Raw genomic sequence first — 57,671 nt, 5'->3', positions numbered from 1 at the left:
TCAGCTTGTTCTGGCAATTGCGCCAACCTGGACAAGACTCTGATTTGCGCAGCGGTGACCTGACGGGTCCCGATCCGGGTCTGCTGGTCCGCCAGCTGGTCGACCAGGTCAGGAATGCGACAACCCGCGGCAGCTTCCCGGTTCGGGTCGCGCACAAAACCGTACTTGACGATCCACTGGCCGTGGAGCTCTACACCCGGGCAATGCAGGCCATTGCCAGCGAACAGCGCGTGGCGGCGGCCAAACTGCTCGACGCGGCGCTGACCCGACAGCCGGACAGCGCTTTGCTGCAGGTCGCCCTGGCCAAGGCGCGCTTCGATCCGGCCAATCAGGCCGGTGAGGCTCTGGACGGCTACCAGGAACTGATCGACCAGATCCCCGATGCTGAGCCGATCGCGCGCGCCTGGCTGGCGCATGAGCTGGGGACCGAGCTGTGGTTCTACGGCAATACCCGTGCCGCCGAGGCCTTCCTCGAAGAAGCTCTGGCGCTGATCGAGCCCCATCACGAACCGCTGTTGCGTGGCCGCATTCTCAACAGCCTGGCTTTCGTTCAACAGTCCCGTAACCGGTACTCGGTGGCCTGGGAAACGGCGCTGGATGCCGAGCGCCTGTTGCGTGGGTCGGACTCTCCCTACTTTCTGAGCATGGTCCTGACCAATCTGGGTTATCTGGCCGAGGATTTCGGGCGCCTGCTCCAGGCCCGGGAATTTCATCTGGAAGCCCTGGCGCTGCGTGAACAGATCGGGGTCGACGAGTTGACTGCCGCATCGGAATACGGGATTGCCCGAATCGAACGACGCCTCGGACAGCTGGCCCGGGCCAGCCAACGTCTCGAAACCAATCTTGAGCGTTCCGGGGTCGACAACCGCCCGTTCGACCGCTTCGACAATCTCGAGGAACTGGCCGAGGTGCGCATGCGACAGGGCCGCTTTGCCGAAGCGGCGGCGCTGCTCGATCAGGCCGGGGCCATTGCGGCAGAAAGCAATGATGAAATCGGCCTGGCCTGGACCGACGAAGTGCGCGCCCGGCTCGGTATTGCATCGGGCCAGGTCGCGCCGGAACTGCTCGCGCGCATCGAGCAGGCCAGGCAGCGGTTCGAGGCCCTGGGCGAGGCACAGGAGGCATTCACCGCCCGGCTCAGCGCGGTCGAGATCATGCAGATGCTGGGCCAGACCGGCGACAGTGGCACCGTCCTGACCAGTCTGAAAGATCATCCCGCGCTTGCCAATCCGGTCCACCAGATCCGTTTTCAGATGATCCTGGCCCGGCAGGCCGAACTGGCCCGGCGCGACGAGCAGGCCGAAGAGCTGCTGACCGACGCGCTCAAGCGCGCGCGTCAGCTCGGTTCGGTGGACCAGGAAGCCGCCGTTGCCCTGCGGCTGGCACGGCGCGCCCTGGCGCGCAACGATGCGTCCAGCGCCGAGCGGTTCGTTCGCATTGCGCAGCGCTGGAGCCCGGAGCATTTCCGCACACTGGCGCTCGATGAGCGCCTGCACCAGCAACGATCCTCAACCCGATAGTTTCCGGGCCGATCAGGGCAGCTGCTCGAAGCGATCGCCAAAGATCCGTTCGCCGGCCAGCCGCATCGCCAGCATGTCCTGATTGTCGGGCTCAGCCACCTTGGCGCTGCCGGCGATAATCGCCTGGCCGTGCCGGGTAATTGCGATCGCGGCGCCCGTTTCATCGCTGATGCCCGCCAGTCCGTAGTGCACCCGACCGGCGTTGCCGAAGGCGGGATCCGGCAAGCCACCAGGCGTCAGCCGGACGATGCCGGCATCGGCCCCACTGGACCGGGCCGCCTGGCCGGCCAGGTAGATTCGGCCCTGATCGTCGAGCGCGCAGTCAACTGCTTCGTCGCGGAGGTTTTCGCCCAGGTCGAAGGCCACCAGCACATGCCCGGTGCCTCCTGGGCCGAACGTCGTATCCGGTGAACCATCGCCGAGCAGACGTACCGCCACCATATCCTGGTTTAACCCGTCGGACCGGGCCGAGCCGGCCAGCAGGATGCGGCCGGCGGCATCTCGCTGCATCGCGTAGGCGAAATCTTCCCCGTCGCCGCCCTGATCGATGGCCACGCGGCTCGTGCCGCTGTCGGCAAAGGTGCTGTCGATGCTGCCATCGGCCAGCAGTCGTGTGACAAACAGGTCCGTGTTGCTGTCGCCCGAGACGTCGACTGTAACGCTACCGGCGACCAGAATCTTCCCCTCGTCGGTCAACGACACGGCCATGGCCAGCGTTTCCGGAACGCTCCCGGGAAGTGCACTGAAGCGCGCAATGCCCTGATCGGCAAAACCCGTATCGAGGCTGCCGTCGGGGTTGAGGCGGGCGGCGACCGCCAGGATCTGTTGATCGACTTCCAGCTCAACCAGCACTGCGCCAACCAGCACGATACGGCCATCGGGTTGAATCAGCAGGTCGTTGAGCAGCGTGAAGCCGCCCAGGCCGTTTTCATCGACCGCGAAGGTCACCCGTCCATCGGGGCCGAAACCCGAATCCAGCGCTCCGTTTGGGGTTAGCCGGGCCACGCCCCAGAAGGAAAGGGGGTCATTCTCGTCGCTTTGCGCCGTCCCGGCCACCAGAATCCGGCCCTGGTCGTCTATGGCCACCGCCCCGGCCTGATCGGCCGTGCCGTCGAGATCGAAGTTAACCGTCTGCCGGCCGTTCAGGCCGAAGCCGGTATCGATGCCGCCGTCGGCCAGCAAGCGGGTCACGGCAAAAGCCTGGAACGTCATTTCACCGCCGGCCGGCGCGATTGGACTGCTGCCGGCGACGTGGGCCGATCCGGCAATCACGATGCGCCCGTCACCCTGCAGCGCCATGGCAAAGGCCTGGTCGGTGTTCTGCCCGCCCTGATCAAAAGGCACCAGGGTGAATCCGCTATTGCCGAAACCGCCGTCCAGCGAGCCGTTGTCGGCCAGCACTGTGCCACTGAGTGCGACGATCAGACTCACAACGATCATGACTTTCACTTTCATGCTCCTCGATCTCATTAAAAACTGTCCTGAAATATCTCGTCTTCCAGCGGTACTGTTTCGGCAATCAGCGGCTCGCTCAGGCGTGAGCTGCCGGGTCCGGAATCCGTGGTGAAGATCGCGGTAATCGGCCGGCCGTTCTGGAAATGGGTGCTGTTGATGGTGGTCGAAAACGATCCGGCCGAGGCTGGCACGTCGATCGAACCGAGAAAATAGCGTGCCTGTGAATGACCGGCCAGATCAGCAAAAAGATCCACCCGGCCCGGGTTGGGGTCCGGGATCAGCGTGCCGGCGATCTGGCCGCTGCCGGGATCGGCCACGGTCAGCACCGGCGGATAAGGCGGGATGCCGCGATCGATGGGGTTGAGGCCATGACCGTAGATTGAATTGGAATGTATCTCCACCCGGCCAACCGAGGGATAGATCCGGATGCCGTGATCGTTGCTGCCGTCACCGACGATCACATTGCGACGGTCAATGCTGTCGGTGGTGCCGATCAGGACGCGGTCGATATCACTTTGTCCGGAAGTGCCGGTGATGAGGATGCTGCTGCCGGAATTGGCCAGGATAGAACCGTTGGGGCGGCGGCCGATCTGGTTGCGCAGGAAAGTCACGCGCTGCGCGTTGATCAGATTGACGCCGGTGTGGTTGGCCGTGATGTAACTGCCATGGGCAAACAGCGTGCTGCCAAGTGATATAAAGTTGGAGTCCCGCACGACCACGCCACCACGGGACAGGCTTTGAAGCCCGCCCAGGCAGTTTGTGTCCAGGCCGTTGCCGACGGGCGCCACGCCGTCCGGGCCCAGACCAATATAGTTGCCATGGATGTTGACGACCGAGCTGTCGACGATGTGCACCCCTCCGTACCCGTTGTCGCCGATGATATTTCGCCGGTCTTGTTGGTTGACGCCGGCGCCCAGGGTGACCAGCATGCTGCTGTCGATCTCGACACCGTAGCTGCAGTTGCCGGCCGGACTACCGTCGTCGTCGATGCCCAGTCGCGCGCCATCGATGGTCACATCATTGGCGCTGCTCAGTCCGATCCCGGGTTTGTAGAGTGGAGTCGTTGCGCTGCCAAATCCGGCCTCGACCACTACGGTCGGGAAATCGGGCGATGATTCGATCCGGACATTACTGACGCCGCTCAAACTGATGCCGACGTTGCGCGTTCGGCTGACGCGGACACCGCGAATGCGCGAACCGTCTGCATCGCTGGTCAACAGGATGCCGGCGCCGAAGTCACGGCTGGCCTGGCCCTGGATGTCCAGGTTCTGGATCTCGACCCGGGTTTGGGCAATCAGGGCGGCCGTTGAGGTCAGCTGCGTGTTGTCGTTGGCGCGCAGGATCACCCGAGGCACACCGGTCTGATCCGGTGGGGTTCCGATATAGGTCGGACGCGTCAGGGGCGGAATCGGTGAGGAAAAGGAAACCACCGCATGCGTGCTGTAATCGATCTGAATCTCGTTGAGCCCCCCGGATGTGCAGCCGACGCTATTGACGTGATCCACGGCGTCATGCAGGGTGTTGAAATCCCCGGGCGCTGTCGATACCCACACCGACACGCAGCCGCCTGAAACCGGCTCATCGGTCGGGATGGCTGCCGGCGCGGCAGCGCTGAGCAACAAGCCGGTCATGATCGTGCCGAGCACGCGCCGGCCCCGCCGGCTCAACGCACTGGCAACAGCACCTGTCGGGTCAGGCAAGGCATTCATGATGACTGGCCCCGGTTGCCGTCAATCTCACCCCTGTCGGGCCGAATGCTTTCTTCGGGAAGGCCATACTCGTTGTGCTGCGGCATGATTCGAACACGATCAATGAACGTGCCGTGGAGTCTGCAGCGGGCGCTGATGTCAGTCATGACCGGCGCATGACCAACCATGACCAGTGCAAACAGGGCCGGCTATATCAGGGTGTTACGTCGAAACGGCAGGCCCCGGAGGCAGCTGCGGTGACCTGGCGGGGGCTGCGGTTGCCTCCTTCAGGGCTGATTGAGCGCACCGGCCAGGATGCTGTGCCTGGCGCCGGTGATCGGACCGGTGTCCAGGCGTTGCTGGCTGAGCCGCTGGCAGGCCAGCCAGGCAAACAGGATGGCCTCGACATAGTCCGGGTCCAGGCCGTAACCGGCGGTGGTTTCCAGCCCCAACGGCTCAACCAGACGAGTCAGTCGATCCATCAGGTGGCGGTTGTGAACCCCGCCGCCGCACGCCAGCACACGGGCCGGCCCGCGACTGGCGTGCCGGTGGACTGCATCGGCCAGGCTGGATGCAGTCAGTTCGGCCAGCGTCGCCTGGATATCGGCGGGTCGGGACCCGGCCCAGGCCGGCAGATGTCGGTCGAGCCAGGCCGGGCTGAAGTACTCGATCCCGGTGCTCTTGGGCGGATCGCGGTCCAGGTAAGCGTCCCGGCGCAGCAGCGCCAGCCAGGCGTGATCGACCCGCCCCCCGGTGGCCCAGCGACCGTCGCGATCAAAGCCCGTGTCCGAATGATGGCGCCGGTACCACTCATCGAGCAGGCAGTTGGCCGGGCCGGTGTCGAAGCCGCGCACCGAGCCGTCGGGCTCGAGCACAGTCAGGTTGGCGATGCCGCCGAGGTTGACGACCAGGCGCTGCTCGTCGGGGCTGGCCAGCATGGCCCGATGCAGCAACGGCGCCAGCGGCGCGCCCTGGCCGCCGGCGGCCATGTCGGCGCGGCGGAAATCGCTGACGGTGATGATTCCGGTGCGTTCGGCGATACGGGTCGGGTCGCCAGCCTGCACCGAGGTGGCCCAGTCCTGCCCGGGCTGATGCAGCAGGGTCTGGCCGTGGCTGCCGATCGCCGCGATCAAGTCTGGCGTCAGCCCGGCCAGCGCGATGATCTCAAGCGCGGCAGCGGCAAATGCCTCGCCCAGGCGGGCATCAAGGGTCGCCACTGCGGCCAGGGGCAGCCGTTCAGGGGCGCGCTGCAGGGCGCGAAGCGTGTCCTTGAGGGGGTCGTCGAACGGCAGCGTGGCCGCGGCCAGGACCTGCAGGCGGACAGTGCCAAACCGCACGACCACGGCATCGATGCCGTCCATGCTGGTGCCAGAAATCAGGCCGATGAAGGCTGCATCGTCGGCGCTGCGCTCAGGCATTGGCACCGTATGATCGAATCAGCAGCTCTGCCCGCCGGTTTCGCAGCCGCCGCTGAGCGTGGCGGCCAGCAGGCGATCGGACGGCGCCAGACTGTCGAGCCGGGCCAGCAGCGGTCGGCCAAGCCGGCCGAATTCGTCCAGCAGATCGCCCGGCAGCGGATCGGCCGGCGGCAGGTCGATCGTGCGCGGATTGCGGTGCACGCCGTTGACTACGAATTCGTAGTGCAAGTGGGGCCCCGTCGCCAAACCGGTGGCGCCGACCCGGCCGATGGTCTGGCCCTGACGGACCCGCTCGCCGCGCTTGACGTGCTTGCGCGACAGATGAAGGTAGCGGGTAACGATGCTGTTGCCGTGCTGGATAAAGACGTAATTGCCGTTGGTGGCGGTGTAGCCGGCCTCGACGACCTTGCCGTCTCCGGCTGCCCAGACCGGCGTGCCGGTCGGTGCGGCGTAGTCGGTGCCGTTGTGCGGCCGCACCCGACGGGTGACCGGGTGCAGGCGCCGTGGATTGAAATTGGAGCTGACTCTGCTGAAGTTCAGAGGCGTTCGCAGAAATGCCTTGCGCATTGGACGCCCGTCGGGCGCGAAGTAGTCGGCACCGTTGCCGGCGTCGAATCGGACGGCCTCGAAGCTGTCGCCGCGGTTGACGAAACGCGCGGCCAGTATGTCGCCGTCACGCAGTCGTTCACCGTCGCGCCAGACTTCTTCATAGATCAGGGCAAAGTGATCGCCCGTGCGAATGTCGAGCGCGAAGTCGATGTCCCAGCCGAAGATCGTCGCCAGGCGCATGGTCATGTTGTCCGACAGTCCCGCCTGCCGGGCAGCGTGGTAGAGGGACGTCGTAATGACGCCGCTGGCCTCGACAATGCGGCGCTCGAGATGCCGGGGTTCAGTGCGGCTGCTTAACAGGTCACCCTGGCGCTCGACGAACAGCCAGGCGGCTTCGTCAAGCTCGGCGCGCATGGCCCTGAAGCCGGACTCCGGATCAATATCGAAAGCGAATCGGTCTCCGGGCCGGATTTGCGCCAGCCCGCGGGTCTGCTCGTTGACGTTGACGACTTCGTGCAGCAGCCGGGCACTCAGCCCAAGCTGACGAAATACCTGTTCCAGCGTCTGGCCGCTCCGAATCTCGACAATCTGCCAGCGGTTGCTGTCGCCGGTGGGCTGGTGCGTGGTTTCAGATACGGCCTCGATGATGCCGGGCGGTGCCGCCGTCGCCGGCGTGGCGCCATCGACGAAGTCCGCGCGCTCGGGTAGCGTGATCGGGGTGGTGCGCATGACGGCCGGGTCCGGCGCAGAAGACAGCACGGCCGCAGTGACACCGGTTGCGATCAGCGCCAGGCCGGCCAAGCCCAGGCGCGGGTGCGCGTGCATGGCATCACGGATGTTACGACCGGCCAGCAGCGTCAGCCGTATCAGGTGCTCGCGAACGGTTGTGGGCAGCCTGCGCCAGCGCGTGCGCCGGGGCGTAGCCATGGTTTTTCTTGTCATGCACGACGATTTGGCGCTCAAAAACCCGTTAACATTAACGACACAGGCACAGTAAAGTCAATTCCCGAATGGCCCCGTCGGGCTGCCGGCGCTGATCGATCGAGGTCGGTCGCGCGTTGAGTCCGGTGCCATCAATCGATCGATAAGCCGATGAATGACGTGAACGAAATCCCTGAGCTGCTGCGCGGCGCCGCTGAAATCATTCAGGCGTCCGAGCTGGAGCAACAGCTGGCGGGCGGGCGGCCGCTGCGCGTGAAGGTCGGTTTCGACCCGACGGCGCCGGACCTGCATCTCGGCCATACGGTCATCCTCAACGCCATGCGCCGCTTTCAGGACGCCGGCCATGTGGTGATCTTCCTGATCGGCGATTTCACCGGCATGATCGGCGATCCAACCGGCAAGAACGTCACCCGCAAGCCGCTCACTGAAGCCGATGTGCGCGCCAATGCCAGGACCTATGCCGACCAGGTATTCAGGATCCTCGACCGCGAGCGCACCGAGCTGCGCTTCAACTCGGAGTGGTTTGGCAAGATGAGCGCTGCCGATATGATCCGCCTGGCCTCGCAGCACACCGTGGCACGCATGCTCGAGCGCGACGACTTCGAAACACGCTACCGGGCTGGACAGCCGATCGCGATCCACGAGTTTCTCTATCCGCTGGTCCAGGGCCACGACTCTGTCGCGCTCAAGGCCGATATCGAAATGGGCGGCACCGACCAGAAGTTCAATCTGCTCGTCGGTCGTCAGCTCCAGTCCCAGGCCGGCCAGAAGCCCCAGATCATCATGACCTGGCCTCTGCTCGAAGGCACCGACGGCGTCCACAAGATGTCGAAGTCGCTGGGCAACTACATCGGCATCAACGAGCCGGCCGACGACATGTTCGGCAAGATCATGAGCATCTCCGACGAGCTGATGTGGCGCTGGTTCGAGCTGCTGAGCTTTCGCACGACCGACGAAATCGACGCGTTCAAGCGCGCCGTCGATGAAGGGGGCAATCCGCGCGACGTCAAGTTCGAGCTCGGTATCGAGATCGTCGACCGTTTCAATGGTGCCGGGGCCGGCAAGAAGGCCCGCGACAACTTCATCGCCCGTTTCCGCCAGGGCGAGATGCCCGAAGACATGCCCGAAAAGACCCTGCCGGCCGGCGCGGATGGCCTTGGCATCGCCCACGCCCTGACCGCCTGCGGGCTGACCGCGTCCAATTCCGAGGCCTTCCGCATGATCAGGCAGGGCGCGGTCAGGATCGACGGCGAGCGGATCGAGGATCGCGCACTGATATTATCGGCCGGCTTTCACGGCGTGCTGCAGGTCGGAAAGCGCAAGTTTTGCCGTTTGCGCCTGGACTGAGCGATTCAGGTTTCGCTTGTATCCAGCACGGTCGGGTCGAACAGCTCCGGCGGCGCTTCATTGCGCAGGCGTTCGAGCTGGCGCTGATGGCGCGCGCCGACCCGGGCCAGAAATGCGTCCACAGCCGGCCGGCCGCGCAGGGGCTCGAAGATCGGATCGAATTCGATCATCAGGGCCAGATAGTCCTGGTTGCCCGGGTCGATTTCCGGCAATAGAGCGATTGCGCGTTCCACGTCACCGGTGACCATCGCCAGCATGAAGTCCGGGCCGATATTGCTGTCGGGCAATCCCCCCTCGCGAACTCGCTCCAGCAAAGTCTCAATCATTTCAAGGCGGGCCTGGACATCGGCTTCGCTGCCGAGCTTTCGGGCCAGCCAGAGATTGTCAAACATCATGTTGAAGTGGTCGAGCGTGGCCTGGCCGTCTCGCTCCAGGATGACCAGTTTCTCGAACTCGTCGCGTGCCAGTCGCCAGGCCTCGTCAAGCAGCCCATTTTGACGCAGCGCCGTCAGCAAGGGCGGCAGCGCGTTCAGGCCCCATTGCTCATACCCTAGGCGGGCCATGCGCAGAAATTCCTCTGGATCGCGTCCGATCATGATCTGTGGCCACCCTTGAGCCTCCGGATCGATGCGGTAAGCCCGCTCGATCCAGCGATCGGCCGCGTCGTAGGCTCGCAAGGTGGACAGGGCGCCAGCGATGCGCCAGACGAATTCAACCGCGTCGGGATGCTGTCGGACCGCTTCCAGCGAGGTGAGAATCAGCTCGTCGTTGCGGCCCTGATTGCCGAGCACATTGATCAAGCCGCGCCAGCTGCGCACCTGGTCGGGAAACAGGCGAACCGAATCCCGGGCGACCTGCTCGATGCGCGAATCGTAGGGGTCGACGATGGCCAGCACCGTGGTGTAGCGCTCGCGCACGAAGGCGTTGAGCGGATCGAGCGCGAGGGCGTGTTCAAAATGCCCGGCGGCACGATTGAACCGGCCCAGATTACTGTAACGATTGGCGATCCAGACCCGGATGTTGGCGTCGTTTGGACTCAGAGCGACGGCTTTTTCCAGCGCGTCCTGGGACTGGTCGAACAATTCCAGTTCCTGCAGCAACAGGCCGCGCACGGCCCAGGCCTGCGCCTGGTCCGGGTCCTGGGCCAGGGCCCGCCGGATATGTTGTTCGATGGCCTCGCGGCTGTCTTCCAGGCTGGCATCGGCGTAGAGCACCTGGAACAGCAAGGCGGTGGCCAGCTCGGCCTGGGCCGGCGTGTATTCCGGGTCGAGATTGACGGCATCGGTCAGCAAGCTCACTGCTGTGTTGACTGATTCGGGCGTGCGTTCCTGCCACAGTCGGCGGCCTTCCAGATACAGATCGTAGACATCGGTTTTCGTGCGCGCCAGCTCGGGCTGATCAATCGCGAGCGAGCCGCTGAGCGACTCCGCAACAGCCGTGGCGATTTCGTCCTGGATGGCAAAGATGTCGTCAGCGTTGCGATCGAAGGTCTTCGAAAAGATGTGTTCCTGGGTGTCGGTGCGCACCAGTTGGGCCACGATGCGCAAACGGTCACCGGCACGCTGGACGCTGCCTTCGAGCACGGTCGCCACGTTCAGCTCCCGTCCGATGGTGGCGATATCGGCTTCGCGCTCACGGTAGGCAAATGAAGAGGTCCGGGCGCTGACGCGCAAACCCTCGATCTGGGCCAGGGCGTGCAGCAGGGTCTCGGCAATGCCCTCGCCCAGCCAGGCCTGGTCGCGGCTTGCGCTGAAGTCGGCAAAAGGCAGCACGGCGATGGAATCCAGCTGCCAGGGCCGGGTGCCGGACACCGGCTGATCCGTGGCGGCCTCAATGACCTTGGCCGGGGACGCCGTTCCTGACGCCTGGCCGGGCTGCCAGAAACGCGGGGTCAGCACCAGCCCGATGGCCACCAGCAGCAGGACAATGACGGCGATGTCCAGCCGGCGTGAGGTGTGGCCGGGGACGCCTTCGCTTGCAGCCAGGTCGCGCTCGCGCCTGATGCCTTCCGGGGTGATTTCGAAAATCCAGGAAAAAAGGATGGCCGGAATCAGTCCGATGAAGGCCAGCGCCAGGGTCATCTGCATGATCCAGACGGGCGCGTCGAAGGCGTCAGCAGCCATGTCAACGGCCTGCACGATGACCCAGGCTGCCACCGCGTAGGCCATGACCACGCGGATCACGTTGCGGCGCTTTAGCTCATCGATGAGGTTACGCATCGTGCGACGTGCTTCAGCCTTTCGGCCCCAGAAGGAGCCAGGCAATCAGACCCAGTAGGGGGAAGAACAGTAAAAAGAGAATCCACAGCACCTTGGCTGCGGTTCCGGCTCGGCTCTGGGCTGTTTTGATGATGGCCCAGATGACAATGATCAGCCAGATCAGGCCCAGCAAACCGGCAACTTCAATACCCATGGTATTCGTCCTTTATCCTGCATAAACCATAAGCATCGTTTCTTGCCAGGCCGTGGTCAAGGGGCGACAGTGGAATAGATCGGTCTGGCTGTGGCATGCTGGGCACCAGCGCGATGTGCAGCTGCGTCAGGCCGAGAGGCACACGATGCCGTCAAAAAGCCAGCGATCAGCAACCAGAAACGACAGCTACCGCTCAGGTGTGCCTGGTGTGATCGATCGGTTGCGCGCCGAGGTTCGTCTCACGATCATCACTCTTTTTGGCGTTGGCACCATAGCCGGGATCTTCCCGTTCGCCGTATTTCGCCTCGTCGAAGGTCAGCTCATTACCGCGGCGGGAGACTGTCTGTTGATGGTCTTGCTCGGGGGGCTGCTTGCCTATGGCTGGTCGAGCGGGCGCGTAGAGCTCGTGGGCAATATTGCGTCAATGATTTCGGCTGCTGGTTTCCTGGTCTTGTTTACATTGACCGGTGCCAGTGTATTCTGGGCGTTTATCGTGCTTTCGGCCAGCTTTCTGCTGGCCGGACGACATTATGCACTGGGTGTCTGCGCAATCACGCTGATTGGGGTTGCGGTGCAAACGGACCGGTTCGCTTCAGCAGTCGAGCTGGGAAGCTTCGTGATTGCTGGTGTGCTGGTTTCGGTTTTCGGGCTGATCTTTGCCTGGCGGACGGAACTGCAGCATCGGCAGTTGGTCTGCCTTGCCCGTCACGACCCGCTGACCGGCGCCGGCAATCGTCTGGCGCTTCGATCGGCACTGGAAGCGCACATGGAACGCTTTCATAAACAGCAGCGGCCTGCCGGCCTGGCGATGATCGACCTCGATCACTTCAAGCAGGTCAACGACAGCTGCGGCCACGAGGCCGGCGATCAGGTCCTTATCCAACTGGTCGCCATTATCCGGGCGGTCCTGCGAGAGCAGGATCAGGTGTTTCGCCTTGGGGGTGAGGAGTTTGTGCTGTTACTGCCCGATACTGACCAAGAGGGGCTGGCTATCGCCTTGCGCCGGCTTCATGATGAGCTGCGAGACCGGCTTGCCGGGCCGGGCGGAACCGTTACGGTCTCGATCGGGGCGGCGCCGCTGACCCGACCCGATCCACAGCATTGGCTGGCCCGCGCGGATCAGGCGCTGTACCGGGCAAAAGAGGCGGGTCGCAACCGTTTGGAAATCGCCGATATCGAGCATTGATGCTATGGTTTCGCACCTGCTTTCTGAATGGACCGACTCGCTGGAATGATGCATTTTCTCTCTACGATCGACTGGGGCCGCGAACAGCTTCAGGCCCTCCTGGACCGGGCTGATCGGATGCGGCGTGACACGGTCGGTGCTCCGCTGGCCGGCCGCAACATTGCCCTGCTGTTTTTCAACCCGTCTTTGCGCACACGCGCCTCGTTCGAGATCGGGGCGTTTCAGCTCGGCGCGCACGCCGTGGTGCTGGAGCCCGGTAAAGGAGCCTGGGGCATCGAATTCAAGCCCGGCGCGGTCATGGACGGTAGCGCCGAGGAGCACATTGCCGAGGTTGCCGGCGTGCTGTCGCGCTACTGCGATGCCATTGCGATCCGGGCATTCCCGCTGTTCAAGGACTGGCAGGAAGACCGCCAGGACCGGGTCATCCGCTCGCTGGCGCAGCACGCCTCGGTGCCGGTGATCAACATGGAAACGATTGTCCATCCCTGCCAGGAACTGGCGCTGATGCGTACCATCCAGGATCATCTTGGCCGGCCCGACGGCAAGACTTTCGTGCTGACCTGGACCTGGCATCCGCGCCCGCTCAACACTGCGGTGGCCAACTCCGCCTTACTGATCGCCAGCAAGTTCGGCATGAACATCCGCATGCTGATTCCCGATGAGGCCTATCAGCTCGACCCGCAGTTCATGGAGGCCGCCGATCGGCAGGCGCGTGAGTCAGGCGGTGCTCTGGAAGTGACCACCGACATCGAGGCGGCCTATTCCGGTGCGGATTTCGTCTACGCCAAGAGCTGGGGCGCGCTGCCGTTTTACGGTCGGCCGGAAGATGAGGCGAAGCTGCGCGAGCCGTTCCGGCATTTCATTGTCGACGAGGCCAAGATGGCACTCACCAATCATGCCCGCTTCAGTCATTGTCTGCCGCTGAGGCGCAACATCAAGGCCACCGATGGCGTGATGGACGCTGATTACTGTGTTGCACTCGATGAGGCAGAGAATCGGCTGCACGTGCAGAAGGCGTTGATGGCGGAATTGATCGGCAGGGGCTGAACGCAAGTGCGCTCCGTCCTTCGTTCCGGCACCTGCGGAGCCTGGCGGCGTGCCGACGCAACGTAGGTCGGGGCAGTGTAGCGAACTGAAACGGGCGAAACGCCTTTGATTTGTCGAGGCCACCTAAGTGACCGGTGGTGCCAACCAGCCCCAGGCCCCAACGCGTTAGGCGCCCCGAGAACACCGGCGGCCCGATCAGATTAGGCCCACGCATCAGATACGAGTGATGACATCCGAGATGTCGTCCGTCGGGGATGTAACCCCGACCTACTTGTTTTGTCCGGCAACCTGTGGCAACTTGTCACCCATGATGATCGAAGCCATCGCACACGCCGGCATCGATAGCCCGCGTCCCGGCCGCCTGCCGCGACGCCCTCGTCGTGTCCGCTATTCGGGCCGGGGTGTGCACTAGTCGATTCGAGCTTCATCCAGACAGGAATGCACGCGAAACCCGGCCCGAGAAGCCGGGTTTTTTGTTTTGGAATCAGCGATTGAATGAACGGGACAGTCAGATTATGAGTCAACGGGTCGTACTCGCCTTCTCCGGCGGGCTGGATACCAGCTATTGCGTGCTGGCCCTGATCGAGCAGGGCTTCGAAGTGCATACCGCTTTTGTCGACACCGGTGGCATCGATGCCGATCAGAAGGCCTGGATCGGCGAGCGGGCCCGCGCCCTGGGCGCGGCCGAGCACCATGAGCTCGACGCATCGCGACAGCTCTGGGACCGGTTCGTGGTACCGCTATTGTGGGCGGATGCGCGCATGCTCGGGCAATACCCGATGCTGTGTTCCGACCGCTATGTCATTGTCGAGCAGTGCCTGAAGCTGGCCGATGAGCTGGGCACGACGCACTTTGCCCACGGCTGCACGGGCATGGGCAACGACCAGCTCCGATTCGATCAGTCGGTGCGCTCGCTTGGCGAGTACGTCATCCACGCGCCAATCCGCGATCTGCAGCGTGAGACCAGCAACGTCCGCGCCCACGAGCTGGAACTGATGAAACAGGCTGGCGTCGAGGTGCCGGAATCGGCCAGCCGCTATTCGATCAACGAGAACCTGCTCGGCGTAACGCTCTCGGGACAGGAGATCGACGCGTTCGGTGTGCCGGGCGAGGATACCCGGGTCTGGTGCCGTCCACGAAACGAGTGGCCGGAGGGCAGGGGTGAACTGACCCTCGGTTTCCAGGCGGGTCGAGCGGTGAGCCTGGACGATCAGAAGATGGACGGGCCCGAACTGCTGGCCGAGCTCAACCGCCGCCTGGGCGCCTACGGGATCGGACGGCACATCTATACCGGGGATGTCTCCATCGGACTGAAAGGCCGCATCGTTTTCGAGTGCCCCGGCATCGATGGTCTGATGGTTGCACAGCGCGCGCTCAGGGAGGCAGTCAACACCCGACTGCAGAACCAGTTTCATGCCAGCATTGCCCAGCGCTGGGCCGAACTGGTCTACACCGGTTTCTTCTTCGAGCCACACAAGCGCGATCTCGAGGCCTACCTGGCATCGGCCAACGAGTACGTGACCGGCGTCGTGCGCCTGGCCACCGACGGCGGCAGCGTCCAGGCCGTGGCGGTCGGCTCACGTTACCTGCTCAAGGACCCCGGTGCCGTCTATGCCCAGTCGGCCGGGTGGACGCCGGAAGAGGCTGAAGGTTTCGTCAAGCTCATCGGCCAGTCGTCCACCCTGGCGGCCCGGATCCGAAGATCCTGAAAACGCAAAGACGCAAAGACGCAAAGAAACGATCGAACCACGGAAAGCGCGAAATGCATGGAAGGTAAAGAGGATGATTAGTGGCGAATGTTCTGAACCGGTTCTTTCTGTCCGTGGATTCCGTGTCTTCCATGGTTCCCGACTCTATTATTGTTGCCATTGCTTGCGTCTTGGCGTTTGACAGGTTTGAAAGCTAATGCCCCAGCGACTACTAGAGCATCTGGCCCGGCTGGTCGAGTGCGACAGCCAGAATCCGCCGCGGGACATTACACCCGAGGCGGGCATGTTCGTGCACGCCCGTGAGGTGCTGTCGGCTGCCGGATTCGAAGTGGAGATGGCTGACTACGGCGATGGCCACATCAACCTCTTCGCCCGACGTGGCGAGGCCGGGGTGCTGTTCAATTGCCACCTCGATACCGTGCCGGTCGGCGAGGGCTGGACGAAGCCGCCCCTGGCATTGACGGTTGAGGACGGCAAGGCTTACGGCCGTGGCGCGTGCGATATCAAGGGCGCGGCCGCGGCGCTGCTGAGGATCGCCGAGTCGACGACGCGGCCCATGGGCATTCTGTTGTCCTCGGACGAGGAAGGCGCCGGTGGCTGCTGCGTGCGCCATTTTCTGGATGACCCGTCGCACCGCTGTTTCGCGCAGGTGGTCGTCTGCGAGCCGACGCAGTGCCGGGCAGTCCTTGCGCATCGTGGCTTCCTTTCGGTCAAGGGCCGGTTCGCCGGTCTGGCCGGGCACTCCTCCGAGGGCCGGGCGCTGGTCGACAGCGCGATCCACCGCATGGCGGCCTGGGTGGTCTCCGCGCTGGCGTACTGCCGGGCCGAGGCCGAAGCCGGTCGGCCAACCTGTTTCAATGTCGGGCTGGCCTCCGGGGGCACCAAGTCGAACGTGATCGCCGGCGAGGCGAACCTGCATTATTCCGCCCGCCTGGGGCCGGGGCAGTCCAACGAGGCGCTGCTGGCCCACCTGTCCGGGCTGGGTGGCGCCGAGGAGCACGCCAGCTGGCATGTGCCCTTTTCCGGCCCGCCCCTGCCGGCCGCGGGCCAGGAGGAAGCACCGGCCCAGGCGTTCTGCGAGCGCCACCGTATTCCTGTGGGCGAGCCCGTGGACTTCTGGACCGAGGCCTCACTGTTTTCGGCCGCCGGCATGCCCGCGCTGGTGCTAGGCCCTGGCGATATCGCCCAGGCGCACACTGCCGATGAGTGGGTCGCGCTTGAACAACTCGAGCGTGCATTGGATCTCTATCAGCGAATCGTCGAATATGGCTGAAGTTCGCCGCACCGTCATCGAACTGCTCGGCCAGCTCGGTTCCAGCCGGGAGGCCCGGCAGTATCTCAAGCAGTTCTCGCGCATCGAGGAATCGCGCTTCGCCGTGGTCAAGGTCGGCGGTGCGGTCATGCGCGACCAGCTTGGCGAGATGGCCGCGGCACTCGCCTTCCTGCACCGGCTGGGGCTCACGCCCATCGTGCTGCACGGCGCCGGCCCGCAGCTTGACGAGGCCATGGAAGCTGCCGGTGTGCCGATCGAAAAGCGCGACGGCCTGCGCGTGACCACCGAGGACGTCATGGCTGTGGCACGACCGGTGATCTATCGCGCCAACGCCGCGCTGGTCGATGCGCTGGAGGCGCGTGGCGTGCGGGCCCGCGGCATCCTGCACGGCGTGTTTGAAGCCAGCCTGGCCGACCGGGAGCGTCTCGGTCTGGTCGGCGAAATCCGGCGCGTCGAGCTTGAGCCGGTGCGCAGCGCTATCGCCGCGGGAGCACTGCCGGTGGTGGCCTGCCTGGGTGAGTCGCCTTCGGGCCAGGTCATGAACATCAATGCCGATATCGCGGCGCGTGAGCTGGTCTGGGCGGTGGAGCCGCACAAGGTGATCTTCCTGACCGGCACCGGCGGCCTGCTCGACCACAGCGGGCGCGTGATTTCTGCGATCAGCCTGCGCACCGATTACGATCATCTGCTGGCCCAGGACTGGGTGCATTCGGGCATGCGCCTGAAGTTGCATCAGATCAGGGAGATGCTTGAACGCCTGCCGCCGGAGACCTCGGTTTCGATCACCTCGGCGGACAATCTGACCCGTGAGTTGTTCACGCACACCGGTGCGGGCACGCTCATCCGGCGCGGTGAAGCCATCGAGTGGCTTGAATCAGTTTCGTCCGGGCATCTTGAGCCGCTGCAGATTCTGCTTGAGGAGAGCTTCGGGCGCAGCCTGCGGCCCGACTGGCTCGACCGGCGCGAACTGATCGGCCTGCTGTGGGCCGAGAGCGGCCGGGCGGCTGCCCTGGTCACCACCGGCGTTGACGGCGTGCCGTATCTCGACAAGTTCGTGGTCACGCCCGAAGCCCAGGGCGAAGGTCTGGGTGCGGCGCTGTGGCAGGCGCTGCGCCAGCGATTCCCCGCGCTCTACTGGCGCGCGCGGGCCGGCAACCCGATTGCCGGCTGGTATTTTCAGCAGGCCCGCAGCACCCATCGACACGGCGAGTGGATCGTGTATACGGTCGGCATCGACGATTTTGATCTGCTGGGTCGGCTGGTGGCCGACGCGCGTAAACGCGACTCGGGCTGGAAGCCGGCTTGATTCGCAACGCGCGGCCGACAAGAATGCGACTGACATGGCGGTAACCAGGAAGGAAAAAGAACCATGCATCGATTGGCGCTGATCGGCGGGCGGGGCCATACCGGATCGGAGTTGCTCAGGCTGCTGGCCGGTCATCCGGACATGGAACTGGCGCTGGCCTCGAGCGGCAGCCGGGCCGGTGAACCGATTGCCCGGGCCGTGCCGGAGTGGCCCGATGCCGGGCAGGCCTACCAAGCGCTCGAGCCTTCCGGCGTCGCGGCGGTCGACGCCGACGTGTGGGTGCTGGCCCTGCCCAATGGCCGAAGCCAGGCCTGGGTAGACGCCATCAGCCGGGTCCATCCCGAAGCGCTCATCCTGGATCTGGGTGCTGACTGGCGATTCGACCCGGACTGGGTCTATGGCCTGACCGAATGGAATCGCGCTGCCCTGGCCGGCGCTCGCCGAATTGCCAATCCGGGTTGCTATGCGAGCGGCGCGCTGTCCGGGCTGCTGCCGCTGCGGCGCTCGCTGGCGGCGCCGGCAGAAGTCTTCGGCGTGTCGGGATACAGCGGTGCCGGAAAGGCGCCGTCTCCACGTAACGACCCGAAGCGGCTGGCCGACAATCTGATTCCCTACGCGCTGACCGGGCACGTGCACGAGCGTGAAGTGTCAGCCCACCTGGCACGCCCGGTTCGCTTCCACCCTCATGTGGCTCCGTTTTTTCGCGGTATCTCGCTGACCCTGTCGCTGCTGCTGACCGAGCCACTGACCGCCGCCGAACTGCTCGCCGTGTTCACCGATCGGTACATGGACGAGCCGTTGATCGGTGTCGGTGGGGAAATCCCGGAGATCCGCGACGTTGCCGGCACGCCGCGTCTGGCCATCGGCGGCTTCACCGTCGACGAGCGCGACGCCATGCGGGCCAGTTTTGTGGTGGTGCTCGATAACCTGCTAAAGGGGGCGGCCAGCCAGGCCCTGCAGAACATCAACCTGGCCCTCGGGCTGGATGAGCTGGCTGGCGTGGGCTCCAAGGGCCAATGAACGGGGCGCTGCACAAAGGCCGGGCGGGGTGGGGTGACTTTGCTGAAGGCCGCGCCACGCATCGAACTGAAGCAAAGTCACCCCACCCCGCCCGGCTGACCTCTGGCCGGGGCGCACGCCGAACCGGTCGGGGCAAGTCCGCGGGCCGGACGCGCACGGCATCGTTCGCTTCGGTTCGACGCGTGGCGAGGCCCTCAGCGAACGATCCCGCGCGCGTCCGGCCGTCACGCAACCAGGGAGTCGCCAATGGCTGAATACATCTGGAAAAAGGATTCGACCATGGAGGTCGACGAGCGGGTGATGCGCTTCCTCGCCGGTGACGACGTGATCCTGGACCGCGAACTCCTGCCCTTCGATATTCGCGCCAGCCAGGCACATGCCCGGGGGCTGGCGCGCATTGGCGTCCTCGACGACGATCAGGCCGGGGCGATGATCGCTGCCCTGGAGGATCTGCAAGAAGCCTTTGCCGGAGGTCAATTCGTCCTCGACGAACGCTACGAGGACGGTCATTCGGCCATCGAGTCGTGGCTCACTGACCGGCTGGGTGAAATCGGCGGACGCGTTCATGCCGGGCGTAGCCGCAACGACCAGGTGGCGGTGGCAATCCGGCTTTATCTGCGCGACCGGCTCGATGGCCTGGGTCGAATCTGCCGGGCGATTGCGCGGGTTGCCCTTGAGCGGGCCGACGATGAGGCGATGGTGCCTGTGCCGGGGCACACGCACCTGCAGCAAGCCATGCCCTCATCGCTCGGGCTATGGTGGGCCGGACATGCCGAGGCTTTCATCGACAACGCTGAACTGGCCGGTCTGGTAGTTGGCTGGCTCGATGCCAGCCCGCTGGGCACGGCCTCCGGATTCGGCGTCAATCTGGCGCTGGATCGTGACGGTGTTGCCGAAGACCTGGGCTTTCGCCGTCTTGTGGTCAATCCGCAGTACGCCCAGAACGCCCGCGGCAAGGTCGAGCTGCGCGCCGTTGACGCGCTTTCGGCAGCGACCGCCGACCTGAGGCGGCTGGCCTGGGACCTGAGCCTGTATGCCAGCGATGAGTTCGGTTTCGTACAGATTGGCAGCGCCTACTGCACCGGTTCGTCGATCATGCCCAACAAGCACAACCCCGACACGGTTGAGCTGCTTCGGTCCCTTCACGCCACCATTGTCGGGGCGCGTAGCGAACTCGAAAGCGTCCTGTCGTTGCCTTCGGGCTACCAGCGCGACCTCCAGGACACCAAGCCGCCGCTGATTCGCGCCTTCCAGCGCGGCCTGGCCGGACTCGAGCTGGTGCCGGGCCTGCTCGAGTCGCTTACCTGGAACAAAACGCGCATGCGCGAGGCCATCGCACCGGCCCTGTACGCCACCGACCGCGCCAACGAACTGGTCGGGCAGGGCCGGCCTTTCCGCGAAGCCTACCGCGTTGCCGCGGCCGGGCTCGACGAGCTGGCTGACCGCGACCCCGAAGCCAGTATTCAGGCCCGTGTCTCTCCGGGCGGCTGCGCCAACCTGCTGCTGGACCGCCTGCGCGATCGCCTGGTGGCGATCGGCGAAGATTGAATCCCCGGGCCGCGAGCTCCCCCGAACGATCCCGCATCCGCCTGGCCTTGATACCCGCCGCGCACTCCGTTTCATCGCGGCGAAGCCGCCCCGAACTGCGCAGCGCACCCGAACCCGGAGGCCGGATAAACAAACCGCTCAAAATCAATGACCTGCAGCGCTGGACGAAATAGATTGCAAAAAAACTGCACGCAGCTGTTGACGCCCGTCAGCGAAGCTCTATAATGCGCGGCTCGCCTGGTGTCGAGGCGGGTGTCGCTTGCGAAGAAATTCAGCGCAAGGTATTGACCGACACGGAAATCGGTTTATAATGGCCGGCCTGGTCAGCGAAATGCGGCCAGTTTGTGATCGTTCCTTAACAAATGATGCAGGTAATTTGTGTGGGCGCCCTCGATTGGTTGTGATGCCATTTGAGAGCGACCTGTCCTAAGAATTACGTTTTAACGTTTAATTCCAGGGCGGGATCGTCTCGCAAGTTCGAAAGCTTTATTGCTTTTAAACTGAAGAGTTTGATCCTGGCTCAGATTGAACGCTGGCGGCATGCCTAACACATGCAAGTCGAACGGTAACAGGAGCTAGCTTGCTAGCTTGCTGACGAGTGGCGGACGGGTGAGTAACACGTAGGAATCTGCCTAGCAGCGGGGGATAGCCCGGGGAAACTCGGATTAATACCGCATACGCTCTACGGAGGAAAGTGGGCCTCTTCTTGAATGCTCACACTGCTAGATGAGCCTACGTCCGATTAGCTAGTTGGTGGGGTAAAGGCCTACCAAGGCGACGATCGGTAGCTGGTCTGAGAGGATGATCAGCCACACCGGGACTGAGACACGGCCCGGACTCCTACGGGAGGCAGCAGTGGGGAATATTGGACAATGGGCGCAAGCCTGATCCAGCAATGCCGCGTGTGTGAAGAAGGCCTGCGGGTTGTAAAGCACTTTTATCAGGAAAGAAACGGCCTGGGTTAATACCCCATGGCAATTGACGGTACCTGATGAATAAGCACCGGCTAACTCCGTGCCAGCAGCCGCGGTAATACGGAGGGTGCGAGCGTTAATCGGAATTACTGGGCGTAAAGCGTGCGTAGGCGGCTACGTAAGTCGGATGTGAAAGCCCCGGGCTTAACCTGGGAATTGCATTCGATACTGCGTGGCTAGAGTCTGGTAGAGGTAAGTGGAATTCCAGGTGTAGCGGTGAAATGCGTAGATATCTGGAGGAACACCAGTGGCGAAGGCGGCTTACTGGACCAAGACTGACGCTGAGGTACGAAAGCGTGGGTAGCAAACAGGATTAGATACCCTGGTAGTCCACGCCCTAAACGATGTCAACTAGTTGTTGGGAGCCTTAATAGCTCTTAGTGACGAAGCTAACGCGTTAAGTTGACCGCCTGGGGAGTACGGCCGCAAGGTTGAAACTCAAAGGAATTGACGGGGGCCCGCACAAGCGGTGGAGCATGTGGTTTAATTCGATGCAACGCGAAGAACCTTACCAGCCCTTGACATCCCCAGGAACTTTCCAGAGATGGATCGGTGCCTTCGGGAACCGGGTGACAGGTGCTGCATGGCTGTCGTCAGCTCGTGTCGTGAGATGTTGGGTTAAGTCCCGCAACGAGCGCAACCCTTGTCCTTAGTTGCCAGCGAGTAATGTCGGGAACTCTAAGGAGACTGCCGGTGATAAACCGGAGGAAGGTGGGGATGACGTCAAGTCATCATGGCCCTTACGGGCTGGGCTACACACGTGCTACAATGGTCGGTACAGAGGGCCGCAAACTCGCGAGAGCAAGCAAATCCCACAAAGCCGATCTTAGTCCGGATCGCAGTCTGCAACTCGACTGCGTGAAGTCGGAATCGCTAGTAATCGCAGATCAGCAATGCTGCGGTGAATACGTTCCCGGGCCTTGTACACACCGCCCGTCACACCATGGGAGTTGGCTGCACCAGAAGCAGGTAGTCTAACCTTCGGGAGGACGCTTGCCACGGTGTGGTCAATGACTGGGGTGAAGTCGTAACAAGGTAGCCGTAGGGGAACCTGCGGCTGGATCACCTCCTTTAAAGAGAACGCATCCGCCTTTTGATGGCGCCCATCACAAGTTACCTGCAGCAAGAACTGCACCACGTCGGCCCAGGTCCGGGTGACGGACATCAGTGATGATTTCCAGACCGGGTCTGTAGCTCAGTTGGTTAGAGCGCACCCCTGATAAGGGTGAGGTCGGTGGTTCAAATCCACCCAGACCCACCACCTTTTACTGGGGCCATAGCTCAGCTGGGAGAGCGCCTGCTTTGCAAGCAGGAGGTCGGCGGTTCGATCCCGCCTGGCTCCACCATATTGGTCGGGCCGAACGTGGGATCCAAATGTTCTTTAACAATCAGGAATCTGTTCAAGAGCGTCTTGGATGCAACTGAATCCGGTCGTTGCTGTTTCTGCGACCCGCAGACCGGCATCACCGGATCATCTTACAGTTGCGTTCAGTCGTGTCAGCGTAAAAGGTTGGGTGTTTGTGTGTGTTTCTCGAGGCCAGTTGGCTTTGGGTTATATGACCAAGCAACCAAGCGCACACGGTGGATGCCTTGGCGGCAGAAGGCGATGAAGGACGTGATAGCCTGCGATAAGTCACGGGGAGTTGGCAATATGCTTTGATCCGTGAATTTCCGAATGGGGAAACCCACTCCGCTTGCGGAGTATCGGCACCTGAATCTATAGGGTGTCGAAGCGAACCCGGAGAACTGAAATATCTAAGTACCCGGAGGAAAAGAAATCAACCGATATTCCCTCAGTAGCGACGAGCGAACGGGGATTAGCCCTTAAGCCTCATGTGTTTTAGCAGAACGGTCTGGAAAGGCCGGCCATAGACGGTGATAGCCCGGTATGCGAAAGGGCGCACGAGGTGAAATCGAGTAAGGCGGGACACGTGATATCCTGTCTGAACATGGGGGGACCATCCTCCAAGGCTAAATACTCTCTGCCGACCGATAGTGAACCAGTACCGTGAGGGAAAGGCGAAAAGAACCCCGGAGAGGGGAGTGAAATAGAACCTGAAACCGTGTGCGTACAAGCAGTCGGAGCTCCGTCGCTAAAGCACCTTCCATGAAGGTGGTTGGGGCGGCAAGCCCAGCACCCGCGTTGGCCATCGCGTAGCGATGGCCAACCGCAAAATCAAGCCGAGGGTGCTTTAGGACGGAGTGACGGCGTACCTTTTGTATTATGGGTCAGCGACTTACTTTCAGTGGCAAGCTTAACCGTTTAGGGAAGGCGAAGGGAAACCGAGTCTGAATAGGGCGTATAGTCTCTGGGAGTAGACCCGAAACCGAGTGATCTAGCCATGGGCAGGGTGAAGGTGCCGTAACAGGCACTGGAGGCCCGAACCCACTAATGTTGAAAAATTAGGGGATGACCTGTGGCTAGGAGTGAAAGGCTAAACAAACTCGGAGATAGCTGGTTCTCCTCGAAAGCTATTTAGGTAGCGCCTCGTGTCTCACTCCTGGGGGTAGAGCACTGTTATGGCTAGGGGGTCATACCGACTTACCAAACCATGGCAAACTCCGAATACCAGGAAGTGCAATCACGGGAGACAGACGGCGGGTGCTAACATCCGTCGTCAAAAGGGAAACAACCCAGACCGCCAGCTAAGGTCCCCAAATCATGGCTAAGTGGAAAACGATGTGGGAAGGCCCAGACAGCCAGGAGGTTGGCTTAGAAGCAGCCACCCTTTAAAGAAAGCGTAATAGCTCACTGGTCGAGTCGGCCTGCGCGGAAGATTTACCGGGGCTCAAGCCATGTACCGAAGCTGCGGATGCAGGTTTACCTGCATGGTAGAGGAGCGTTCCGTAGGCCTGCGAAGGTGTGTCGAGAGGCATGCTGGAGGTATCGGAAGTGCGAATGCTGACATGAGTAACGATAAAACGGGTGAAAAACCCGTTCGCCGAAAGCCCAAGGTTTCCTCGCGCAACGTTAATCGGCGCAGGGTGAGTCGGCCCCTAAGGCGAGGCGGAAACGCGTAGTCGATGGGAAGCAGGTTAATATTCCTGCACCAGGTGTTACTGCGATGGAGAGACGGAGAAGGCTAGGTGCTCCGGGCGTTGGTTGTCCCGGTCCAAGCAGGTAGGCAGGTCCCTTTGGCAAATCCGGGGGATCAATGTCGAGATGCGATGGGGAGCCCCCTGTGTGGGGCGAAGGCATTGATGCCATGCTTCCAGGAAAATCTTCTAAGCTTCAGGTAACGCTTGACCGTACCGTAAACCGACACAGGTAGGCAGGGTGAGAATCCCAAGGCGCTTGAGAGAACTCGGGTGAAGGAACTAGGCAAAATGGTACCGTAACTTCGGGAGAAGGTACGCCTCTGGCGGTGATGAGACTTGCTCTCTGAGCTTCTGGAGGCCGCAGTGACCAGGTGGCTGCGACTGTTTATTAAAAACACAGCACTCTGCAAACACGCAAGTGGACGTATAGGGTGTGACGCCTGCCCGGTGCCGGAAGGTTAAGTGATGGGGTTAGGTTCGCCGAAGCTCTTGATCGAAGCCCCGGTAAACGGCGGCCGTAACTATAACGGTCCTAAGGTAGCGAAATTCCTTGTCGGGTAAGTTCCGACCTGCACGAATGGCGTAACGATGGCCACGCTGTCTCCACCCGAGACTCAGTGAAATTGAAATTGCGGTGAAGATGCCGTATACCCGCGGCTAGACGGAAAGACCCCGTGAACCTTTACTACAGCTTCACACTGAACTTCGGTTACTCCTGTGTAGGATAGGTGGGAGGCTTTGAAGCGTGGACGCCAGTCTGCGTGGAGCCAACCTTGAAATACCACCCTGGTGTAACTGGAGTTCTAACCCAGGACCGTTATCCGGTTCGGGGACAGTGTGTGGTGGGTAGTTTGACTGGGGCGGTCTCCTCCCAAAGAGTAACGGAGGAGCACGAAGGTACCCTCAGCACGGTCGGACATCGTGCGGTGAGTGCAAAGGCACAAGGGTGCTTGACTGCGAGATCGACGGATCGAGCAGGTACGAAAGTAGGTCTTAGTGATCCGGTGGTTCTGTATGGAAGGGCCATCGCTCAACGGATAAAAGGTACTCCGGGGATAACAGGCTGATACCGCCCAAGAGTTCATATCGACGGCGGTGTTTGGCACCTCGATGTCGGCTCATCACATCCTGGGGCTGTAGCCGGTCCCAAGGGTATGGCTGTTCGCCATTTAAAGTGGTACGCGAGCTGGGTTTAGAACGTCGTGAGACAGTTCGGTCCCTATCTGCCGTGGGCGCTTGAGACTTGAGGAAATCTGCTCCTAGTACGAGAGGACCGGAGTGGACGATCCGCTGGTGTTCCGGTTGTATCGCCAGATGCATTGCCGGGTAGCTACGATCGGCAGGGATAACCGCTGAAAGCATCTAAGCGGGAAGCCCATTCCAAGATTAGGTCTCACTGGACCCTCGAGGTCCCTGAAGGGCCCTGGAAGACGACCAGGTTGATAGGCTGGGTGTGGAAGTGCAGTAATGCATGAAGCTAACCAGTACTAATTGCCCGTGAGGCTTGGTCATATAACACCAAAGCCAATTGGAGAGCATGATGCTCTCTTGCGATGACACGACAACGCTCTTGAACAGATTCCGACTCCTTGTTTGCTCTAAAGGCAGCGAGGAGGTCCCGGGCACATCCGGAGATGCCCTGCCAACGGCAGGGAAATCCCGGATCAGGTCCGGGACATTTGCCGGGCTTTGCCCGGAAAATGGTTAGCCTTGCCTGGCGGCAATAGCGGCGTGGAACCACCCGATCCCATCCCGAACTCGGCAGTGAAACGCGCCAGCGCCGATGGTAGTGCGGCATTCGCCGTGCGAGAGTAGGTCACTGCCAGGCATTTACCCTAGGAACCCCGTAGCCACTTGTGGTTGCGGGGTTTCTTTTTATGTGGAAGCTAGTGGGCCATGCGGCTAATTAGGTAACACTCAGCCGCCGCACAAGCGACGTGGGCTGCGTTCCGCTCGCTCGACGGCCCGGCAAGGACGCCTTCGCTCGCGCGCCTTGCCCCCGACGCTTGTGCGGCGGCTGAGTGTTACCTAATTAGCCGCATGGCCCACTAGCCTCAGCGTCCTGGCAGTAACCAACGGTCACGCCTGGCCTTCCTCCGCGGCAAGGCTCCTTGCGCCTGAGGGCGCAAACCGCCTTACCCCGCCGGGCTACGCTGTGCGCGCCCCTTCGGGTCGCGCGATTGTTTGAATTCCCTAGCTGGTCTGTTACCCCGCTACCAATTGTTGCTGGCGGATGTGGCAAGCTATCGGCTGATCTTCTGCACCCTAAACCGTGTCCACCCTTCGATTCGCCATACTTCTTGGCATGACCGTGGCTATCGGGCCGTTTGCGCTCGATACGTATTTGCCTGCATTTCCCGATATCGCCGCGGACCTTGGCGTGGACTTGCCCGCGGTGGGGCGGACGTTGAGTATCTACGTTTTCGCGCTCGGCCTAGCGCAGCTGGTGGGCGGACCGCTGTCGGACCGTTACGGGCGGCGGGTCGTGCTGTTCAGCGGGCTGGGCATATTTGCCGTCGCCAGCCTGATGCTTGCCCTGTCCGAAACGCTCGCGGCCATGATGGTCTGGCGGATGGTCCAGGCGATGGGCGGCGCCTGCTGCGCGGTATCAGTACCCGCGATTGTTCGTGATCGAACCCATGGTCAGGCATCGGCCAGTCTGTTTTCTCTGATTGGGATCGTGATGCTGACGGCTCCCGCTGTGGCGCCGGCAATTGGCACCGGGCTGCTCTATCAATTCAGCTGGCGCGCAATCTTTGTTTTCTTGGCAGCCTATGCGCTGGTCCTGGCAATCACGCTGCAGCGGTTCATGTTCAGTAGCCTTCGCCCGGCCCCCAAGATCCGAACGCCTGCTTCCACGCTGGTGACCAACTATATTGCGGTGATCAGCCACCGGACCACCATGCGCTTCATCGCGATACAGACGCTGGCCTTTAGCGTGATGCTGGTATTCATCACTCACGCCTCGTTTCTCTATCAGGGCTGGTTCGGCGCGTCGAACGCAATGTTTTCTCTGCTGTTCGCGGCCAACGTTGCGGCGATGGTTGCCGCAAATCTGCTCAATCGCCGTTTGCTCAGGACCTTTCACTCCACGCAGATCCTGTGCGCCGGATGCGCCATCCAGGCAACGGCTGTGTTGTGCCTGCTGCTCGCGCTCGCCGGCGGCGCCGGGCTGGCGACGGTCGCCGTTTGTCTGGTCGTCGCCGGCGGCTGTCTCGGTCTGATCATTCCCAATAACATCGCCAATGCCCTGGAGTTCTTCCCGCAGCTCGGCGGCACGGCCAGCGCATTGCTCGGTGCCGCGCAGTTTGCGCTGGGCGGGCTGATCAGCGCACTGTCGACGGTGCTCGTGGGCGCCACCCCCTGCCCGTTGCCCTGGTGATGGCCGCCTGTGCGCTCGCCGCGCTCGGATTCGCTCTCGGAGCTCCCCAGGCGATGCGCGCTGCCCTGGACATGCAATCCCGGTCGCGCGAGACCGTCGGTCGCGGGTGAGGAGGCCGTCGACTGGTCAACCGCGGGTCCTGACCGGGTCATAGGTACTTTCCCTGATGGACTTGAAGCGCGCGTCTTGCGATAAGCTGAACCCGGTTTCAAAGTGGCCCAGACTAACCCATGCGCTCACTGACTGCAGCCTTGCTCCTGCTCGCCAGCTTCGGTGTGCAGGCACAGGTGCCCGAATCGTTCACGCTTGAAAGCCTGGAGGGTGTCTCCTATACCCTGCCCGACGAGCAACATGGCGTCGGCATCTATTTGTTCTGGGCCAGCTGGTGCCCTTACTGCAAGGCACTGATGCCCCATATCCAGAGCATCCTGGACGAGTACGGCGACCACATCACGGTCTATGCGCTGAATTTTCGCGATCGCAACGACCCCGCCGAACTGATTGCCGAAAACGGCTACGGCTTCGTGGTCTTTCCCGACGCCGGAGACGTCGCCGCATCCTGGGGCGTTCATGGCACGCCGGGCCTGTTCATCATCGACGAGTCCAGGACTGTGCGATTGAACCTGTATGATGTGATCGCCGACAACCCGCCTGGCTACGACGCGCTCAGTCACGCCCAGAAGGCCGCACGCCGCGCTCCCTTCTGGGCCGCGCGAATCCGGGAAACGCTTGACGAGGTGATCGGGTCGGGCCGCTGAAGCCGGTCGGGCGCAGGTCGACCCTGCGCCCGGCATGGGCGTCAGATTTTTTCCGTGTCCGGGTGAAAGCTGTACCACGCGAACCAGAACAGCCGAATCGGCTCATGCCGTTGCCCGGCTTGATCCGTGGCGATCACCGAACCGTCCTCGAGGCGCTCGACGCGCAGCTGAATATCCCCCACTGACGCCTCGAGCGCACCCGATTCGTCCAGAGAGGACTCCATGACTGCAAGCGACTGCTCGTCGAATTCGAAACCGTAGACCACTGTCTTGGGATGAATCGTCAGATCCCGCCGGGAAACGGGAAAGGCGAGCCGTTCACTTTCGGCGTAACTCGCGTAGGCTTGGGCTTCGAAATAGTCGACGGACATCACGGCAGGAGTAAGCACAAGCGTGTCGGCATGAGCTTCCCGCCAGGTCGACCACTCGGTCATCGTGCTGGGCAGGGCTTTCAGCTCAGTACCCATTTTCGGGCCCATGATCGCGTCTCCGCTGATCTGCTGCCACAGCGACTTGGTCTTGCGGTCGTACATGACCAGGTCAGATTCATGTAGCAAGCCCGAAACACCGAATGACAAGGTTTCACCGTCAACGACCCGATCAAATACGATCCCGGAGCCGCACAGGGGGCACCACGTAACCGCGACTGGCTGGCCGCCGACTTCGTCATTGACAATTTCGTGGTGATCCATGATCGGCAGCGGATAGGCGCGTTGCTCGCCGCCGTAATCGATACCGAGAATGATCGTGTCCGGCGCCATGAAGTCTGCTTCCGTCGCCGGGACGTAAACCGGATCGTCGATCGCCGGAATGCAGTCTCGCCTGGGACAGCCCTGATAAAGGGCTTCGTAATCGACCAGGCTTTCGGTGTCCGGCCCATAACCGAAGGTTTCGGCCAGGATGTCGTGGTCGAACGCATTGCGTTGTCGCTCGTCCCCGGCTGTGGCGATGGCAACGACCAGTACTGCCCAAAAAAAGATGACAGTTCGCATACTTTACCTCCGTGACGATCGATTCAGCCGCCAGGCGCCGACGACACCGGCTGGACACGGATCGAATTAAACCGATCGCGGTCGAGTTCACCCTCGCTGTTGGCCACGATGCAGGTTACCGTGGCATCGCCGGTGACGTTGACCGCCGTGCGCGTCATGTCAAGCAGGCGATCAACCCCGAGTATCAGCGCAATTCCTTCCGTCGGCAGGCCAACCTGCTGCAGCACGCCGGCCAGCAGTATCAGCCCCACTCCGGGCACGCCAGCCGCGCCGATGGAAGCCATGATGACCATGAACACCACCATCAGATACTGACTCAGGCTCAAGTCTACGCCGTAATACTGCGCGATGAACCCGACGGCTATGCCCTGCATGATCGCGGTACCGTCCATGTTGATTGTTGCGCCCAGCGGAATGGTGAAAGAGCTGACTCGGTTGCTGACGCCGAGGCGTTCCTGAACCGCGCGCAGGTTGACCGGGATGGTCGCTCCGGACGACGCGGTGGAAAACGCAAACACCATGACATCCTTGAACTGGCGGTAGAAGGTCAATGGACTCAGCCCGGTAAACATCTTCAGCAGTGCGGGGTAGACGACCGCGGCATGCACGATCAATATTGCCATGACCAGCATGACGTACTTCAGCACGCCGTAGAACGTGCCCCAGCCCGTGGTGGCAGCCATGCCGGCAATCAATGCAAACACGCCATACGGCGCGATCAGCATGATGATACCGACCAGCTTCATGACCACGTCCATCAAGTCCGAAAAAAACTCACCGACGCGCCGGCCCTGTCGACCGGCCAACGACATGGCCAGCCCCAGAAGGATCGAGAACACGATGATCGGCAGCATGTTGCCCTCGGCCATGGCCTCGACCGGGTTTCGCGGAACCAGGTCGATCAGCACCTGCTTGAAAGGGGGCGCTTCGGAGATTTCGGGTGCGGCCATGCCTTCGGGACTGGCACCAACGCCGGTCTGAAACACCTGCCCGGCAGACAGCGCAAGAATGACGGCAAGGCCGGTCGTGATGAGGTAGAGCCCGATTGCCTTGCCTCCGACCCGACCCAGGCTGGCAGGGTCTGCCAGTGATGCCACGCCGGTGACCAGCGAGACAAAAACGATGGGTACGATCAGCATGCTCAGGAAGCGCACGAAAATCTCGCCGACTACGCTGAACAGCCCGTCGATGATCCAGGTTTGTATCCACCCGACCTCGCCAGCCGTGAAATTCAGCGCCAGCCCCACCAGCAGCCCCAGCCCCAGGCCGGCCAGGATTCGGGTGCTCAGCTTGTGGTGGTCGAAGCGGTGTTCTTCTGTCATGGTGTTCTTGCCGGAATTCTGGGACTCCGAGAGGGTAGCCTAACGTCGGCATCGGGTCTAGCGTGACGCCGAGCGATGGGGCCGCTTCGGTTGGCGGGCTCGGGTACCTTCCGTGGGCTCATACCAAATCACAGATTCCAAAATCGCCCACAGAGGCGCCCGAGCCCACTAGTGGTCCTTCAACCTGATAATTTAGGGTTCAGTTGGTCTGTCAGCGTTCAGGGCAAGGCGCGGCTCGCAGTGAATGGCCATCGCCCTTTACAAGAGCCGGAACGCAGCCATGGACGCTGACAGGCCAACCCTTCGGGCGCTCCTGTAGCGCTCCGCTGCTGCGTTCCGCCGCTTGGCAAGGGCTACGGCCATTCCCTGCGCGGCGCGCCTTGCAGTGGAGCGCTACAGGAACGCTGAACCCTAAATTATCAGGTTGAAGGACCACTAGTTATGAGTCCGGGAAATCCCCCGCATCGCCATCTCGTCCCGCCTCGACTGTCAACATTGGCCGGTATAATGCCCGCCTTGAGCGACGTGACGTGATTCCCATGAGCAGTAGTGACCAGCCGGCCCCTCCGACCAACTTCATCCGCAACCAGATCCGCAGGGAGATCGAGGCCGGGCAGTGTGAGCGGGTGATCACGCGGTTCCCGCCCGAACCCAACGGCTTTCTGCACATCGGCCACGCCAAGTCGATTGTGCTTAATTTTTCCCTTGCCGAGGAATTTGGCGGCTATACCAATCTGCGCTTTGACGATACCAATCCCGCCCGCGAGGAACAGCGCTATATCGACTCGATCAAGGAAGATGTGCGCTGGCTGGGCTATGAGTGGGAGCACGAATGCTATGCCTCGGACTATTTCGAGACGCTCTATGAGTATGCCCTGCACTTGATCGATAACGGCCTGGCCTATGTCGATGAACAGGATGCCGACAGCATTCGCGAGCAGCGCGGAACCTTGACCGAGCCGGGCGCCGAAAGCCCCTGCCGCGACCGGCCCGCGGCCGAAAGCCGCGAACTGTTCGAGCGTATGCGCGACGGGGAGTTCGGGGAAGGCAGCTGCGTGCTGCGGGCAAAGATCGACATGGCCGCGCCCAATATCAATCTGCGCGACCCGGTGATTTATCGCATTCGCAACAAGGCGCATCCGCGCACTGGCACCACCTGGTGTATCTACCCCAGCTACGACTTCGCCCACGGCCAGAGCGATGCCATCGAACACATCACCCATTCGCTGTGCACGCTGGAGTTCGAGGATCATCGTCCGCTCTATGACTGGCTGATCGAGCATCTGCCGGTTCCGGCACGCCCCCGTCAGATCGAATTCGCCCGGCTGAATCTTGACTTTACCGTGCTGTCAAAGCGCCGGCTCACGGCATTGGTCGAGGAGGGCCATGTCAACGGCTGGGACGACCCGCGCCTGCCGACCATCGCCGGCATCCGCCGCCGCGGCTTCACGCCCGAGTCGATCCGCAGCTTCTGCACCGAGATCGGCGTGACCAAGTCCGAAAGCATCATCCCCTTCGGCGAGCTCGAGCGCCACCTGCGCGATGACCTCAACGTGCGAGCGCCGCGCCGCATGGCTGTTCTGCGTCCGCTCAAACTGGTGCTGACCAATTTTCCCGCCGATGAAACTGAATGGGTCGAGACGGCCAATCACCCACAGAATCCGGATATGGGTACGCGCAAGGTTCCACTGACACGCAAGCTGTGGATCGAGCAAGACGATTTCATGGAAGAGGCGCCGAAGAAGTTCTTCCGCCTCAAGCCCGGCGGCGAAGTCCGCCTGCGCAACGCCTTCATCATCCGGTGCGATGATGTCTTCAAGAATGAGGCCGGCAATGTGGTCGAACTGCACTGCAGCTTCGACCCCGAGACCCGCTCAGGCCAGCCCGGCGCCGAGCGCAAGGTCAAGGGCACCATCCACTGGGTATCGGCCGAACATGCGATCACCGCCGAGGTGCGCCTGTATGACCGCCTGTTCAACATCCCCCATCCGGCCGTCGACAAGCAGCGGGACTTCACCGAGCACCTCAACCCCGATTCGCTCGAGGTACTCGACAACGCCCGGCTGGAGCCGGACCTGGAGAAAGCCGGGCCCGGCGAGTTCTTCCAGTTCGAACGCCTCGGATACTTCGTGCCCGATACCGACGGCACACCGGATCGGCCGGTTTTCAACCGCGCCGTGACCCTGCGCGACACCTGGGCCCGGCTGGAAAAGCAGCTGCGACAGAGCTGAACGGCGCGCCCGGGGCCTGACCGCATTAGTAATGGTTCAACCACCAGAAACCCAGGTTGAGCACAAAGGCAAAGCCGACCCAGGCCAGATAAGGCACCATCAGCCAGCCGGCCGGGCGTGAGACACGGCGGAACACGATCACGCAGGCCAGAATCGACAGCCACAGCAGTGCCATTTCGATAGCCGCCGCGCCCATCCAGTTCAACCCGAAAAACAGCGGTGTCCACAGGGCGTTGAGCGTCATCTGCAAAAGCCATAACGCGATCGGCCGGGAACCCCATCCCGAGCGACGCCAGACCAGCCAGCCGGAAACGGCGATCAGGGCGTAGAGCAGCGTCCAGACCGGCCCGAACAGCCAGTTGGGCGGAGCAAACGGCGGCCGTTCCAGCGCTTGGTACCACTCGCCGGGCGGAAACAGGATGCCGCCAGCCGCGGCCGCAAAACTGATGGCAAAAAATACCGGCAGGGCCAGCAGTGCCTGCGAATGGCGATGGGCGATGCGTTTGCCGCTCATCGTCGCGACGCCTTCAAGCGATATCTGCGCTCAGACATTGTGCGTTCCCTGCTCAGCCCTGGCATCGACAGGGAGTATATGGCGGCGCTGTCGTCGGCCCATCAGTGCGACTCGCGCTCCTGTTGCGGTTCGACCTTCAGACGGTGGCTTCTGGCATCGGCACGTTCGCGCAGCTGATGGGCAATCAGTGCCGCCCACAGGTTCATGCGCCGCCGGGGCTGACGACCGTCGGCCATGCGCAGGATGTTGCGGTAGAAAAAGGCCATGGCGGCGAAACCGTTGGCGGCCTTGACCAGGTCGCTGCGTGAACGGGGTCCCAGCCAGCCAGGCCCCAGGCGGAAGGACTTCTCCGGAGCCGGCAGATCATCGATCGACCCGGACAGCAGTTGCCCGGGTGCGTCCGGCGACACGCACAGGGGCCGGGCCAGGCCAATCACACCGACCCCCTGTTCCAGCGCCGCGGTCATGGCGCGGCGGGTGCGAAAGCCGCCAGTGACCATGACCGGCAACTTCGAGCGCCCGATGATGGCTTCGGCGTAGCCCATGAAATAGGCTTCACGCGCCCGCGTGCTCTCGCGCACGTCCTCCTCGAACACCGGCTCGAGCCCTGAAAAGCCCATCATGCGCGGCTGTTCGTAGTTGCCGCCGGAAATCTCGAGCAGGTCGATGCCCTCGTCCTCGAGCCAGCCGACGACCCGCAGGCAATCGGCAAACGAAAACCCGCCCTTCTGAAAGTCCGACGAGTTGAGCTTGACCGCCAGCACGCGCCCACCGCCGATGCGCCGGCGCACGGCGCGCACGATCTCGATCAGCAGCCGGGCGCGGTTTTCCAGCGAACCACCCCACTCGTCCCCGCGCCGGTTGGCCAGCGGATTGAGGAACTCGGATATCAGGTAGCCGTGCGCGGCATGGACCTGCACGCCGTCGAAGCCGCACTCGCACAGCGTGCCGGCGCTGTGCGCGAAGCGCTCGATCACGTCGCGGATCTCGGCCGTCGTCAGCGCGCGCGGGGTGCCGAACAGGCCGCCGGGCAGGCCCAGGGCGACGGCCGAGGGACCGACCGGTTCGACGGCGATGGTCTTCGGGGACTGCCGGCCGGCATGGGAGATCTGGGCCAGCGCCACCCCGCCGCCCTGGCGCGCGGCGGCCGCGAACGCTGCGAGTCCTTTACGCCGGCCGTCGCTCGGGTCGCCGTCGACGACAATATTGGCCGGCCGCTCGCGGTAGCGCCCGTCGACCATGATGTTGCCGGTGATCAGTACACCGGCCCCGCCCCGTGCCCAGGTCGCGTAGAGCCGGGCGATGCGCGCGCCGGCCCCGCCGTCCGGCTCGGCCAGACCCTCGGTCATGGCCGCCTTTGCCAGTCGATTGGGTATTGTCGTTCCGCAGGGCAGCTGCAATGGCTGGTTGAACGGGTGCATGCCGTCGTGGGATCGGTTCATGGATCAGGGCGCCGACTGAAGTGGCGCGCGGTAACGCGCCAGTTCCGGGGCATCGGCAGGATAGTGTGCCTCGGCGATGTTCAGCGCTGAAGCAAGCAGGGCGGCCGACTCCTCCTGTCGTCCCTGCTCATGCAGGAAACGCCCGTAGCCGAGATAGACATTGGCCAGGGCCAGGGGCGGACTGCTGCCCTGGGGCTCGTGTAGCCGCGCGGCCTCGATGTAGAGCTGTTCGGCCTCGTCGCTGCGGCCGAGTTCGTGCAGAATCCTGGCGTGAGTGACCAGGCCACTGCTGATGCGCGCGTTGTCCCGGCCGAACACCTGCTCTCTCAGCGCCAGGCTTTCTTCGGAGGCAGCCAGCGCGATGTCGAGATTGCCGAGCTGGCGCTCGATGTTGGCCAGCACGGCCAGAGTGACCGCCAGCGAGGACAGGCTCCAGTCGTTGGCCCGCTTGATGGACACCGATTCGCTTGCCGCCTGTCTGGCCTCTTCGAAGCGGCCCTGGGCGCGCAGGGCCAGGGCCAGGTTGTGCAGCGGCGCGGCGGCCTGAATTGCATCGCCGCCGCCGACCTGACGGTGCAGCTCGATCGAGCGGCGCAGCGATACTTCGGCGCGCTCGGACCACCCCAGATCGTTCTGCATCAGTCCGACGTTGTTCCAGGAATCGGCCAGGTCATGATCGACCGGGCCATTGGCCTGGCGCCATTCAAGCGCCCTGAGCAGCAGCGGTTCGGCCTGATCAAAGCGTCCGAACGCGCGCTGAATGTTGCCCAGCCGATTGAACGAGTCGGCGACCAGTGCATGGTCCGGACCCAGCAACTCCTCGCGCAGGGCCAGCGACTGCGAGAGCAGATCGACCGCGGGCTGTTCGAGGCCGAGATTGCCGTAGGCCAGTCCGATGACTTGCATCAGACGGGCTCGCATCAGTGGATCTTCTTCCAGCTCTCTGGCAATGCGAAGGGCGGCCTGGTCGAGCAGGTCACGGGCGCTCAACCCGGCCGGATTGGTCTCGCGCGGGTCGGAGTGCTGGAACAGTTCGATCAGAAACCCGGAGGTCTGGTTGGCCACGGCGGCTTCGCGTTCGGCCTGGTCGCGGGCCATCGCCATCTGCTGCGCCTGCCAGCCCATGACCGCGGAAAAACCGACCAGAAGCAGGACGATCAGGGCGCTCAGGCCAACGCCGGCCGGATGGCGCCGGGCGAACACGCTCAAGCGGTACAGCGATGAGTCGGGGCGCGCCAGCACCGGACGGGCTTCCAGCCAGCGTTGGAGATCCTCGCTCAGTTGCCCGGCCGACTGGTAGCGCCGCGCCGGATCCTTGTGCATGGCTTTAGCGACGATGCTGTTGAGATCAGCCGCGCGTCCGCGCCGGCCGGGAAACGGCGGCGCCGGTTCACTGTGACAGATGATCCGCTCGAGCTCGGTCGGTCGGCGTGTCCTGATCTCGTAGGGCCGGCGGTCGGCCAGCAATTCGTAGAGCACCACCCCAAGCGAATAGATGTCGGTCAGCGGCGTGACCGGCTCGCCGCGAATTTGCTCGGGGCTGGCGTAATGCGGGGTCATCGCCCCGGCCACGGTCAGCACCGTGTCGTCGCCGCCGCCGCGCTCCTCGCCAATCAGCTTGGCGATGCCGAAATCGAGCAGCTTGAGTTGTCCGTGGCTGTCGATCAGCACGTTGGCCGACTTGATGTCGCGATGCACAATCAGATGCTGATGGGCAAACTGGACTGCCTGACACAAGTCCAGGAACAGTCGGATGCGCGCGCCGCGATCAAGGCCGTGCTCGCGCACGTAGCGGTCGATCGGCAGACCGTCGACAAACTCCATGGCCACGAACGGCGCCCCGTCGGCGTCCTCGCCGCCGTCGACGAGCTGGGCGATGTTGGGGTGGCGCAAGCTGGCCAATACGCGCCGCTCGACGGCCAGACGCTGCCGGGCCAGCTCCGAATCAAACGCTGCGTTCAGGCGCTTGACCGCCAGCAATTGTTCGAATTCTTCGGTCTGGCGCCGGCACAGGTAAACCACCCCCATGCCACCCTCGCCGAGCTTGCTCAAGACCCGGAACGGGCCAACCCGCCCGGGTAAGCGGGTGCCGGTCGCCTTGCCTTCGACGGCCTGACGCAGGACATCCCGGGTACCGGCATCGGCCGCCAGCATCGCCTCGACCCGCCGGGCCACACCGGGGTCGTGCCGGGCCACATCGGCCAGCAATTCGGCTTGTGCCTCGGGCGAGAGCGACAGGGCCTGCTCGAACAGTTCCTCGATCTGGCGAAAACGGGCGGCGTCCATGCCGCCAAGAATGAGCGACCTGGCCCGGGAGTTCAAGCCGGGCGGGGCCTGGCCGGTCGTTCGGATTCTGCGCGCGCTCCGGTTGCCAGTGTCGGCTTACGGCGCCGTACCGAAGCGGTCGGTAAACACACCGTCGGAGCGGCGCTCGACTGCACCGATATCGCACCAGGCAATGCCGTCGTCGTTGCCGTCTCTGGGCCGGGTCAGGCCGCGGGCGTCGGTGGCCAGGCAGCTCGAGTCGTCGAAAGCATCGACGAGCGGACTGTCGGCGCTCGGCAGTCTGACCGGCAGGCCGCCCAGGCCGGCGGCCAGGGGTTCGAGTTCGGCCGAGTCGATCAGCAGGTCGTTGACCAGCGGCGTGAGATCGCAGCCGGTCAGATCGCCGAAGGCGTTGTTGCCCAGTGAGACCAGGCTGGCATTCGACGACACCGCACAATTGACGGCGTTGCCGGTGGGGTAGTTGTCGGCCAGCACCGAGTTGGCGAGGGTGACGTTCATGTTGTCGTAAACGTGCAGTGCCGCGCCGAAGGGCGATTCCCAGCCGGAGCCGCCGCCGGTGCCGACGATGGTCATGTGTTTCAATTCGATCTGGCCTGTGCCGACAAAGGTCAGTCCGCCGCCGCTGCCGCCGGTGACGGTGACGTTTTCCATCACGCCGCTGCAGGAAAGGCACATCAGCGTGCCGCCATCGACCGTACTCAAGTTGTTGTCGAAGGTGGTGTCGCGAATATCGATGGTGTCGGCATTGGTCTGGATCGCCCCGCCGAAGCTCGAAATGATCTCGTTGCCGGTAAAGCGCACCCGGCGAATGGTCAGGGTATCGATCGGAGAAGCGGTCAGACCACCGCCGCTGAGGGTGAGGTTTTCCAGGCGCAGCGAACCGCCGTTCGCGCCGTGACGGGGTCCGTGAATGCGAGTCTTGTCCGGCCCGTTGCCAATCAGCACGATGTCGCCATTGAACTGCAGGCCGCGCGGGAAACCATCGACGTAGTCCAGCACATAGAGCCCGTTGCCCAGCGCGATGACCTTGGGCGTGGCCGAGACGGCCGCTTCCTCGACGGCCGCGCGCAGGGTGCAGACCCCGTCGGCCGATGCGCAGACGCCATCGCCCGGATTGGCGTCCGGCAGGTCTTTCAGCGCATCTCCGGCAGCCCCGACCTGGAAATCGGCCGGGCGCGAGACCGGCGTGGTCAGCAGCAGCTCCAACCTGGGATGGATCGGGGTCTGGTCAAGCACCGCCTCGGCCTCGCTCACCAGCAGCGTGCCGGAGGGCGTGTCGGCGCCGACCTGGGCGGTGATGCTGAAGCTGGTCGACTGGCCTGGCGAGAGGTTGGCGATGCTGCAGTCGAGCCAATAACGATCGCGAACACAGCCGGCCGGCGTCGTAATGCTGGCCTCATCGAAGCCTGAGCCTAAGCGAATGGCCAACTGAATACCGGTGGCGGTGAGCCCGAGGCCGGCATCGGGCAGACGGTTTTCAACCTGGAACTGATAGCTGACGAACTGGGTCGGCAAGGCCACATCGGTGGACGGTGTGGCGCTCAAGGCCAGATCGATGCCGTCGGCAATCGTGAAAGCAATGTCCTCGCAGGTCGTCAGCGACAGCCCCGGTGTCGGGATCTCGGTGTCGCCGGGTCCGGGCTGCAGTCGATCGGTCACGCAGACCTCGGCGGTCCTGTTGCCGGCGCTCAGGTAGATGTGATCGGCGGTGATTCGTCCCGAGTCGGTACCGCCGTGGCCGAGGATCGGCCCGGTCGGTCGGCCGTCGGCATCGAATTCGCCCTCGGGCTCGACCGTGCCGTCGCCCCAGTCGATGACCACCGTGTGGTTTTCGTCCGGGTCGGGGTCGCGGAAGGCCAGGTCAAGCTGGACCCGGTAGCCGGTGCCGCCCTCGATGGGCGCGTCGGGCAGGCTGATGATCGGCGCGTCGTTGATTTCGATGATCTCGACCTGGACGGTCTCGGGCGCGGAGGTCTCGACGCCATCGCTGACGACGAAGCGGAAGTGGTCCTCACCAAAGGCGTCCTCGCCCGGTACGTAAGTCGCATTCTGACCGTTGATCAGGACCTCGCCCTTGGCTGGCTCGTCGATAACGACGTACGACAGCGTATCCAGCGGATCCGGATCGCTGCCGTCCAGCGGAACGGGCGTCGGCTGGTCTTCCATCACCACCACGCTGATGCCTGAGTTGGCAAACGGCGCGCGGAAGTTGCGGCTGACCTCGACTTCGACTTCGGCCGGCGCGCTGACTTCGGGCTGACCGGTGACGGAATCGCGCACGCCGTCGCTGACCCGGAAGCTGAAGCGATCGATGCAGTCGGCGCTGCTTTCGCAGGCGAACTGGTTGGTGGATTGATAAACCAGATCGGCATAGTCGTGGCCGATCTCGACAAAGGGTGTCAGCAAGGAGATATGCAGCAGATTGGTGTCGGGATCGAGCACATAGAAGCGGCTGGAATTCACCGAGACGTTCTGCGGGCTGCCGAAATCCCCGACGACAAAGCCCGAGCCGGCACCGGTGGACTTGGCCTGGCCGGCGAAGAAGCCGTCGGGGGTAAAGCGCTGGATCCTGTCGTTGCCGGAATCCGCCACGTAGATCGTGCCGTCCGGGGCGATGTCCAGCCCCTGGGGCGTGCCGCGGAACTGGCCGGGGCGACAGCCGCTTCTGGGGTCGATGACCGCACCCTCATCACAGAACGCAGTCTCTTCGGCATTGAACGCATTGTCCACGCCACAGATCTCGTCCGTGCAGGAAAAGCCCAGGGAGCGGCGGTTGCCGACATCGCAGACCGCCTGATCGCCCGGCGCCAGGTCGCTGTCGCAGCGGCCCAGCCAGCCGACCAGATCGCCGGGAACCACCCGTGAAGGGCTGACCTGTCGCGACGGCTCGTATTTGTAGATTCGATCCCCACGCGCGGCGTAGACGAAGCCGTCCGCGTCCAGGGCCAGCGGGCCGGTCGTCAGCCAGGTCGCGGGATCATTCTCGACGTCATGACTGAGGTAGTCGACAAACTCGGCGTCGGGGTTGCTGGGGTCCCAATGGTCTTCCAGGGCGAAGATCCGGCCCGTGCGACCCATCACATAGATCAGGCCGAGGGCGTCGACCACGGTGCTCCGCGGGTTACGGATAAAGCAGCCATCAACGGAGAAGGGGATGCAGTTGCCGCTCGTGTCCTCGATGTAGCCCAGGTTGAAGCCCTTCTGATACTCGAGATCGGTGTCGTAGATCTGGATCAGGCCGTTGCTGTTCGAGCTTGCCGGGAGGGCCTGCGTGGTGACGACCAGGCCGCTGTTGAAGTCGAACCTCACGTCATTGAACTCGGCGGAGCCCAGGTTCGTGTAGGAGGGACCCAGACTGCCGTCCGGATTGAAGCGGGCCAGGCGTTTCTGGCGCAGGAAGACCGTCGGCGGGGGCCGGCATTCAACCACGCCAAAGTCGGTCACGAAGGTGTCACCCCGATCGTTGGCCGAGAAGAAGGTGGGGTCGGAGGGGAAGTCGAGCTCGTAGCGGCCGGTTGGGTCAGGGAGACAGAGGGCCTCGAGCTCGGCGTCGCTGGCCGTCTGCTCGATGCGGAAGTCCTCGATGAAATACGGATACAGCGGGGCAACGAAGAAGCCGTTCTCGGGCCGGTCTTCGATCTTGAAACGCAGCGGATCGCCGTCGGCATCGCTGCCGCGCAGGCGGATCGGCGTCGGCTCGAACGAGATCGCATCGGGCCGCGACGGTCCGATCTGGGCGATGGCCACGGGCGGGATGTTCGAGGCCTTGATATTGACGATCTGGACCGCCTGCGATGAATTGCCGGACGCATCGATCGCCGTCCAGGTGACTTCGTGCAGGCCCAAGCCCAGCGGCAGCTCGGCGTCGTTGCTGACCTGGGGGTTCAGGTCGACCAGGTCGAACAGCGCCGGCTGGCCGAGATCGCTGACCTGGGTCGAATCGATTTCAACGATATCCGGTGGCGGCACCAGGGTCGGCGGCTGGCGGTCCAGCACCTCGATGCGCATCGTGGTGACGGTCTCGTTCGGGTTGCCGGCCAGGTTCGGGCCCGGATCGCGCGCGGTCCAGGTCACGAAGAAAGCGTTGTCCTGCGTGTCGGTGCTGACCGGCCAGAAGGCTCTGAGCTCGGGGTTCGGGAAGCTGACGCCGAGCGTGGTGTCGCGGTCGCAGACATCGCTGACATTCAAAAACGAGCGCAGGATGGTCTCGTAGCGCCGCCGCGACACGCCACCCACTTCATCGGCTTCGATGGTCACGTGCAGGATTCCGCCGACCAGCTCGGCGACGGCATTGCCGTTGCTGCCGGGCACCGGCGTGATGGTCGGTGGGATCTCGTCAAAAACCCTTACCCGCTGCAGGCTGGTCTGGGCGTTCGGCAGACGCCAGCCGTCGATCTGCACATCCAGCACCTGCAGCCAGGTCTCGCGCCAGATATTGATCAGAAGGGTGACCCAGGGGTCGGTCTTGGCGCCCGGGGGAATGCCGGGAATCGCGATATCGAGCAGATCGACGGGGCTGACGCGCGGATTGGCCCGCCAGACCAAGGTGTTGTCGCCGACCGGAAAGCTCAGCGCCCGGCCGATATTGTAGGGGCATTCGTAGAGTGGCCCCGAGCCCTCGAACTGGCTGTAGCGCACGCTGCCGTCCTCGCGGCAGCTATCGTAGATCTTGTCGGTTGCATCGAAAGAGGCGCTGGACAGGAGAAAATCGAGATCGGTGAATCGGGCCGCCGGCGGACGCGGATTGCCGGCCAGCAGCACCACGTCGACATCGGTGTTGTGATGGGTCATACGCGGCGTGCCGAGCTCGCCCCAGTCGCTCTGGGTCTCGATCGGAATACCCAGCGCATCGGAATACTTGAAGGCCATGTGCGCCTGCTCGAATTCGACCTCGCACTGGCCGGCCGGAACGCGACGCTCGACGTCTTCGGGCGCATTGAGGCTGGGTTTGCAGAACTTCAGCGCCAGGTTCGAGGCATAGGCCGCGCGACCGGCGGCCACCGCGGCAGGAAAGGGCGTCAGGCTGATGAAGAAACTCAGGTTGTAGGCAACACCCAGCGGAATACTGCAGGCCAGTGCGCCGGTGTTGCCGCGCAGGCCGGACTGCGAATGCTGCAGCTCGGAGGACAGACTCAGCCGACCCAGATACAGCGGATACGCATTGGCACCGGAATCGACCCGCTTGAGTATCAGCCGATCGAAGGGGCGGTCCGAGACCACGCTGATCATCCCGTCACGGATCAGGCCGACCCGGCTGCCGGCCGGGACCTCATGGGCAAAGACCTGGCGCCCGATCTCCTGATCGCCTTCCAGAAGCGTGAGGACCAGCGTGGCCGAGTCACGGGTATCGTCGATCTGCAGCGCGACGGCCGTCTGGGCATCGGTGAAGTCAAGCGACAGCGGACGGGCAGCGTCCAGAATCACGCGGCCGCGATCCAGGCTTAACTGGTCGATCGAAAACCGGCTCACCGGCGAGGCCTCGACTCGACCGGCATCCGCTGTGAGCTCGACCAGGTCGATTGATTCGAATGCGTCCAGCCCATCCGGAGCCAGGACTTCGAGACTGCCCGCGGCTATGGAGGCGCTGTGCAGCGCCAGGCCCAGCAGTGAAGTGAAGAGAAATTTGTGCATCGTCGTGCTCCGAATGCCAGTGCTATTCCTGGTTTCCAAGCTACGCGTTGGCAGGTCAGGTCGCCATGTCCGGGGGTTGTGGATCGTGTGCCGCAGGTTGCAGACTGTCTGCAGAGCCGCTCAACCGGAGCAGGCATCGGGGTGCCGGCCGATATTCTCGGTCGGGTGCCTGAACGTCACGGGGCTGTTCAGCCGATCCGACGGAAACTGGCCGGCGTCTGGCCGAAGCGTTCCCGGAAGCGTCTCGAGAACGAGGACACGCTGGCAAAACCGACCGCCTCGGCCACCTCGGCCACGTTGCCGGCGCGGCGCTTGAGCAGCTCGGCCGCGCGCTGCATTCTCGACTCGCGCAAGTAGTCGTTCGGCGATTGCCCGGTTTCATCCTTGAGCTTCCGGAACAGCGTGGTCCGGTCCATGTGCATCAGTGAAGCCCAGTCGCGAACGCTGAAGCCCGGGTCGCTGAGCGATTCCTCGACGACCCGCTCGGCCGCCCGGGCGAATTCCGACTCGGCGTCGATGGTCTGGTCTCTGGCTTCGAACTCGGCCTGCAGGCGGGCCTTCAGCCGGCGGCGTGAGGCGATCAGGCCATTGATGCGCGCGGCCAGCTCGGCGCCGTCGAAGGGTTTTGCCAGATAATCGTCGGCGCCGGCCGCCAGACCCTGAACGATGGCATCGCTCTCGCCGCGGGCGGTCAGCATCAGCACCGGAATGAAATCCAGCTCGGGATCGGCCTTGACCGCCCGCGTCAATCCCAGGCCGTCGAGCTCGGGCATCATGCCGTCGGTGACGATCAGATCGGGCAGGTGCTCGCGGGCCTGTTCGAGCCCTCTCACACCGTTGTCGGCTTCGATGATCCGGAAGGTCCGGCCCAGGCGCAGCCGCAGGAATTCGCGCAGCTCGGCGTTGTCGTCGACCAGAAGGATCTGTGCGGCCGATGCGTCTTCCGGAGGCGTTTCGCGCTGTGTTGAGCCCGGTTCGATGTCTTCGGGCTCGGGCGGCTCGGTCATGTTGGGTTCATCATGGGGCTGCAGGGTCGCCGGAAGACTCAGCGTGAATCTGGCGCCGGCCCCGATCTCACTGTCGAGGCGAACCTCCCCGCCGTGCAGTTCGACCAATTCGCGCACCAGAGCCAGGCCGATCCCCGTGCCGCCACCTCCCGACGAGACGAGGCTGCCCTGGCGGTAGCGCTCGAAAATCTCGGCCTGATCGGCCTCGGCAACGCCGGGCCCCGTGTCCACGACCCGGATCGAGAACTGATCCGGTCCACGATCCAGACCCACGCGAACCGAACCACCGGCCGGCGTGAACTTGACCGCGTTGCCGAGCAGGTTCGAGACCATGGTGTCGATGTGGCGCGGATCGAACACCGCCATGCAGACTTCGTCCAGACCCTCGCTTGCCAGGTCGATCGACTCCGATGCGGCATGGACCCGGAAGCGCTCGATTATGCGCCGGACGGCCAGGGCCAGGTCGTTGCGCACCAGCCGCATCGGCATTTCACCGGCGTCGAGTTTCTGAAGGTCGAGCACCTGGCCGATCAGCGACTGCATCACCTCGGTGTTGCGCTGGGCCAGGTCCAAATACCGACGGCCGTCCTCGCTGAGTCGGGGCTCGCGGGCCAGCTCCTCGAGCGGGGCGCGGGTCAGGGTCAGCGGCGTGCGCAGCTCGTGCGAGACGTTGGCGAAGAACTCCGCCCGCGCATCACTCAGGCGCTGCACTTCGCGGGCGCTGGCCCGAGCCTCGGCCGTGCGCTCGGCCACCTGCTGCTCCAGTTCAAGCTGCTGGGCGCGCATGCGACGGGTCCGGCGGGCCTGGCCCCACTGGGCCGACAGGGCCAGTAGAACGAGCGCGATGACGCCGTAGGCCCATCCGGCGGCCGTGCTCTCGTACCAGCGCGGCAGGACCAGCAGCGAGACGGGCTCGGCGTCGATGACTCGTCCCTGCACGTCCCGGGCCTGAACGAGAAACTGGTAGTCGCCGGCCGGTAGTTGAGTAAAGTCCCGGCGGTCTTCGTCACTCCAGCGGCTCCAGTTCCGCTCCAGGCCGTCCATGCGCGTCCGGTATTCGGTCCGGTCCGTGCGCTGATAGCTGCTCAGTGCGTATTCGAAGCGCAGGGTCGGCTGCTCACGATCGATTTCCAGCGCGACGCCCTCACCCGGGCCACCGCGCGGCCAGCGGTCCTCGTCCGGAAATCCGGCCCGCTGTACGGCGAGTTGGCCCACCGGCGGCGGTTCTGCGCCCAGTCGGTCCAGGTCGATCCGATACAGGCCGGGGTGGCGGCCGAACCAGAGCTGACCGCGAAAGAATTTGAAGAACCAGTTCTGCCCAGGCGGCAGCTCGGGCCGAAGTCGGCGCGGCCAGACCAGCGCGCCGTCCGCCGATCGCTCGCCCAGCCACAGGGCGCCTCCTTTGCCGACACCGCCGATGACGGTGCCCGCATCGACGGAAAACAGTTTGTAGACGTCGCGCGTGCCATCGTCGTCGATAGCGAAATCGGCGTTGCCGAAGGCCGGGTCGGGTTCAACGCCGCCGGCGACAGAACGATAGCCCCCGTCGCTGGTGCCCAGCACGATCCGGTCTTGGAGTTCGAAGGGCCATGCAAAGCCGGGCGGAACACCTTCAGCGGCACCCACGATCGAATCCAGGACCAGGGCATCGGCCTCGTTCCAGCGCAGGCGATAGAACAAGCCACCCGTGGTGCCCACCCAGACCGTGCCGTCGGCGGCTTCGGCGATTGGACCGGCGCGTCGATCGATGCCTTCGATCCGTTGCACGGTCTCCCAGCCCCCATCTTGACGGATCAATACGCCCAGCCCGGACTCCAGCTCAGCATAGACCGCGTCACGAAAGCGCGAGGGCTTGAGTTTGTAGCCGTAGGTGTCGCGGATCAGCCGCTCGCTGGACACGGTCTCACCTGCTTCCAGGTCGAACACCATCCGATGTACGCCTTCCGAACCCGACACCAGAACACCGTCGCCGTCATCCAGCAGACCGAAGACTTCAAGCAGGGGCGCGTCCAGGTTCTGGAGGCGACTGCCGTCTGAGCCATCGGCCCGCAGCACCCCCACGCCGTGCGCGCCGCCGACCAGCAGCTCGTCCAGATGTTCGATCATTTCGTTGGCCTGCCCGACCCCCAGATCGCTGTCGTAGTAGCGCAGGCCGTTGAACCAGTCCACGCGGGCAATCGAGCCTTCCAGTGCCAGCCACAGTCCCCCTTCCCGATCCAGGCTCATGGCGCTGACCACGTTGCTGTCCAGAGCGTTTCGCTCGCTCAGATGATCCAGCAACTGACCGGCGGGCGAGAGATGCATCACGCCTTGATAGCGGGTCCCCAGCACGATGCTGCCATCGTCCATGGGCAGGGCGACAAAGGGCCACGCCTCGGTCAATTCGGGGATCGACGAGGCCGGCTCCGGCGTTCCACCCTCCGTCAGCCAGAACAAGCCGTTTTCCAGGGATCCCATCAAAAGCCGACCGTCCGGCCAGGATTCTGCAAAGGTCAGGCGGACGCCTTCGGGCTGCTGCAGGCCGGGCAGCGGCGCCAGTTCCCGGTCGTCCGAAGGGAAGTCGGTCAGGTCATGAAAGTCGCGACCGATCAGCGCCAGCAGGCGACCCTGGTGGGCCAGCGTCAGACGGAAGATCTGCTCGCGTTTCGGCAACACGGACAGGGATTGCCCATCCCACTGGAACAGGAAATTCACGGTACCGAAATACACCCGCCCATCGATCCGGTTCAGGTCGTAGACCTCCCCGAACTGCTGCTGCTCCTCCGGCAGCTGCACCGACAGGGAGTGGTAGACCAGCGTTCCGGTCTCGTCGGCCTCGAAGTAACCGAACTCGTTCGGCATCCCGACCCAGACCCGCCCATCCGGATCGATCGCCATTACCCGCACCCGGTCTCCCTGGGGCGTGTCAATCTGCCGCCAGCGCGCACCATCGAAGGTCAGCAGAAAATTGCCGTTGCCCACCAGCATCCGCCCGTCCGGCGCCTGCCCGATCGCCCAGTTCGTCACCTGGCCTCCGTAGTCGGCCATCGACCAGTTCTGGACCAGGGGTTTGCCGGGCGGCAGGTCGCTGGACAATACACCCGGACTGCATAGCAATACCGCCAGTGCTGTTACAGCGCGCATGCAAAAGCCTTCGGGGAATGAACGAACATTATCGGGCATTGAACCGGGGCACGACCCACGAGATTGCCACTGTCGCCGGGTCAATCATCACCGAGCGTGCTCGCCAACCAGGCCCGGGCGGTGCGCAGGTCGCGCTTGACGGTGGCACTCGAGACGGCCAGGGCCTGGGCGACTTGTTCATCGGTCAGGCCGCCGAAGTAGCTCAGCTCCACGGCACGGGCCTTGCGCTCGTCCAGACGTTCGAGTTCCGACAGGGCCTGCTCCAGATCGAGTACGTCGACCACCCGGGCGCCGCTGTCTTCGGCATGGTGGGTCAGCAGTGTAATCGGCATCTGCCCGCCACCGCGCTTGTCGCGCTGACGAGCGCGTGCCTGATCGACCAGCACCTGACGCATGGCACGGGCGGCCAGGGCAAGAAAATGCAGGCGATCGCGCGGCTCGATGGCCAGCGCATCGAGCTTGAAGAACGCCTCATGGACCAGCTCGGTGGCATCCAGGTCCCGATTCGATGGCTCACGCGCCAGGCGACGCCCCGCCATGGTCCGAAGCTGGTCGTGAACGTGGCGCCACAGCTGCTCGCGCGCGCTGGCGTCCCCGGCCATGGACCGACGCAGCAAGGCAGTCAGCTCGATGTTGGCGGAAACGGGCATGCAGCCACTCCGGAAGTAGATGATTCGATTCTATCCCGCCCGGCGCATAGGGGAATACACTCCGCGTTGCGAGCATCGCCATGACTGCCCTTCGACTGCTGATCGCTTTGGCCGTTGCCCCCCTCGCGGCACTGGCTGGAATGACGGCTCGTGCCGACGTCAATGAAGACCTCGAACTTCAGATCACCGCCCTGATCGCCAGCCATAACCTGGCGCTGCCAATTTCGTTCGTGCCCGACCCGGTATTCGGCATTCCGGCCAGCGCGGTGACTTTCGGCACCAACCTGGGGCTCAAGGACACCCGCGCGATCTTCGTTACACCAGGGGACTGGGACGAATGGCCGAACTCCAACGATGGTTGCCGTTACGAGTTCGACCTGCCGCAGTCGATTGCCGACTACAAGAATCTGCTCGGCTTCGCCACACTCAAGAATGCGCCGGGAGAATGGGGCGAGCTGACGCGCACCGGTCAGGTCCAGGTGGTTCATGCCAATACCGATGTCAATGTGCATGCGGTCAATGCGCACATCCTGCCTGACCAGCATTCAGAACAAACGGTCGAGTTTCCGTCCGGCAATCATCGCATCGACTGGCGGGCTGAAACCCAGATCTCGGATGCCTTCGACATCATCATCCCGGCCAGCCTGCTGGCCTACAACTCGATCAAGTACGGTGCGGCCGTGGCCAATCAGGGCTGGACGGCCGCGCGCCAGGCCGCGTCGCAGAATGCCGCCCGGGAAGTAATCAAGAACATCGCGCTTGAAACCGGGCTGGTCACGGCCTCCCAGTTGTTCGATGGGCGAACTTCGGTGGTGCATGAACGCGAGCAGGAGATCACGATCTACAAGCTGCACCCGCCGCAGATCTCGACCAGCCAGCCCAATATCACGCTCGAAGCCACTGATTTCGGCGGTGTGCTGTATCGGCGGGTGGCCGCTGACCTGCGCGGCACCATCCAGGCCTCCGATCCCTGCGGCAAACCCTTCAGCCTGGGCAACGACGCGCCACCGCTGCTCAACGTCGGTTTCACCCTGCTGACCTGGAGCGCGTCCGACACCGGCCCGCTGCCGGGCGGTGGCGGAAACATCGCGACCACCTCGCAGTTGATCCTGGTCGAGGACACCCAGGCACCGATCATGGTGCCGCCGCCCAGCCGGGTGATCGAGGTGCCGGCGGCTCAACCGGGCCTGAATGCCGACGAGGTCATCCTTGGCGCGGCGCGCGTGGTCGATCTCGCCGATCCGAGTCCGGCCATCAGCAACGATGGTCCCGCCTTCTATCCGATCGACAGCCGCTCGCCGATCACCTGGACGGCCACCGATGCGTCCGGCAACAGCAGCTTCGGCGACCAGTTGATCACGGTCAAGGCCGAGGGCACGAACACGGCGCCGACAGTCAGCGATGTTTCGGCCAGCACGCTGACCTCCGAGCCGATCGACGTGGTGCTCTCCGGCAGCGACCCGGATTTCCTCGACGGGCGCTTCGATCCGCTGTCGTTCAGGATCAGTGATCGCCCCGATAACGGCGAATTCGTCGCGCCGCTGTATCCCTTCTTCATCGAGGACTACCGCACCTCGCCCGGTGGGCCGTACGGCGAAGCGTTCTATCTGAGCGGCAATCGTGCCGCCTGGCTCTACGACAACGTCTGCCAGGTGCTGTCGGGCCCGAACGCCGACAAGATCGACGTCGACTGGGTCTACGAGCCCGAATTCGTTCACGTCGATGATCAGGGCAAGGTCTACATGGTCGATCACTACTGGCAGTGTTCGGCCAGCTCGGCCAGCTCCTTTCCGCGCATCTCGACCTGGGACCGGGACGGCAACTTCATCGGCCAGATTCAGTACGAAGGCTTCAACGATGCCTTCGTGATCGACCGCGACGGCCTGCTCTATGAAATCAAGACCATTGGTTCGGGCTCCAGCCGGGAAATCATCGTCAACCGCTGCGCCACCGACTTCGTCGGCAAGGACCACCGACCGGATTTCTGCCAGTCGCTGGGCAGCGTCGACAGCGACTCGGCGCCCAACCTGCAGGCTGCCAGCGTGGCCTATGCCCGGGTCGACTCCGGCCAGGGACTGCTCTACATCACCGACAAGCGCCGTGTATTCGTGTTCGATATCCGCAACGATCCGCCCGATCCGATTTACCTGGCCACCCTCAATGCCGCTGAGCCCTTTCCGACGCCCAGTCCCTCCTGCGCCGGCAGCAGTTCGCTGGGCTATGCCATGGACGTCGACTCAAACGGCAATCTCTACATGGTCAACTGCGCCAACGAGCGTATCGAGAAATTCACCGCTTCTTCTTTCGATGAAGGCGGTCAGTTCGTGACAGGCGACTACGTCGGCTGGATGGGCCGCTGCGAGACCAGCAGCAACAACGCCTGCGATGAAGACAAGAAGATCAGCAAGGGCTTTTCCTGCACCGATGTCACCTGCACTCGCGGACTTCTTGAGTCAGACCTGGAGGGTGAAGAGCCCGGCCAGTTCAACGAACCGCTCTACATCGCCATTGATCCCAACGATGTGCTCTACATCGCCGAGTGGGACAACTATCGCGTCCAGCGCTTCGCACCCGACGGCACCTTCGCCGGCCAGGCCCTGTCGACCGGTACCGGCGTCAACCAGGGCGAGCAGCCCGGCTTCGTGCTCGGCAATATGGGCCGGCCGCGCGCGGTGTCGGTCAACTCGACCCAGTTCTACGTCGTCGACCGCGAGGAGGGCTTCGTGCACGTCTTCGAGACCTCGCCACTGAAAGACATCACCGCAGATTCGGCCACCGTGACCTATGTCTCGAACTTCGACTTTCACAGCGCGACCGACAGCTTTCAGTTCATCGCCAGCGATGGCCTGGCCGACAGCAATGTCGGCACCGTGCTCATTGACGTGGCCCGCAACTTCCGGCCGCCGGTCGGTATCGCGCAGTCCGTGATCACCGATGAGGGGGTACCGCTCGACGTCACGCTGGTCGCCGAGGATCCGGACGGCATTCTTGGCATCGATTTCAACGGACTCGATGTGTTGAGCTACCAGATCGTGGATTCACCGGCCCATGGCACGCTCGTGCCGGTTGCCAGCGACAATGCGACCGTCACGCTGGCCTACACGCCCGACGAGGATTATTTCGGCAGCGATCGCTTCGTCTTCGTGGCCAACGACGGCGTCGATGACTCCGAGCCGACCCCGGTCGAGATCGAGGTCGTGTTCATCGACGATCCGCCGCAGGTCACCGATGTCGAACTCCCCGCGCGCGTCGGCCTGGGATTCCCGTTCGCCATCCGCGGCGTGTTTCATGACGACGGGGCGGTCGATCCCGACGCCTATTTCACGTCCGTGGTCTGGAATTCTCAGCAGACCGTGGTCGAAGGCGGGGTCAATGACGACGATCCGGACAATCCGTTCATCGAGGGCGTTTTGCTGGTCGAGCCACTGCAGGGTCGCGGCACCGGCTACGGCATTGCCCAGCACACCTTCAGCACGCCCGGGATCAAGACGGTTCACTTCTGCATCCAGGACCAGGACTCACGGGGCGGATGCCAGACCGTCGAGCTCACGCCACAGCTGCTGGTCAATCTCGGCATCGAACTGCCCGATGACCAGGGCGAGACGCCGCCGGCACCCGTGCCGGCCGGCGAGGCCTTCACCATCGACGTGATCGTCGGCAATCTCCAGCCCGAGGGCCTGGCCGGCCTGACCGCCCAGGCGATTGCGATGAACGGGCAGATCGATACGCCCGGCGTCGTGTTCACCGGCAGCTCGGAAGGCAGCTGCGCGATCAGCGACGGCGGCCAGACCATCGACTGCGACTTCGGCGATTTCGTTGCCGGCGAGCAGCGCACCGTGACGCTGAGCTTTGCCACCGATCCGGACGTGGTCCTGGCAGACACCGATGCGCGCATCCGGCTGCGCTTTACGACGGCAACCGAAGCCGTCAATGAGGTGACCGAAGCCAATATCACGCGCACGATCCTCAATGTCAATCGCATCTTCAGCGATCGATTCAATGCGCCTTAGACCAGCCCGTGGACCGGCTCGGCATTGTTGCTCGCGAGCAGGTGCGACTGGAGCATCGAGATGCTCAGCGGTGCCTTCGCACCGTCTCGACCAGGCAGGCAACGTGTTCCGGTGGAACGTCAGGCGTGATGCCGTGGCCGAGGTTGAAGATATGACCGGGGCCGTCACCGAAGCTGTCGAGCACGCGGCGGGCCTCGGTCGCGATCACATCCGGAGCGGTCAGCATCACGGCCGGATCCAGATTGCCCTGCAGGGCGACGCGATCACCGACCCGGCGGCGGGCCTCGGACAGATCCAGCGTCCAGTCGACGCCGAGGGCCTGGCAGCCAGTGTCGGCCATGGCTTCCAGATGCTGTCCGCAGCCCTTGCCAAACAGGATCAGGGGTATACCCGGGCAGGCCGACTTGATCCGGTCGACGATGCGCTGCTGCGAGGCCAGCGAGAACTTGCGATAGAGCCGCGGCGATAGCACGCCGCCCCAGGAGTCGAAGATCATCAGCGCATCAGCCCCGGCCTCGACCTGAGCTGTCAGGTAGGCGGCAGTGGCGTCGGCCAGGTGATTCAGCAGGCGGCCGGCGGCATCGGGCCGGGCCAGCAACAGCCGCTTTGCCAGGGCGTAGTCCTTGCTGCTGCGGCCTTCGATCATGTAGGTGGCCACGGTCCAGGGGCTGCCGGCAAAGCCGATCAGCGGTGTCGTCGTCGGCAGGGCGTCGCGGATCAGGCGCACGGCGTTCATTACGTAGCCGGTGTCGTCGTTGGGATCCGGTACGGGCAGGCTGTCAATATCGGCAACCGTGCGAACCGGGCGCTCGAAACAGGGTCCTTCGCCCGGTTCGAAGCGCAACCCCCGGCCCATCGCATGCGGCAGGATCAGGATGTCGGAAAACAGGATGGCGGCGTCGAAGCCATAGCGCTTGATCGGCTGCAGCGTGACTTCACAGGCCAGCTCCGGTGTCGATGCCAGGGTCAGGAAGTCGCCGGCCTTCGCCCTCGTGGCCCGGTACTCGGGCAGGTAGCGACCCGCCTGGCGCATCAGCCAGATCGGGGTGCGTTCGACCGGCTCGCGCCGCAGTGCGCGCATCAGCAAAGCCTGGGAGCGGTCTGTCATAACGCCACCAGGACGGAGCGAATCTCGTCGGCCGGGCAGGTCTCGACCACGGCCTTGCCGATCGATTCGAGCAGCACCAGGTGAATCTGGTCGGCGCGGTTCTTCTTGTCAAGCCGCATCAGGCACAGCAGCCGCTCCGGATCCACATCGCCGGGCAATGCGGTCGGCAGCCCGAGCCGCTCGAGCAGTCGGGCGATGCGCTCCGACTGGCCGGCCGGAAGTCGTCCAATTCGCTCACTCAGCCGGGCGGCGAGTACCATGCCGATGGCCACGGCTTCACCGTGGCGGTAACGCTGGTAGTCAGTCAGCGTCTCCAGCGCATGACCGAAGGTGTGGCCGAAGTTGAGCAGCGCCCGCTGGCCGGACTCCCGTTCGTCGGCAGCCACCACTTCGGCCTTGTGCCGAACCGACGACTGGACGGCCTCGGCCAGCACGTCGGGAACCCGGGCCGAGAGCGCGTGAATCCGGTTCTCCAGCCAGTAGAAGAAACGCTCGTCCCTGATTGCTCCGTACTTCACGATCTCGGCCAGTCCAGCCTGGTAGTCGCGCGGTTCGAGCGAGGTGAGGGTATCGAGATCGACGACCACGGCTGCCGGCTGGTAAAAGGCCCCGATCAGGTTCTTGCCGGCCGGGTGGTTGACCCCGGTCTTGCCGCCGACGGCCGCGTCGACCTGAGCCAGCAGGGTTGTTGGCATCTGCACGACGCGTATCCCTCGCATGTAACTGGCGGCCGCGAAACCGGCCAGATCGCCGATCACCCCGCCACCCAGCGCAATGACCGTTGCATCGCGCTGGGCGCCGAGCTCGACCAGGGCATCGATGATGCGCTGCCAGCTGGCCAGGGTCTTGTGAGTTTCACCGGGTGGAACGATCACCTGGCTGCGGTAGCCGAAACCGGCCAGGCTGGACTCCAGCCGTTCCAGATAGAGCGCCGCAACCGTCTCGTCGCTGACCACCAGCACGCGCCCGCCAATGTGACGTGTCCATGCCCCGGCCATTCCGATCAGACCGGGTCCGATGTAGACCGGGCAAGCCCCGGCAGCGTGATTGATCTGTACGGTTTTCATGAGCTGTGCACCTCACGGCAGTGGTCGTGAATCGCGCGTTCGACGATCTCGGCCATGGCCGGGGGCGGGACGTTGGCCGAGCGCACCGTCAGATCGGCCACGCGACGATAGATCGGGTTGCGCTGATCGGCCAGTTCGGTCAGTCGACGCCGTCGGTCCGGAGCCTGTAGCAGGGGCCGCTGGCGGTCACGCTCAAGCCGCCGAATCTGTTGATTAACGCTGGTTTCAAGAAAGACCACCAGTCCGCGCTCGCTCAGCCGCCGGCAATTGTCCGGGTCAAGCACGCTGCCGCCGCCGGTTGCCAGCACCAGCGAATCGCGCTGACTGAGCTCGTCGAGCAGGTCACTTTCGCGCCTGCGAAAGCCGGCTTCGCCCTCGATGTCGAAGATGACCGCCACCTCGACACCGCAGCGTTTCTGCAGGGCATGATCCAGGTCGATGAAGGCCATGCCGAGCCGATCGGCCAGATGCCGCCCCACCGTGGTCTTGCCTGAGCCCATCGGGCCGATCAGGAAAATACGGTTCGGGGCCGTGTCTGTGCCGTGTTCGGTCACCGGCAAGCTGCGATCTCCGGTTGTCTGCAGGGGGGTGCAGAGGCGCGATGACGGACTTTCATGGCAATGTCGAAGGGCCAGCTGAACAGAACGATTATGCTATCACGCAGATCAGTGAATCTTTCGGTGACCCGGCGTCCCTTGCCTGCGCCATGACGCGAGTTTGGTTACCATAAGCGCCCCAGATTCGAGCCGCTTCACCGATATGTTGCGCTTTTCCGTTCTCTTCGTTGTATTGCTACTGGCGCTGTTTACCATCGAGGTGCTGCAGCCGGTGCAAACCCACGTCATCATCCCGTTTACCGCGGGTATTGCCAAGGTCAGCGTGTTTCTGATCGAGCTGTTCGATTCAGGCGTGGTCTCGGCCGGAAAGATTATCCGGGATATCGAGAGCGGCTTTGCCGTCAGCATCGAGCCAGGCTGCAACGGTGTCGAGGCGCTGATTATCCTGTTCGCCGCGCTGTTTGCCTTTCCCGCGCCACTCAAACACAAGCTGATCGGATTCGTGATCGGGTTTTTTGCCATCCAGGCCCTGAACATGGTGCGTATCATCAGCCTGTTCTACATGGGTCAGTGGAACGAGACCTGGTTCAACTGGTTTCATCTCTACCTCTGGCAGGCGTTGATCATTCTCGATGCGCTGGTGGTGTGGCTGATCTGGCTGCGCAAGCTGCCGCCGCGTCCGCGCGATCATTCGCCACCGCCGGCGGCGGCACCCTCATGAGACGCGTGCTGATCGCCGGTTGTGGCGACATCGGCACCCGTCTGGCCGCTTGTCTTGACACGGCTCAGTGGCAGATCACCGGTCTGCGGCGCCGCGCCGACCGCCTGTTGGCGCCGATCCGGCCGTACGCGGCTGATCTGCTCGATCCCGCTACGCTTGACGATCTGCCGGTTCACTGGGATGCCGTGGTTTACCAGGCCACGCCTGACCGGCGCGACCGCAATGGCTACCGTCAAGCCTACGTCGACGGGATGCAGAATCTGATGAGGCGTGTTGATACACGCCGCCTGATCTTCGTATCCAGCACCGCCGTCTACGGTCAGGATGCCGGCGAGTGGGTTGATGAGCGTTCGTTGACCGTTCCGGCAGCCTTCAATGGCGAAGTGCTGCGTCTGGCTGAACGCGCGGTGTTCGACGCCGGAGTGGCCGAGCCCGTCGTGGTGCGGTTTTCGGGCATTTACGGGCCCGGCCGCGATGCGCTTGTGCGCCAGATACGCGCCGGCCGCGCTCGCTGTCGGGCGCAGCCGCCTCAATGGACCAACCGTATTCACGCCGATGACTGCGCCGGTGTGCTGGCCCACTTGCTCGAACTGCCTGACCCCGAGCCGATCTACTGTGCCAGCGATTGCCGCCCGGCTGCGCGATGCGAGGTGCTGCAGTGGCTGGCTGAGAGGATCGGCGTGGCCGGTCCCGAGCAGGATAGCGATGCCCGCCACGGGCAGGGCAAGCGTGTCGCCAACCAGCGCCTGCTCGCCACCGGCTACCGTTTTCGCTATCCTGATTTTCAACGCGGCTACGGAGCGCTGCTGGAATGACCGCTTTCCGGGCAATGACGCCCGAGATGCTGAAACGTTTTCGAGACGGCTTTGAGCGGGCGGTTGCCGCCGGCGTGCCCGAGCCGACCGCCATGACGCTGGCGACCGTCGATGCCGAGCGCCGTCCGTCGGCGCGCACTGTACTGCTCAAGGACCACGACCGGGATGGTTTCGTGTTCTATACCAATCTGCACTCGCGCAAGGGACAGCAGCTGGCCACCTGTCCGGATGTGGCGCTGGTGATCTGGTGGCGGGAGACCGAAGAGCAGGTCATTGTCGAGGGACGTGCCGATGCAGTCAGTGAGGCCGAAGCGGATGCCTACTTCGCCACCCGACCGCGCGGCAGCCAGATCGGGGCCTGGGCCTCTCGGCAGTCGACGCCGCTACCCAGTCGCGAGGCATTCCTTGAGCGGGTCGCGAAGTTCGAAAGCCGGTTCGAGGGTCGGGAGGTGCCGCGCCCGGAGTATTGGTCCGGCTTTCGCGTGCGTCCGCGTCGGGTCGAGTTCTGGTACGGGCGCGAGTACCGCCTGCACGAACGCGTCTGCTTCGATCTGGCTGATGAACGCTGGCAGCAGACCCTGCTTTACCCTTGAGCAACGTCTGAACCAGCCGGGGCGGGCGCGACGGAGCCTTCGCGGGAGTGACCGGCTTTTGCGACTGAAACGCGCTCCGCGCAGACTGGTTCAGGCATTCCACGAGTCCGCCGGGCCGGGCAAGCGCTTCCAATGCGCTGAATGTTGCAGAATGAGCGGCAGGGATCACTCGGGCTCTGCAACGGGCAGTATGTGATGTTTGAAGTGTTCTGTATCGGACTGGCGTTTTTTCTCGGTCTGCTGGTCAAGCAGATCGGGCTTCCACCGCTGGTCGGATTTCTGGCTGCCGGTTTCGGGTTGAACTGGATCAGCCAGCGCTTCGGCGTGCTGCCGTCCTATACCGGCGATATCCTGCACCATGTCGCTCATCTCGGCGTTTTGCTGCTGCTGTTCACGGTCGGACTCAAGCTCAAATTGCGCCAGTTGGTGCAGCCGCCGGTCATTGGCGGAGGGCTCCTGCATTTCTTCATTTCCGTGGCGGTCCTGGCCCCAGGCTTGCGTTTTTTGCTCGGTCTGGACTGGAACCTTGCCGTTCTTGTCGGCATCGCGCTGGCGTTTTCGAGCACGGTGCTGGCGGCCAAGATCCTCGAAGGCAAGCGTGAACTGACGGCGTTCCACGGCCGGACGGCCATCGGCATTCTCATCATCCAGGATCTGTTGGCGCTGCTCGTGCTGAGCCTTTGGGGCGGACATGCCCCGTCAATCTGGGCGCTGGGCGTGTTTGTCCTGCCGCTGTTCAGGCCGGTGCTGCACTGGTTGCTCGACATGACCGGCCGCGACGAGTTGCTGGTCTTGATCGGCATGCTGCTGGCGCTGGTGCTCGGTGGCGCCGGTTTCGAGATGGTTGGACTCAGTCCGGAGCTTGGTGCGCTGGTGATGGGGCTCCTGCTGGGCAGTCACCACCGGGCAAAGGAACTGTCCGAATCGCTGTGGAGCCTCAAGGAGCTGTTTCTGGTCGGGTTCTTTCTCGAGATCGGCATGTCCGGGCTGCCCGGGCCGGACGACTGGCTGTTTGCCCTTGTCCTGGGC

General features: G+C 63.5%; 34 protein-coding genes, 2 tRNA genes, 3 rRNA genes and 1 pseudogene (2 of these 40 running past the window's edge). 22 read left to right on the top strand and 18 right to left on the bottom strand.

All coding sequences use genetic code 11. The features are described from left to right. On the top strand, positions 1-1,520 hold the 3' portion of the coding sequence (locus HND55_15210; GenBank protein ID QKK03881.1) for a hypothetical protein. 724 nt of this gene lie to the left of the window's left edge; 1,520 of the gene's 2,244 nt are visible here — the last part of the coding sequence; its start codon lies off the left edge, out of view; its stop codon occupies positions 1,518-1,520. Between the two features lie 12 nt (positions 1,521-1,532). Here HND55_15210 and HND55_15205 read toward each other — a convergent pair whose 3' ends face one another. The 5 genes from HND55_15205 to HND55_15185 all read right to left on the bottom strand — a co-directional run bounded on the left by HND55_15205 (position 1,533) and on the right by HND55_15185 (position 7,044). After that, positions 1,533-2,975, bottom strand: coding sequence for a hypothetical protein (locus HND55_15205; protein ID QKK03880.1), 1,443 nt, complete (start codon positions 2,973-2,975; stop codon positions 1,533-1,535). 14 nt (positions 2,976-2,989) lie between these two features. After that, the gene (locus HND55_15200; protein QKK03879.1) at positions 2,990-4,684 is read right to left on the bottom strand and encodes a right-handed parallel beta-helix repeat-containing protein; all 1,695 of its coding nucleotides are present in this window, start codon (positions 4,682-4,684) and stop codon (positions 2,990-2,992) included. Next, positions 4,681-4,830, bottom strand: coding sequence for a hypothetical protein (locus HND55_15195; GenBank protein QKK03878.1), 150 nt, complete (start codon positions 4,828-4,830; stop codon positions 4,681-4,683). The genes HND55_15200 and HND55_15195 overlap by 4 nt, the downstream gene beginning before the upstream one ends. Before the next feature lie 120 nt (positions 4,831-4,950). Continuing rightward, a complete protein-coding gene (locus HND55_15190) occupies positions 4,951-6,081 on the bottom strand; it encodes an anhydro-N-acetylmuramic acid kinase (GenBank protein ID QKK03877.1) in 1,131 nt (376 codons plus the stop codon). An 18-nt stretch (positions 6,082-6,099) separates the two neighbouring features. Next, positions 6,100-7,044, bottom strand: coding sequence for a peptidoglycan DD-metalloendopeptidase family protein (locus tag HND55_15185; protein ID QKK04149.1), 945 nt, complete (start codon positions 7,042-7,044; stop codon positions 6,100-6,102). 678 nt (positions 7,045-7,722) lie between these two features. On the opposite strand from HND55_15185, the gene HND55_15180 reads away from it, so the two are divergent. Further along, positions 7,723-8,919, top strand: a complete 1,197-nt coding sequence (locus HND55_15180; GenBank protein ID QKK03876.1) for a tyrosine--tRNA ligase — start codon at positions 7,723-7,725, stop codon at positions 8,917-8,919. Between the two features lie 5 nt (positions 8,920-8,924). Here the strand turns inward: HND55_15180 and HND55_15175 are convergent, their stop codons facing one another. Both HND55_15175 and HND55_15170 read right to left on the bottom strand, forming a co-directional pair. Further along, complete coding sequence (locus HND55_15175) at positions 8,925-11,138, bottom strand: hypothetical protein (protein ID QKK03875.1); 2,214 nt, start codon at positions 11,136-11,138, stop codon at positions 8,925-8,927. Positions 11,139-11,151: 13 nt separating this feature from the next. Next, positions 11,152-11,331, bottom strand: coding sequence for a hypothetical protein (locus HND55_15170; GenBank protein ID QKK03874.1), 180 nt, complete (start codon positions 11,329-11,331; stop codon positions 11,152-11,154). A gap of 145 nt (positions 11,332-11,476) precedes the next feature. Here HND55_15170 and HND55_15165 point away from each other — a divergent pair, with 145 nt between their 5' ends. From HND55_15165 to HND55_15100, 14 genes and pseudogenes are all read left to right on the top strand, one after another. Continuing rightward, positions 11,477-12,517, top strand: a complete 1,041-nt coding sequence (locus tag HND55_15165) for a GGDEF domain-containing protein (GenBank protein QKK03873.1) — start codon at positions 11,477-11,479, stop codon at positions 12,515-12,517. Between the two features lie 45 nt (positions 12,518-12,562). Then, a complete protein-coding gene (locus tag HND55_15160; protein QKK03872.1) occupies positions 12,563-13,564 on the top strand; it encodes an N-acetylornithine carbamoyltransferase in 1,002 nt (333 codons plus the stop codon). Between the two features lie 515 nt (positions 13,565-14,079). Beyond that, complete coding sequence (locus HND55_15155; GenBank protein QKK03871.1) at positions 14,080-15,273, top strand: argininosuccinate synthase; 1,194 nt, start codon at positions 14,080-14,082, stop codon at positions 15,271-15,273. Between the two features lie 196 nt (positions 15,274-15,469). Beyond that, positions 15,470-16,546, top strand: coding sequence for an acetylornithine deacetylase (locus HND55_15150; protein QKK03870.1), 1,077 nt, complete (start codon positions 15,470-15,472; stop codon positions 16,544-16,546). Beyond that, on the top strand, positions 16,539-17,852 hold the full coding sequence (locus HND55_15145; GenBank protein QKK03869.1) for an acetylglutamate kinase: 1,314 nt from the start codon (positions 16,539-16,541) through the stop codon (positions 17,850-17,852). Before HND55_15150 ends, HND55_15145 begins: the two co-directional genes overlap by 8 nt. Positions 17,853-17,915: 63 nt before the next feature. Then, a complete protein-coding gene (locus HND55_15140; protein ID QKK03868.1) occupies positions 17,916-18,872 on the top strand; it encodes an N-acetyl-gamma-glutamyl-phosphate reductase in 957 nt (318 codons plus the stop codon). A 246-nt stretch (positions 18,873-19,118) separates the two neighbouring features. Beyond that, on the top strand, positions 19,119-20,420 hold the full coding sequence (gene argH, locus HND55_15135) for an argininosuccinate lyase (GenBank protein QKK03867.1): 1,302 nt from the start codon (positions 19,119-19,121) through the stop codon (positions 20,418-20,420). A gap of 495 nt (positions 20,421-20,915) precedes the next feature. Next, positions 20,916-22,470: ribosomal RNA gene (locus HND55_15130) — 16S ribosomal RNA — on the top strand. 108 nt (positions 22,471-22,578) lie between these two features. After that, a tRNA-Ile gene (locus HND55_15125) sits at positions 22,579-22,655 on the top strand. A 9-nt stretch (positions 22,656-22,664) separates the two neighbouring features. Continuing rightward, positions 22,665-22,740 (top strand) — tRNA-Ala (locus tag HND55_15120). A 205-nt stretch (positions 22,741-22,945) separates the two neighbouring features. Then, positions 22,946-25,958: ribosomal RNA gene (locus tag HND55_15115) — 23S ribosomal RNA — on the top strand. Positions 25,959-26,146: 188 nt separating this feature from the next. After that, positions 26,147-26,261 (top strand): 5S ribosomal RNA (rrf, locus tag HND55_15110). Together the 16S, 23S and 5S rRNA genes with 2 tRNA genes alongside form the textbook arrangement of a ribosomal RNA operon. A gap of 444 nt (positions 26,262-26,705) precedes the next feature. Then, positions 26,706-27,925, top strand: a pseudogene (locus tag HND55_15105) (multidrug effflux MFS transporter). 120 nt (positions 27,926-28,045) lie between these two features. Beyond that, positions 28,046-28,573 carry a TlpA family protein disulfide reductase gene (locus tag HND55_15100; GenBank protein ID QKK03866.1) on the top strand — a complete coding sequence of 176 codons (528 nt, stop codon included), beginning with the start codon at positions 28,046-28,048 and terminating at the stop codon, positions 28,571-28,573. 41 nt (positions 28,574-28,614) lie between these two features. On the opposite strand, the gene HND55_15095 is transcribed toward HND55_15100, so the two are convergent. After that, positions 28,615-29,565, bottom strand: a complete 951-nt coding sequence (locus tag HND55_15095; GenBank protein ID QKK03865.1) for a DUF3179 domain-containing protein — start codon at positions 29,563-29,565, stop codon at positions 28,615-28,617. A 23-nt stretch (positions 29,566-29,588) separates the two neighbouring features. Then, positions 29,589-30,887 (bottom strand): dicarboxylate/amino acid:cation symporter, encoded by a 1,299-nt coding sequence (locus HND55_15090; protein QKK03864.1) that lies wholly within the window; start codon positions 30,885-30,887, stop codon positions 29,589-29,591. A gap of 539 nt (positions 30,888-31,426) precedes the next feature. Here HND55_15090 and HND55_15085 point away from each other — a divergent pair. Continuing rightward, positions 31,427-33,118, top strand: coding sequence for a glutamine--tRNA ligase/YqeY domain fusion protein (locus HND55_15085; GenBank protein ID QKK03863.1), 1,692 nt, complete (start codon positions 31,427-31,429; stop codon positions 33,116-33,118). A gap of 25 nt (positions 33,119-33,143) precedes the next feature. On the opposite strand, the gene HND55_15080 is transcribed toward HND55_15085, so the two are convergent. The 6 genes from HND55_15080 to HND55_15055 all read right to left on the bottom strand — a co-directional run bounded on the left by HND55_15080 (position 33,144) and on the right by HND55_15055 (position 47,771). After that, the gene (locus tag HND55_15080) at positions 33,144-33,632 is read right to left on the bottom strand and encodes a tryptophan-rich sensory protein (protein ID QKK03862.1); all 489 of its coding nucleotides are present in this window, start codon (positions 33,630-33,632) and stop codon (positions 33,144-33,146) included. A 101-nt stretch (positions 33,633-33,733) separates the two neighbouring features. Beyond that, on the bottom strand, positions 33,734-35,053 hold the full coding sequence (locus tag HND55_15075) for an NADH:flavin oxidoreductase/NADH oxidase family protein (protein QKK04148.1): 1,320 nt from the start codon (positions 35,051-35,053) through the stop codon (positions 33,734-33,736). A gap of 24 nt (positions 35,054-35,077) precedes the next feature. Then, positions 35,078-37,360, bottom strand: a complete 2,283-nt coding sequence (locus HND55_15070) for a tetratricopeptide repeat protein (protein ID QKK03861.1) — start codon at positions 37,358-37,360, stop codon at positions 35,078-35,080. 96 nt (positions 37,361-37,456) lie between these two features. Continuing rightward, the gene (locus HND55_15065; protein QKK03860.1) at positions 37,457-42,991 is read right to left on the bottom strand and encodes a hypothetical protein; all 5,535 of its coding nucleotides are present in this window, start codon (positions 42,989-42,991) and stop codon (positions 37,457-37,459) included. A 188-nt stretch (positions 42,992-43,179) separates the two neighbouring features. Then, positions 43,180-47,121 (bottom strand): response regulator, encoded by a 3,942-nt coding sequence (locus tag HND55_15060; protein ID QKK03859.1) that lies wholly within the window; start codon positions 47,119-47,121, stop codon positions 43,180-43,182. Positions 47,122-47,201: 80 nt separating this feature from the next. Further along, a complete protein-coding gene (locus HND55_15055) occupies positions 47,202-47,771 on the bottom strand; it encodes a sigma-70 family RNA polymerase sigma factor (GenBank protein QKK03858.1) in 570 nt (189 codons plus the stop codon). Positions 47,772-47,851: 80 nt separating this feature from the next. Here HND55_15055 and HND55_15050 point away from each other — a divergent pair, with 80 nt between their 5' ends. Continuing rightward, positions 47,852-51,781 (top strand): hypothetical protein, encoded by a 3,930-nt coding sequence (locus HND55_15050; protein ID QKK03857.1) that lies wholly within the window; start codon positions 47,852-47,854, stop codon positions 51,779-51,781. A gap of 64 nt (positions 51,782-51,845) precedes the next feature. Here the strand turns inward: HND55_15050 and HND55_15045 are convergent, their stop codons facing one another. Genes HND55_15045 through HND55_15035 form a run of 3 tightly spaced genes read right to left on the bottom strand, consistent with a single transcriptional unit; the run spans position 51,846 to position 54,456 of the window. Beyond that, positions 51,846-52,889: a uroporphyrinogen decarboxylase gene (locus tag HND55_15045; protein ID QKK03856.1), complete on the bottom strand. Its 1,044-nt coding sequence runs from the start codon at positions 52,887-52,889 to the stop codon at positions 51,846-51,848. Further along, positions 52,886-53,956: a 3-dehydroquinate synthase gene (aroB, locus tag HND55_15040; GenBank protein ID QKK03855.1), complete on the bottom strand. Its 1,071-nt coding sequence runs from the start codon at positions 53,954-53,956 to the stop codon at positions 52,886-52,888. Before aroB ends, HND55_15045 begins: the two co-directional genes overlap by 4 nt. Further along, entirely contained in the window at positions 53,953-54,456 is a 504-nt protein-coding gene (locus HND55_15035) for a shikimate kinase (protein QKK04147.1), read from the bottom strand. The genes aroB and HND55_15035 overlap by 4 nt, the downstream gene beginning before the upstream one ends. A gap of 259 nt (positions 54,457-54,715) precedes the next feature. On the opposite strand from HND55_15035, the gene xrtH reads away from it, so the two are divergent. The 4 genes from xrtH to HND55_15015 form a co-directional block, all read left to right on the top strand. Continuing rightward, on the top strand, positions 54,716-55,234 hold the full coding sequence (gene xrtH, locus HND55_15030; GenBank protein QKK03854.1) for an exosortase H: 519 nt from the start codon (positions 54,716-54,718) through the stop codon (positions 55,232-55,234). Next, positions 55,231-56,049 (top strand): SDR family oxidoreductase, encoded by an 819-nt coding sequence (locus HND55_15025; GenBank protein QKK03853.1) that lies wholly within the window; start codon positions 55,231-55,233, stop codon positions 56,047-56,049. Before xrtH ends, HND55_15025 begins: the two co-directional genes overlap by 4 nt. Positions 56,050-56,063: 14 nt before the next feature. After that, complete coding sequence (gene pdxH / locus HND55_15020) at positions 56,064-56,642, top strand: pyridoxamine 5'-phosphate oxidase (protein ID QKK04146.1); 579 nt, start codon at positions 56,064-56,066, stop codon at positions 56,640-56,642. A gap of 192 nt (positions 56,643-56,834) precedes the next feature. Continuing rightward, a protein-coding gene (locus tag HND55_15015; GenBank protein QKK03852.1) for a cation:proton antiporter crosses the window boundary here: on the top strand, positions 56,835-57,671 show its 5' portion. The gene runs 738 nt beyond the window's last position; 837 of the gene's 1,575 nt are visible here — the first part of the coding sequence; its start codon is at positions 56,835-56,837; the stop codon falls past the right edge of the window.

Source organism: Pseudomonadota bacterium (assembly GCA_013285445.1).
GTDB lineage: Bacteria > Pseudomonadota > Gammaproteobacteria > Xanthomonadales > Wenzhouxiangellaceae > Wenzhouxiangella.
This window is presented reverse-complemented; position numbering and strand designations above follow the sequence as displayed.

What these genes read in the sequence shown, in the direction of transcription:
- HND55_15205 (QKK03880.1), bottom strand. Translation starts at nt 2,975, where the DNA reads ATGAAAGTGAAAGTCATGATCGTTGTGAGTCTGATCGTCGCACTCAGT.
- HND55_15200 (QKK03879.1), bottom strand. Translation starts at nt 4,684, where the DNA reads ATGAATGCCTTGCCTGACCCGACAGGTGCTGTTGCCAGTGCGTTGAGC.
- HND55_15195 (QKK03878.1), bottom strand. Translation starts at nt 4,830, where the DNA reads ATGACTGACATCAGCGCCCGCTGCAGACTCCACGGCACGTTCATTGAT.
- HND55_15190 (QKK03877.1), bottom strand. Translation starts at nt 6,081, where the DNA reads ATGCCTGAGCGCAGCGCCGACGATGCAGCCTTCATCGGCCTGATTTCT.
- HND55_15185 (QKK04149.1), bottom strand. Translation starts at nt 7,044, where the DNA reads ATGCGCGCCGAGCTTGACGAAGCCGCCTGGCTGTTCGTCGAGCGCCAG.
- HND55_15180 (QKK03876.1), top strand. Translation starts at nt 7,723, where the DNA reads ATGAATGACGTGAACGAAATCCCTGAGCTGCTGCGCGGCGCCGCTGAA.
- HND55_15175 (QKK03875.1), bottom strand. Translation starts at nt 11,138, where the DNA reads ATGCGTAACCTCATCGATGAGCTAAAGCGCCGCAACGTGATCCGCGTG.
- HND55_15170 (QKK03874.1), bottom strand. Translation starts at nt 11,331, where the DNA reads ATGGGTATTGAAGTTGCCGGTTTGCTGGGCCTGATCTGGCTGATCATT.
- HND55_15165 (QKK03873.1), top strand. Translation starts at nt 11,477, where the DNA reads ATGCCGTCAAAAAGCCAGCGATCAGCAACCAGAAACGACAGCTACCGC.
- HND55_15160 (QKK03872.1), top strand. Translation starts at nt 12,563, where the DNA reads ATGATGCATTTTCTCTCTACGATCGACTGGGGCCGCGAACAGCTTCAG.
- HND55_15155 (QKK03871.1), top strand. Translation starts at nt 14,080, where the DNA reads ATGAGTCAACGGGTCGTACTCGCCTTCTCCGGCGGGCTGGATACCAGC.
- HND55_15150 (QKK03870.1), top strand. Translation starts at nt 15,470, where the DNA reads ATGCCCCAGCGACTACTAGAGCATCTGGCCCGGCTGGTCGAGTGCGAC.
- HND55_15145 (QKK03869.1), top strand. Translation starts at nt 16,539, where the DNA reads ATGGCTGAAGTTCGCCGCACCGTCATCGAACTGCTCGGCCAGCTCGGT.
- HND55_15140 (QKK03868.1), top strand. Translation starts at nt 17,916, where the DNA reads ATGCATCGATTGGCGCTGATCGGCGGGCGGGGCCATACCGGATCGGAG.
- argH (QKK03867.1), top strand. Translation starts at nt 19,119, where the DNA reads ATGGCTGAATACATCTGGAAAAAGGATTCGACCATGGAGGTCGACGAG.
- HND55_15100 (QKK03866.1), top strand. Translation starts at nt 28,046, where the DNA reads ATGCGCTCACTGACTGCAGCCTTGCTCCTGCTCGCCAGCTTCGGTGTG.
- HND55_15095 (QKK03865.1), bottom strand. Translation starts at nt 29,565, where the DNA reads ATGCGAACTGTCATCTTTTTTTGGGCAGTACTGGTCGTTGCCATCGCC.
- HND55_15090 (QKK03864.1), bottom strand. Translation starts at nt 30,887, where the DNA reads ATGACAGAAGAACACCGCTTCGACCACCACAAGCTGAGCACCCGAATC.
- HND55_15085 (QKK03863.1), top strand. Translation starts at nt 31,427, where the DNA reads ATGAGCAGTAGTGACCAGCCGGCCCCTCCGACCAACTTCATCCGCAAC.
- HND55_15080 (QKK03862.1), bottom strand. Translation starts at nt 33,632, where the DNA reads ATGAGCGGCAAACGCATCGCCCATCGCCATTCGCAGGCACTGCTGGCC.
- HND55_15075 (QKK04148.1), bottom strand. Translation starts at nt 35,053, where the DNA reads ATGCACCCGTTCAACCAGCCATTGCAGCTGCCCTGCGGAACGACAATA.
- HND55_15070 (QKK03861.1), bottom strand. Translation starts at nt 37,360, where the DNA reads ATGGACGCCGCCCGTTTTCGCCAGATCGAGGAACTGTTCGAGCAGGCC.
- HND55_15065 (QKK03860.1), bottom strand. Translation starts at nt 42,991, where the DNA reads ATGCACAAATTTCTCTTCACTTCACTGCTGGGCCTGGCGCTGCACAGC.
- HND55_15060 (QKK03859.1), bottom strand. Translation starts at nt 47,121, where the DNA reads ATGCGCGCTGTAACAGCACTGGCGGTATTGCTATGCAGTCCGGGTGTA.
- HND55_15055 (QKK03858.1), bottom strand. Translation starts at nt 47,771, where the DNA reads ATGCCCGTTTCCGCCAACATCGAGCTGACTGCCTTGCTGCGTCGGTCC.
- HND55_15050 (QKK03857.1), top strand. Translation starts at nt 47,852, where the DNA reads ATGACTGCCCTTCGACTGCTGATCGCTTTGGCCGTTGCCCCCCTCGCG.
- HND55_15045 (QKK03856.1), bottom strand. Translation starts at nt 52,889, where the DNA reads ATGACAGACCGCTCCCAGGCTTTGCTGATGCGCGCACTGCGGCGCGAG.
- aroB (QKK03855.1), bottom strand. Translation starts at nt 53,956, where the DNA reads ATGAAAACCGTACAGATCAATCACGCTGCCGGGGCTTGCCCGGTCTAC.
- HND55_15035 (QKK04147.1), bottom strand. Translation starts at nt 54,456, where the DNA reads ATGGGCTCAGGCAAGACCACGGTGGGGCGGCATCTGGCCGATCGGCTC.
- xrtH (QKK03854.1), top strand. Translation starts at nt 54,716, where the DNA reads ATGTTGCGCTTTTCCGTTCTCTTCGTTGTATTGCTACTGGCGCTGTTT.
- HND55_15025 (QKK03853.1), top strand. Translation starts at nt 55,231, where the DNA reads ATGAGACGCGTGCTGATCGCCGGTTGTGGCGACATCGGCACCCGTCTG.
- pdxH (QKK04146.1), top strand. Translation starts at nt 56,064, where the DNA reads ATGACGCCCGAGATGCTGAAACGTTTTCGAGACGGCTTTGAGCGGGCG.